Annotated in this window: 60 protein-coding genes, 1 tRNA gene and 3 pseudogenes (2 of these 64 only partly in view); 28 read left to right on the top strand and 36 right to left on the bottom strand. The window is 65.5% G+C overall.

Features of this window, described 5'->3' with window-relative positions:
* From OM960_RS08125 to OM960_RS08115, 3 genes are all read right to left on the bottom strand, one after another.
* Window positions 1-244, bottom strand: the 5' portion of a protein-coding gene (locus OM960_RS08125; RefSeq protein ID WP_264771610.1) for a hypothetical protein. It extends 1,292 nt beyond the left edge of the window; 244 of the gene's 1,536 nt are visible here — the first part of the coding sequence; the start codon lies at window positions 242-244; its stop codon lies beyond the left edge, outside the window.
* Window positions 241-1,788 (bottom strand): hypothetical protein, encoded by a 1,548-nt coding sequence (locus OM960_RS08120; protein WP_264771609.1) that lies wholly within the window; start codon window positions 1,786-1,788, stop codon window positions 241-243. Before OM960_RS08120 ends, OM960_RS08125 begins: the two co-directional genes overlap by 4 nt.
* Window positions 1,789-2,814: 1,026 nt before the next feature.
* Window positions 2,815-3,099, bottom strand: coding sequence for a hypothetical protein (locus OM960_RS08115; protein WP_264771608.1), 285 nt, complete (start codon window positions 3,097-3,099; stop codon window positions 2,815-2,817).
* 116 nt (window positions 3,100-3,215) lie between these two features.
* Here OM960_RS08115 and OM960_RS08110 point away from each other — a divergent pair, with 116 nt between their 5' ends.
* Both OM960_RS08110 and OM960_RS08105 read left to right on the top strand, forming a co-directional pair.
* A complete protein-coding gene (locus tag OM960_RS08110) occupies window positions 3,216-3,497 on the top strand; it encodes a hypothetical protein (protein WP_263339394.1) in 282 nt (93 codons plus the stop codon).
* Window positions 3,472-4,007: pseudogene (locus tag OM960_RS08105) on the top strand (RNA 2'-phosphotransferase). Before OM960_RS08110 ends, OM960_RS08105 begins: the two are co-directional and overlap by 26 nt.
* An 18-nt stretch (window positions 4,008-4,025) precedes the next feature.
* Here the strand turns inward: OM960_RS08105 and OM960_RS08100 are convergent.
* Window positions 4,026-4,619, bottom strand: a complete 594-nt coding sequence (locus tag OM960_RS08100) for a hypothetical protein (RefSeq protein ID WP_264771606.1) — start codon at window positions 4,617-4,619, stop codon at window positions 4,026-4,028.
* Window positions 4,620-5,080 (bottom strand): annotated as a pseudogene (locus tag OM960_RS08095) (sigma 54-interacting transcriptional regulator); the annotation flags it as partial.
* A 126-nt stretch (window positions 5,081-5,206) separates the two neighbouring features.
* Here OM960_RS08095 and OM960_RS08090 point away from each other — a divergent pair.
* Window positions 5,207-5,710 (top strand): annotated as a pseudogene (locus OM960_RS08090) (IS21 family transposase); the annotation flags it as partial.
* Window positions 5,711-6,322: 612 nt separating this feature from the next.
* On the opposite strand, the gene socB reads toward OM960_RS08090, so the two are convergent.
* The 3 genes from socB to OM960_RS08075 all read right to left on the bottom strand — a co-directional run bounded on the left by socB (window position 6,323) and on the right by OM960_RS08075 (window position 7,728).
* Window positions 6,323-7,039: a type VI toxin-antitoxin system SocB family DNA replication inhibitor toxin gene (gene socB, locus OM960_RS08085; protein WP_264771605.1), complete on the bottom strand. Its 717-nt coding sequence runs from the start codon at window positions 7,037-7,039 to the stop codon at window positions 6,323-6,325.
* Window positions 7,017-7,529: a type VI toxin-antitoxin system SocA family antitoxin gene (socA, locus tag OM960_RS08080; RefSeq protein ID WP_264771604.1), complete on the bottom strand. Its 513-nt coding sequence runs from the start codon at window positions 7,527-7,529 to the stop codon at window positions 7,017-7,019. The genes socB and socA overlap by 23 nt, the downstream gene beginning before the upstream one ends.
* A 123-nt stretch (window positions 7,530-7,652) precedes the next feature.
* Window positions 7,653-7,728 (bottom strand) — tRNA-Thr (locus OM960_RS08075).
* 82 nt (window positions 7,729-7,810) lie between these two features.
* Here OM960_RS08075 and OM960_RS08070 point away from each other — a divergent pair.
* Window positions 7,811-8,164 carry a hypothetical protein gene (locus OM960_RS08070; protein WP_264771603.1) on the top strand — a complete coding sequence of 118 codons (354 nt, stop codon included), beginning with the start codon at window positions 7,811-7,813 and terminating at the stop codon, window positions 8,162-8,164.
* A gap of 118 nt (window positions 8,165-8,282) precedes the next feature.
* A complete protein-coding gene (locus OM960_RS08065; RefSeq protein ID WP_264771602.1) occupies window positions 8,283-9,470 on the top strand; it encodes a phospholipase D family protein in 1,188 nt (395 codons plus the stop codon).
* Between the two features lie 4 nt (window positions 9,471-9,474).
* On the opposite strand, the gene OM960_RS08060 is transcribed toward OM960_RS08065, so the two are convergent.
* Entirely contained in the window at window positions 9,475-10,851 is a 1,377-nt protein-coding gene (locus OM960_RS08060) for a DNA adenine methylase (protein WP_264771601.1), read from the bottom strand.
* A 106-nt stretch (window positions 10,852-10,957) separates the two neighbouring features.
* Here OM960_RS08060 and OM960_RS08055 point away from each other — a divergent pair, with 106 nt between their 5' ends.
* Window positions 10,958-12,091 carry a site-specific DNA-methyltransferase gene (locus tag OM960_RS08055; protein ID WP_264771600.1) on the top strand — a complete coding sequence of 378 codons (1,134 nt, stop codon included), beginning with the start codon at window positions 10,958-10,960 and terminating at the stop codon, window positions 12,089-12,091.
* Between the two features lie 38 nt (window positions 12,092-12,129).
* On the opposite strand, the gene OM960_RS08050 is transcribed toward OM960_RS08055, so the two are convergent.
* From OM960_RS08050 to OM960_RS07995, 12 genes are all read right to left on the bottom strand, one after another.
* The gene (locus OM960_RS08050; protein WP_264771599.1) at window positions 12,130-12,624 is read right to left on the bottom strand and encodes a hypothetical protein; all 495 of its coding nucleotides are present in this window, start codon (window positions 12,622-12,624) and stop codon (window positions 12,130-12,132) included.
* A gap of 81 nt (window positions 12,625-12,705) precedes the next feature.
* Complete coding sequence (locus OM960_RS08045; protein ID WP_264771598.1) at window positions 12,706-13,416, bottom strand: hypothetical protein; 711 nt, start codon at window positions 13,414-13,416, stop codon at window positions 12,706-12,708.
* Window positions 13,406-14,179: a terminase large subunit domain-containing protein gene (locus OM960_RS08040; RefSeq protein WP_264771597.1), complete on the bottom strand. Its 774-nt coding sequence runs from the start codon at window positions 14,177-14,179 to the stop codon at window positions 13,406-13,408. Before OM960_RS08040 ends, OM960_RS08045 begins: the two co-directional genes overlap by 11 nt.
* Window positions 14,176-14,601, bottom strand: a complete 426-nt coding sequence (locus OM960_RS08035; RefSeq protein WP_264771596.1) for a hypothetical protein — start codon at window positions 14,599-14,601, stop codon at window positions 14,176-14,178. Before OM960_RS08035 ends, OM960_RS08040 begins: the two co-directional genes overlap by 4 nt.
* Window positions 14,602-14,742: 141 nt before the next feature.
* A complete protein-coding gene (locus tag OM960_RS08030; RefSeq protein WP_264771595.1) occupies window positions 14,743-15,495 on the bottom strand; it encodes a hypothetical protein in 753 nt (250 codons plus the stop codon).
* A 69-nt stretch (window positions 15,496-15,564) separates the two neighbouring features.
* Window positions 15,565-16,155 (bottom strand): hypothetical protein, encoded by a 591-nt coding sequence (locus OM960_RS08025; protein WP_264771594.1) that lies wholly within the window; start codon window positions 16,153-16,155, stop codon window positions 15,565-15,567.
* Window positions 16,152-16,355, bottom strand: coding sequence for a hypothetical protein (locus OM960_RS08020; protein WP_264771593.1), 204 nt, complete (start codon window positions 16,353-16,355; stop codon window positions 16,152-16,154). Before OM960_RS08020 ends, OM960_RS08025 begins: the two co-directional genes overlap by 4 nt.
* Window positions 16,348-16,533: a hypothetical protein gene (locus OM960_RS08015; protein WP_264771592.1), complete on the bottom strand. Its 186-nt coding sequence runs from the start codon at window positions 16,531-16,533 to the stop codon at window positions 16,348-16,350. The genes OM960_RS08020 and OM960_RS08015 overlap by 8 nt, the downstream gene beginning before the upstream one ends.
* On the bottom strand, window positions 16,530-16,790 hold the full coding sequence (locus OM960_RS08010) for a hypothetical protein (RefSeq protein WP_264771591.1): 261 nt from the start codon (window positions 16,788-16,790) through the stop codon (window positions 16,530-16,532). Before OM960_RS08010 ends, OM960_RS08015 begins: the two co-directional genes overlap by 4 nt.
* Window positions 16,791-17,478: 688 nt before the next feature.
* Window positions 17,479-18,966: a heme biosynthesis protein HemY gene (locus OM960_RS08005; protein WP_264771590.1), complete on the bottom strand. Its 1,488-nt coding sequence runs from the start codon at window positions 18,964-18,966 to the stop codon at window positions 17,479-17,481.
* A gap of 7 nt (window positions 18,967-18,973) precedes the next feature.
* The gene (locus OM960_RS08000) at window positions 18,974-20,446 is read right to left on the bottom strand and encodes a COG4223 family protein (protein WP_264771589.1); all 1,473 of its coding nucleotides are present in this window, start codon (window positions 20,444-20,446) and stop codon (window positions 18,974-18,976) included.
* Window positions 20,447-20,533: 87 nt separating this feature from the next.
* Window positions 20,534-21,256 (bottom strand): uroporphyrinogen-III synthase, encoded by a 723-nt coding sequence (locus OM960_RS07995; RefSeq protein WP_264771588.1) that lies wholly within the window; start codon window positions 21,254-21,256, stop codon window positions 20,534-20,536.
* 72 nt (window positions 21,257-21,328) lie between these two features.
* On the opposite strand from OM960_RS07995, the gene tsaD reads away from it, so the two are divergent.
* The 5 genes from tsaD to OM960_RS07970 are packed head-to-tail and all read left to right on the top strand — an operon-like array spanning window position 21,329 to window position 24,523.
* A complete protein-coding gene (gene tsaD / locus OM960_RS07990; protein ID WP_263335397.1) occupies window positions 21,329-22,423 on the top strand; it encodes a tRNA (adenosine(37)-N6)-threonylcarbamoyltransferase complex transferase subunit TsaD in 1,095 nt (364 codons plus the stop codon).
* Entirely contained in the window at window positions 22,420-23,385 is a 966-nt protein-coding gene (locus OM960_RS07985) for an NAD(P)H-dependent glycerol-3-phosphate dehydrogenase (protein ID WP_263335080.1), read from the top strand. Before tsaD ends, OM960_RS07985 begins: the two co-directional genes overlap by 4 nt.
* A gap of 2 nt (window positions 23,386-23,387) precedes the next feature.
* Window positions 23,388-23,657, top strand: coding sequence for a YciI family protein (locus tag OM960_RS07980; RefSeq protein WP_263335399.1), 270 nt, complete (start codon window positions 23,388-23,390; stop codon window positions 23,655-23,657).
* Complete coding sequence (locus OM960_RS07975) at window positions 23,657-24,070, top strand: EVE domain-containing protein (RefSeq protein ID WP_263335083.1); 414 nt, start codon at window positions 23,657-23,659, stop codon at window positions 24,068-24,070. The genes OM960_RS07980 and OM960_RS07975 overlap by 1 nt, the downstream gene beginning before the upstream one ends.
* 60 nt (window positions 24,071-24,130) lie before the next feature.
* Window positions 24,131-24,523 (top strand): DUF1761 domain-containing protein, encoded by a 393-nt coding sequence (locus OM960_RS07970; RefSeq protein ID WP_263335085.1) that lies wholly within the window; start codon window positions 24,131-24,133, stop codon window positions 24,521-24,523.
* A 206-nt stretch (window positions 24,524-24,729) separates the two neighbouring features.
* On the opposite strand, the gene OM960_RS07965 is transcribed toward OM960_RS07970, so the two are convergent.
* The 3 genes from OM960_RS07965 to OM960_RS07955 form a co-directional block, all read right to left on the bottom strand.
* Window positions 24,730-25,071 (bottom strand): DUF2853 family protein, encoded by a 342-nt coding sequence (locus OM960_RS07965; RefSeq protein ID WP_263335087.1) that lies wholly within the window; start codon window positions 25,069-25,071, stop codon window positions 24,730-24,732.
* 210 nt (window positions 25,072-25,281) lie between these two features.
* Window positions 25,282-26,676 carry an adenosylhomocysteinase gene (gene ahcY / locus OM960_RS07960; RefSeq protein WP_264771587.1) on the bottom strand — a complete coding sequence of 465 codons (1,395 nt, stop codon included), beginning with the start codon at window positions 26,674-26,676 and terminating at the stop codon, window positions 25,282-25,284.
* Between the two features lie 120 nt (window positions 26,677-26,796).
* Window positions 26,797-27,126: a hypothetical protein gene (locus tag OM960_RS07955; RefSeq protein WP_263335090.1), complete on the bottom strand. Its 330-nt coding sequence runs from the start codon at window positions 27,124-27,126 to the stop codon at window positions 26,797-26,799.
* Window positions 27,127-27,293: 167 nt separating this feature from the next.
* Here OM960_RS07955 and OM960_RS07950 point away from each other — a divergent pair, with 167 nt between their 5' ends.
* Window positions 27,294-27,896 (top strand): HD domain-containing protein, encoded by a 603-nt coding sequence (locus OM960_RS07950; protein ID WP_263335092.1) that lies wholly within the window; start codon window positions 27,294-27,296, stop codon window positions 27,894-27,896.
* A gap of 4 nt (window positions 27,897-27,900) precedes the next feature.
* Here OM960_RS07950 and OM960_RS07945 read toward each other — a convergent pair whose 3' ends face one another.
* Window positions 27,901-28,053 carry a YjiS-like domain-containing protein gene (locus tag OM960_RS07945; protein WP_263335093.1) on the bottom strand — a complete coding sequence of 51 codons (153 nt, stop codon included), beginning with the start codon at window positions 28,051-28,053 and terminating at the stop codon, window positions 27,901-27,903.
* A 98-nt stretch (window positions 28,054-28,151) separates the two neighbouring features.
* On the opposite strand from OM960_RS07945, the gene OM960_RS07940 reads away from it, so the two are divergent.
* Window positions 28,152-29,033, top strand: a complete 882-nt coding sequence (locus OM960_RS07940; RefSeq protein WP_263335095.1) for a LysR family transcriptional regulator — start codon at window positions 28,152-28,154, stop codon at window positions 29,031-29,033.
* Here OM960_RS07940 and OM960_RS07935 read toward each other — a convergent pair.
* From OM960_RS07935 to OM960_RS07925, 3 genes are all read right to left on the bottom strand, one after another.
* Window positions 29,030-29,344: an H-NS histone family protein gene (locus tag OM960_RS07935; protein ID WP_263335097.1), complete on the bottom strand. Its 315-nt coding sequence runs from the start codon at window positions 29,342-29,344 to the stop codon at window positions 29,030-29,032. The two genes, OM960_RS07940 and OM960_RS07935, sit on opposite strands and share 4 nt — an antisense overlap.
* A 100-nt stretch (window positions 29,345-29,444) precedes the next feature.
* Window positions 29,445-29,999 (bottom strand): ActR/PrrA/RegA family redox response regulator transcription factor, encoded by a 555-nt coding sequence (locus OM960_RS07930; protein WP_263335098.1) that lies wholly within the window; start codon window positions 29,997-29,999, stop codon window positions 29,445-29,447.
* A 57-nt stretch (window positions 30,000-30,056) separates the two neighbouring features.
* Window positions 30,057-30,689 carry an SCO family protein gene (locus tag OM960_RS07925; RefSeq protein ID WP_264771586.1) on the bottom strand — a complete coding sequence of 211 codons (633 nt, stop codon included), beginning with the start codon at window positions 30,687-30,689 and terminating at the stop codon, window positions 30,057-30,059.
* Between the two features lie 141 nt (window positions 30,690-30,830).
* Here OM960_RS07925 and regB point away from each other — a divergent pair, with 141 nt between their 5' ends.
* The 12 genes from regB to OM960_RS07865 all read left to right on the top strand — a co-directional run bounded on the left by regB (window position 30,831) and on the right by OM960_RS07865 (window position 47,062).
* Window positions 30,831-32,192: a sensor histidine kinase RegB gene (regB, locus tag OM960_RS07920; protein WP_264771631.1), complete on the top strand. Its 1,362-nt coding sequence runs from the start codon at window positions 30,831-30,833 to the stop codon at window positions 32,190-32,192.
* 106 nt (window positions 32,193-32,298) lie between these two features.
* Window positions 32,299-33,897, top strand: coding sequence for a PAS-domain containing protein (locus tag OM960_RS07915; RefSeq protein ID WP_264771585.1), 1,599 nt, complete (start codon window positions 32,299-32,301; stop codon window positions 33,895-33,897).
* Between the two features lie 51 nt (window positions 33,898-33,948).
* Window positions 33,949-34,467, top strand: coding sequence for a tRNA (adenosine(37)-N6)-threonylcarbamoyltransferase complex ATPase subunit type 1 TsaE (tsaE, locus tag OM960_RS07910; protein ID WP_263335104.1), 519 nt, complete (start codon window positions 33,949-33,951; stop codon window positions 34,465-34,467).
* A complete protein-coding gene (locus OM960_RS07905) occupies window positions 34,460-35,479 on the top strand; it encodes an aminoglycoside phosphotransferase family protein (protein ID WP_264771584.1) in 1,020 nt (339 codons plus the stop codon). Before tsaE ends, OM960_RS07905 begins: the two co-directional genes overlap by 8 nt.
* Window positions 35,455-36,156: a nucleotidyltransferase family protein gene (locus OM960_RS07900; RefSeq protein ID WP_264771583.1), complete on the top strand. Its 702-nt coding sequence runs from the start codon at window positions 35,455-35,457 to the stop codon at window positions 36,154-36,156. The genes OM960_RS07905 and OM960_RS07900 overlap by 25 nt, the downstream gene beginning before the upstream one ends.
* Window positions 36,149-39,094, top strand: coding sequence for a double-strand break repair protein AddB (gene addB / locus OM960_RS07895; RefSeq protein WP_264771582.1), 2,946 nt, complete (start codon window positions 36,149-36,151; stop codon window positions 39,092-39,094). Before OM960_RS07900 ends, addB begins: the two co-directional genes overlap by 8 nt.
* Window positions 39,091-42,453 carry a double-strand break repair helicase AddA gene (gene addA, locus OM960_RS07890; RefSeq protein WP_264771581.1) on the top strand — a complete coding sequence of 1,121 codons (3,363 nt, stop codon included), beginning with the start codon at window positions 39,091-39,093 and terminating at the stop codon, window positions 42,451-42,453. Before addB ends, addA begins: the two co-directional genes overlap by 4 nt.
* A 57-nt stretch (window positions 42,454-42,510) precedes the next feature.
* Entirely contained in the window at window positions 42,511-42,831 is a 321-nt protein-coding gene (trxA, locus tag OM960_RS07885; RefSeq protein ID WP_263335112.1) for a thioredoxin, read from the top strand.
* A 110-nt stretch (window positions 42,832-42,941) separates the two neighbouring features.
* Window positions 42,942-43,499, top strand: a complete 558-nt coding sequence (hslV, locus tag OM960_RS07880) for an ATP-dependent protease subunit HslV (RefSeq protein WP_264771580.1) — start codon at window positions 42,942-42,944, stop codon at window positions 43,497-43,499.
* On the top strand, window positions 43,492-44,583 hold the full coding sequence (locus OM960_RS07875) for a hypothetical protein (RefSeq protein WP_264771579.1): 1,092 nt from the start codon (window positions 43,492-43,494) through the stop codon (window positions 44,581-44,583). The genes hslV and OM960_RS07875 overlap by 8 nt, the downstream gene beginning before the upstream one ends.
* A complete protein-coding gene (hslU, locus tag OM960_RS07870; protein ID WP_264771578.1) occupies window positions 44,580-45,881 on the top strand; it encodes an ATP-dependent protease ATPase subunit HslU in 1,302 nt (433 codons plus the stop codon). The genes OM960_RS07875 and hslU overlap by 4 nt, the downstream gene beginning before the upstream one ends.
* Before the next feature lie 23 nt (window positions 45,882-45,904).
* Window positions 45,905-47,062, top strand: coding sequence for an alpha/beta hydrolase (locus OM960_RS07865; protein ID WP_264771577.1), 1,158 nt, complete (start codon window positions 45,905-45,907; stop codon window positions 47,060-47,062).
* Here OM960_RS07865 and OM960_RS07860 read toward each other — a convergent pair.
* The 3 genes from OM960_RS07860 to OM960_RS07850 are packed head-to-tail and all read right to left on the bottom strand — an operon-like array spanning window position 47,059 to window position 49,216.
* Complete coding sequence (locus tag OM960_RS07860; protein WP_264771576.1) at window positions 47,059-47,640, bottom strand: Smr/MutS family protein; 582 nt, start codon at window positions 47,638-47,640, stop codon at window positions 47,059-47,061. The two genes, OM960_RS07865 and OM960_RS07860, sit on opposite strands and share 4 nt — an antisense overlap.
* Window positions 47,637-48,560, bottom strand: a complete 924-nt coding sequence (mltA, locus tag OM960_RS07855; protein ID WP_264771575.1) for a murein transglycosylase A — start codon at window positions 48,558-48,560, stop codon at window positions 47,637-47,639. Before mltA ends, OM960_RS07860 begins: the two co-directional genes overlap by 4 nt.
* Window positions 48,560-49,216, bottom strand: a complete 657-nt coding sequence (locus OM960_RS07850; protein WP_263335123.1) for a Tim44/TimA family putative adaptor protein — start codon at window positions 49,214-49,216, stop codon at window positions 48,560-48,562. Before OM960_RS07850 ends, mltA begins: the two co-directional genes overlap by 1 nt.
* A gap of 120 nt (window positions 49,217-49,336) precedes the next feature.
* Between OM960_RS07850 and OM960_RS07845 the strand changes: the two genes are divergently transcribed.
* From OM960_RS07845 to idi, 3 genes are read left to right on the top strand one after another with little or no spacing between them, the layout of a single operon-like run.
* Entirely contained in the window at window positions 49,337-49,816 is a 480-nt protein-coding gene (locus tag OM960_RS07845) for an FxsA family protein (RefSeq protein WP_264771574.1), read from the top strand.
* A 59-nt stretch (window positions 49,817-49,875) separates the two neighbouring features.
* The gene (gene secB, locus OM960_RS07840; RefSeq protein WP_263335126.1) at window positions 49,876-50,376 is read left to right on the top strand and encodes a protein-export chaperone SecB; all 501 of its coding nucleotides are present in this window, start codon (window positions 49,876-49,878) and stop codon (window positions 50,374-50,376) included.
* A complete protein-coding gene (gene idi / locus OM960_RS07835; RefSeq protein ID WP_263335128.1) occupies window positions 50,373-50,900 on the top strand; it encodes an isopentenyl-diphosphate Delta-isomerase in 528 nt (175 codons plus the stop codon). Before secB ends, idi begins: the two co-directional genes overlap by 4 nt.
* A 72-nt stretch (window positions 50,901-50,972) precedes the next feature.
* Here idi and OM960_RS07830 read toward each other — a convergent pair whose 3' ends face one another.
* The 5 genes in view from OM960_RS07830 to OM960_RS07810 are tightly spaced (at most 9 nt apart) and all read right to left on the bottom strand, a layout consistent with a single transcriptional unit that may run on beyond the window.
* On the bottom strand, window positions 50,973-51,275 hold the full coding sequence (locus OM960_RS07830; protein WP_263335129.1) for a DUF4387 domain-containing protein: 303 nt from the start codon (window positions 51,273-51,275) through the stop codon (window positions 50,973-50,975).
* Entirely contained in the window at window positions 51,268-52,632 is a 1,365-nt protein-coding gene (locus OM960_RS07825) for a DUF1446 domain-containing protein (RefSeq protein ID WP_263335131.1), read from the bottom strand. The genes OM960_RS07830 and OM960_RS07825 overlap by 8 nt, the downstream gene beginning before the upstream one ends.
* Window positions 52,632-54,152: a tripartite tricarboxylate transporter permease gene (locus OM960_RS07820; RefSeq protein ID WP_263335132.1), complete on the bottom strand. Its 1,521-nt coding sequence runs from the start codon at window positions 54,150-54,152 to the stop codon at window positions 52,632-52,634. The genes OM960_RS07825 and OM960_RS07820 overlap by 1 nt, the downstream gene beginning before the upstream one ends.
* Window positions 54,153-54,161: 9 nt before the next feature.
* Window positions 54,162-54,605 (bottom strand): tripartite tricarboxylate transporter TctB family protein, encoded by a 444-nt coding sequence (locus OM960_RS07815; RefSeq protein ID WP_263335133.1) that lies wholly within the window; start codon window positions 54,603-54,605, stop codon window positions 54,162-54,164.
* Window positions 54,602-54,926, bottom strand: the final stretch of a protein-coding gene (locus OM960_RS07810) for a Bug family tripartite tricarboxylate transporter substrate binding protein (protein WP_263335135.1). 644 nt of this gene lie beyond the right edge of the window; the window shows 325 of its 969 coding nt (coding positions 645-969); the start codon falls outside the window, past its right edge; its stop codon occupies window positions 54,602-54,604. The genes OM960_RS07815 and OM960_RS07810 overlap by 4 nt, the downstream gene beginning before the upstream one ends.

The following is a 54,926-nucleotide window of genomic DNA, read 5'->3' as shown; positions in this document are numbered from 1 at the left end:
CTTTCCAGCGCATGATCACCGCTCCCCGTTCAGGATGCGTGGTCTCAATCAGGTGCGCATGCACGTCGCGGAGAGTTCGTGCGCTACCGCCTTTACGCTGCTCGTCGTGAAGGGCGCCCAGCGTTTGCTCCAGTCCCTGTATGTCACCGGCATCGAGAAGAGCGCGTACCTGCTCAACAGGTTCCTGCGCCAGAGACGGCTGCGCAAGCGCGAGGAGCAGCAAGGTCAGTGCAGAACGGATCATAGGTCACCTGAGAGGAAGTGCGAAACGGGTACCGGCTCGAATGCGAGTTCCTCGATCGGTGCTGTCCGCTCCCAAGCGCAGGCATCGGCGCTGGTCATGATGCGTTTAACCCCCATCGTGTCCTCAGTATTCCAAGCGGAGCCGTCGCAACCAGGATCGTCCGGCCGGTAGTCGCAGATATGTTCGTAAAGCCGCTGCGCGCGAAACATCGGGCACAGCACGACACCGTCGCCCAAATCCGACAATGTCGCCCAGGGTGGGAGCGGGTCGGATTCGCTCGCCAGTTTGTGCATCTGGCGGAGATAAACGAGATAGGATCCGAGCTCGGCAGGGCTATGATTGCTGTAGTAGATCTGATTGACCTTGTAGGGTCCGATCAGTGCGGGCCTGGCCGAATTCCCTTGATAGCCTTCCAGTCGCTCGCCCGCCCTCCAGGTCTCAGGCAGGTAGGCTCCGTGGACCAGCATCGCGCGCCACAGCTCGTTCGCTTCTTCCATCTGGTCGGGCCCGTCGCCTGGCCGCACCAAGTCGAACATCGAGGTTAGAATTCGGCCGAGGATACGATAGTTCTGCGGATCGTCCGGAAGCCGTTCTCTGAGTGTTTCCAGCAATGCCTCTTCGGCTTCGATCTCGAAGAAAGGCTGCTTGAACAGGAACGCAATCGTGCGCAGGGAGCTGTCGAAGTGGTCGATTGACACGTTGGGCCCCAGCGTAGCCATAAGGATCCGCATGGACTCTTCGGCCGCTTCTGGCTTTTCGCGCCATTCATTCAAGTATGCGTTCGCCCGAGCAAAGTCGAGAAAGTCGTCGTCACTCTGCTCAAGTGCCGCGAGTGCGCGTTGCCTCAGCTCGCCGCCATGTCTGCTGCCGAACGTAATGTAGATCAGGCAAGCTTCTTCATCGAACTCGGCAAGCCGGTCGATCGCATCCTTGCAGAGACTGAGTTGCTCTCCGAACCCGCCGCCCCACATTGGCGAGAGAGCCGCCAGCCCGAGCGTTAGGGTGTGGCGATCTGGCGCGACATCGAGCGCGTGATCAACAATCGCGGGCACCATGGCTTGGCCACCAAGGTACTGGGCGAGAACGATCGACAGATCGAGCGCCGGCACGAAGTTCGGATCCTCGGATAGAGCACGCCTGACCATGTCCTTCGACAGAAAAAGCTCTTCGCGATGTGCCGCCATGGCCTCACGAGATGTCCGCCCAACGAACTGCGTCCCCCGGTACAAGTCCGCACGGTGGAAGTGTGTCCAGGCAAGGGCGGCCGCGGCAAAGGGCGAGTCCGGATATGCTGCGAGCCAGGCCCCTTGCTGCGCGAAGCGGTCGCTATTCGCCGTTACAAACAACGCCCCATAGAAATCGCGCAATTCGGAGAAGTCGCGCGTCTCAAGCGCCGTTTCACTCAATCCACCGATGATGGATTCGACTGTCGCGAAATCACCCGCCGCCAGACCTTGACGCGCGTCATTAACCGATGTCTGAGCCCCCGCCGGTGCGGTAACAAGTAAAAGTACCAAAATGGCGATTGAATGAAATCGCTCCACAATTACCTCGCGAACGCACTCACCACTACTCGCCTCAAAAGCTCCGATTGAATCGTGGCAAATGTGTGGCGGCAGCGAGGGACGTTCGCCAGGGCGTTGTTGCCAATTCGCGCTTTAGGCGTGACTTCCCCTTTCCCCGATCCGGTCAGGCCACGCGGACGATTTCGGCGGTGCGGAAGCCTCCCGGGAACCGTGGATGATACAGCCAGCTACATGCGGTCGGTTCCTGACCTGCTCCTCGATTGGCCAGCAGGCTTCGGCAGGGAAGTGATAAGGCGCTGGAAGCACTCTTCGAGGAAGGGACAGACAGCATCGCAGCGCCTTGGCCGATGGTATCAGCAACTCTTCTCGTTCTCCGGCCCCGCATGCGAAGGTGCTGCAGGAGCGTGTTGTGTCGACGGTCGCCACGAACTTCGGGAACCCCTATGCGCAGAGGGGAAACATCCTCGACGAGCGCTGGATTTCAGCCGCCGAAGCGGCTCGGCGCCTGGGTGTACGAGCCGAGCGGGCTGTCGCCGCCGTCGCGGCGTACCTCGCCAGCGCAAAGCGGTTGGGGTGCCTTGCTGATATGCGCTCCGGGGTGCGAAAGGCGGACATTCGCTGCCGAGATTACGAACGGCCGAATTGGTGTCGTCTGCAGACTGGCGGCTGATAATGTGGGATCTCAAAAAGGGCGCACCCGCTAATACTGAGCGTCCGCTATGGATACCGGCGAGCGAAGCCGCGAGGCAGATTGGTATCCGCGCGGAGCGTCTTGTTTCGGCGGTGTCGGCGCGAGGTCGAGGGTCGCGTGTCCCGGAAGGGGATCGGCCATCGCCATAGCTCGGTGCGCGAGTCCGTCATTCGGGAGATTCAGGTCAACCGGCGTGATTATCTCACTGGTCTCGAAACGGGCGAGATGCTTGGCCTGTCGAAGAACCAGTTTCGGCTCTTTGTGGCCGCCGGACTGCACCAGTCCTACGCTCCATCCGATCGCCCGGCGTTGACCGATGGCCCCTATCGTCGGTCCGAGATCCGTACGCTCGTCTACCGGATCATCGGGCGCGCGCAACCGTCCGATGACGACACGATCGCTTCCACGAGATCAATCTGCGTCGCACGACGGACCGAAAGGCGATCCTGGCCGCCGACAATGCCATCGCGACGGGGAAACTGCGCTGCGTACCGCCGAGGGAGATCGCACGCCTCGGTGATCTCCGTTTTCCCGCGCGCGATGCGCTCGCTATTACGACATCGGTTTCTCGGCATGTCATCCTGACCGCCAACGATGTTGCTGCGGCGATCGGTTGCAAGGCGCAGTGCGTTGCGCATCGGTGCAAGGAAGGTCTCTTTGCCGCAGACTGCCGGGAAACAGCGGGCAAGATCACATTCGCGCCCTCACCGGATTCCTGTCACGCTACACCCCGCTTTCCGTTCTGGCGCGGCAGATGTCGACGTCTTCACAGCATCTGAAGAAGCGGTTGATCGATGCGGGCCTCGTACTGCCCGGCAGTTTCCTCGACGGCGCCGTTCGCAGGGGGCCACCTTGTGAGAATCGTCGATCTGACGAAGTCTATGACCGCGCAAGCGGTGAGCAAAGGGAGCATGCGATGCTGCCCTTGTCGGCTGCTATCGTGGCGCATCGCGCAAAACTCCCGCAATGGGTGGTCACAGACCTGACCGTCAAGCGTCAGGAGCAGCATTGTGAGCCGGGACAGCAGATTTCTTAGCCCGATCTTGCGGCATGCACCGGAGCGGATCGGCCTGCAACTCGACAAGAACGGGTGGGTGTCGATCGACAGTTTGTTACGCGATATGAAGCAGTCTGGACAGCCGCTTACGAGAGGGCCGCTCGATGAGATCATTACGACGAGTGACAAGCAGCGTTTCACGATGTCTGACGACGGTTTGAGGTCAAGGGCTGCCCAAGGTCATTCGATCAAGGTCGATCTCGATCTGCCGCCCGCAGAGCCTCCGGAGGTTCTCTGTCGCGGAACCGCGCGGGCAAATCTCGACCGGATCATTGCCGAGGCTTGCTGCCGGGGCAGCGGCGTCATGTCCACCTGTCACTCGACCCCGAGACCGCCGGCGCCGTCGGGCGGCCTCATGGCAAGCCCACGGTATCACGTGTAGAGGCCGGCAGGATGCATCGAGACGGCCGTGTATTCTTCCTGGCCGACAACGGCGTCTGGCTCACTGGAAATGTTCCGGCGGTGTACCTGACGTTCGGGATCGCATGAGGTCGACAACGCGCAGGTTCATCCGATCAGCGTCGCCCATTCCAGGCCGAAGCGCTGAAGATACTTCCTGAGGCGGTCGGCGTCGTTTGTAGTCTTGCGTTGCTTGCGCGAGACGGAGAACAGTTGACGGCCGGCATCGCTCAGGCTGGAGGAGCGTCGGCAAGTGCGGACAACTTCCGAAAGCTGCACGCGGTCGAAAGGGTCGATGGCGGCTGCGGCGTCACCGAGGATATCTGCGAGCAGGCGATAATCGTCGTCCGCATCGGCACCCTGCCAGCCCTCCCGGAGGCCCTCAATCTCCTCCTCGACCATTGCGCGGGTGATCCGGCCGCGCGGGGCGAGGGTGCAGAGCCGGCGGATCGAACTGCCGAAGTCGCGGAAATTGCCGGGCCAGAGCGTGGCGGGATCGCGGGCAAAGCGCAGGTATAGGTCGCGCGCATCGGTGTTGAACCCGACCTGCGCGGCAAGCTCGCGTTCGGCACGAGCGAGTTCGTAGATCAGGTTCGCCTCGATATCCTCGCGACGCTCTCGCAGGGCGGGCAAGCGAAAGCGCCACATGTTGAGCCGCGCCAGAAGGTCGGGGCGGAACCGGCCCTCGGCCGTCAGCCGCACCGGATCGCGGCTGGTGCCGGCGATGACCTGGAAGCGGCTCGTGACTTCGTGATCGGAACCGAGCGATAGTAACGCCCAGTCTCGATCGCATGGAGAAGGGCGGCCTGTTCGTCCATCCCCAGTTCGTCGATCTCGTCGAGAAAGAGCACTCCACCGCTCGCCTCGTGCAGAAGCCCGCCGCGCTCGCTCCCCGCCTGCCCGGTATGGCTACGCCTTTGCCCGAAGAGCGTCGCCAGCGCCAAGCTGCCGCGCAGGGTGGCGCAGTTGATCTGCACAAGACGCCCATTCACCCGCCGCCTTTGCAGCTTCAGTTCGTAGATCCGCTGCGCCAGTTCGGTCTTACCGGTGCCGCTTTCGCCTAATAGCAGGATCGGCGCATCGGACGTGCCCGCGACCAGTTCGGTCCGGTCGATGACAGCGTTGTAGGCCGGGCTCTTCGTCTCGATCCCGCCTTTCAGCAAGTCGCTGTATTCTGTGGATCAGCATGCAAAATTGACTCCCATCTTGGGGTGATCGGCGTCCAAAAGTGACCCCCCTGATATTTCTGATCAGAAGCTTCCTCAAAGACATGAGGGAGCAGTCAGGGGATGTTGGTTGTGGAGACGATCGCGAAGATCAGGCGCGCGCATTTCGTCGAGGGCAAGTCGATCAAGCAGATCTGCCGCGAGTTGCGGTTGTCGCGGAACACGGTGCGGAAAGTCATCAGATCGGGCGCGACCGAGTTCACCTATGACCGCACGACGCAGCCGCGTCCGAAGATCGATCCCTGGCGGTCCGAACTGGATGACATGCTGGCCGAGAATGCCCGACGGCCGAAGCGGGAACGCCTGACGCTGATCCGGGTCTACGAGGAGCTGCGCAACCGCGGCTACGGCGGCGGTTATGATGCGGTGCGGCGCTACGCGGCCAGGTGGTCGAAGGCGACACAGGAGGCGTCGGCCAGCGCCTATGTACCGCTCATCTTCGATCCGGGCGAAGCCTACCAGTTCGATTGGAGCCATGAGATCGTGATCCTCGACGGCGTGACCACGACGGTCAAGGTCGCCCATGTCCGTCTCTGCCACAGCCGTATGCCGTTTGTGCGGGCCTACACAAACGTTGGGAAAGCTTAGAAGAACGTAACCTACTGGATTACCGTTGATCGCCCTGCCGCCTCAAATAGTCGAGGTTAATTGATCCTCCTCCACGTAGAGGTCGTCCTCCGATTGATGCCCGAAATTCCGCCCAGCGCCGAGGTTGAGGCTCTTTGTTTTGGCGTTGCGAATCTGACAACTGACGCCGCGTTGGCGCGGCTGCTCGCGCCCGCCGCTCAGAATCTTCTTCCTGTTCGACGATGCGATCGTTGGGACTTGGACTAAGATCACATGCTTGGAAAGATGTGCGAGCAGACCTCCTCGATCACCATCAAGCAAGCGAACACAGAGAAGAATGACTGGCGTAACTTCCTCTCGTCCGTTTGCTCAACTGGAATCCGAGCACGTTGTTCAATCACCAAAAGGTGGACCAAAAGGTGGACTGAGAAAATCAAAAGCCACGCAACTGTTTGATGTTGCGTGGCTTTTGTCTGGTAACTGGTGCCGGTGAAGGGACTCGAACCCCCGACCCCATCATTACGAATGACAGGGGCTGGACGCCAACCGCCTTGATAAATCAGTGTTTTCTCTAGGCCGTCTGCCTCGTTGCAAGGATGTTGCAAGACCGCATCAGATCAGCGGGCCGGTCCCTGTCGCACGACCGCGCGCCTTCCGCTCGCGTTCTTCTAGCACTTCGCGCCACATCTCATAGGTTGAAGCCACCATCTGCTCCAATTCCTCGCGGGAGTAGAGTTCGACGCCCTCGTCCGTGTGAAGCCTGACTGCGCGTCGATCATCGGACGGGTCGCCAAACTGGACGATGGTCAACCGCACGTCGGCAAAGTCCTCGTCAGCCGCCCGGATGCGCTCGTGCATCATCGAGAAGGCGAACCGGCGACCCTCAGCGGTCAAGCCTCTGGTGCGGCGCGGTTCAATGAACAGGGCGCTTGCCTGCTCGTCGATGGCGAGGATCATGGGGAGCCAGAGGGTGATCTTCTGCCCCATGCCCATCGACAGGGGGAAGAACTCTTGCTTCCGCCCATAGACCCGGCCAGACGCCGCAAAGTCGTGCAGGCCCAGCGCAACGCGCCGGTTGTAAGTGAACTCCTCATCCGACCGGCTGCGCTTGCGCAACTCGGCCTCGATCACGGGCCACGGCGTCGGCTCGGCTGGACCCAAGTCGAGATCGGGCTGGATGTTGAAGATGTCAGAGAAGCAGCCGCGCACCGGCTTATAGGAGAAGGTCGAGAAACCGCCCTTCATCTGCTCCAAGCTCTTGCGCTTCATGTCATCGCGCTGGGGCGCGATGCGCGCAAGGTCAATGTCAGGCAAAAGGCGTGTCGTCACTAGGCGGTTCTCCTGCACGAGGATTTGTGCCGACCGACACCTTATGGTGGCGGAATCGGTCGATGATCACATCATCCGGTATCCGCATCCCAAAAGCAACATCTGTTCGCGCTTTGTCCACCACCACCGACCAAGGCGAGTCCTTCGCGTGCGACAGATCGACAAGCCGTCCGGGTGGGAGGTGCCCGTAGGACCGCATTACGTCAGACACGAGGTCGATGATTTCCATGTCTGTCGGCTTTGGCAGGTCGCGCGTCTTGCCGGTCAGCGGGTCTTTCGCGACCGCCCGGTTGATGATCGGCGCAGCACCCGACGGCTTGAAGGCTCGATAGACGGCAGGATGCACGGGACCGTACTGCCATGCCTCGAAGTAGCCCGACACGAGCGGGCGCTTCGTCTTGGTCAGGTGGATGCCGTGAGCGAAGTAGAGCAGCTTCTGGAGGGCAAGGTTCGTGATTGTCCAGCCGCGCCGATCCGCCTCGTCGAGCATGAGGTTCGCGATTGCCCTCGGATCGTATGGCCCGCTCATGACCTCATGCCTGCCGCCCTCGAAGTTCCACTTTTGTTCGGCATCATGCCGCACAACGGGGTGATTTGGCAACGGCATGATGGATGGTGCCCCAAGACGGACTCGAACCGCCGACCTACTATTTACGAAACAGTTGCTCTACCAGCTGAGCTATTGGGGCCTCGCGTCGGATCGTTTAATCGACCGAGCGCAGACGTGCAACAGCAATTGAACGCTGTTGCTCGCTCTGCTACCACTTTGTCATGGCAGACAATAACCGCGGACGAGACATTGGCAAGCTGCGCGTTCACGCACCTATGGAGCGTGACCCTGTCAGCCTGTCCGAAGCGGAGGCCGCCGCCGAACGGAAGCGGATGCTTGATCTGCGCACCGTGCTGCGCAAGCTGGAGCCGGACATTCGTCGTCACTCGGCCCTTTTCGACTCGGGAACGGTCAAGACGCAGAAGGACCATGACAAGCTGCGCGACTTGGTCCTGCGTGCCATCAGCCTCGGTGGTGAAGACAAGCTGCCGGTCGCGCTGCTCGACGAGGTCGGCTTGAAGTCCGAACCTAATCCGACAGTCCAAGTGGAAGACGATGGCAAGGCACCGTTCTAGACGGAGGCTTTTGACTTTGTCGAATCTTCGGTGATTCCGGGCGTAGCGCGCTGTAACCCCTTGCTCGAAGCTACACCTTTAAGGATAGTTGACCCCCAAGGGCCATAGGGGGAATCCTGTGAGATATTTGAATAGCAGCACAAAGAATGCTGAAGACGCTTTGGGTCATTGGGTTCAGGCAGAACAACCTCAAGAAATTACTGCGCTGCGCATTGCGTCAGGCTATTTTAAGATCAATGGTCTGAGCGCCTTCAAGGCGATAGTCGACAAACTGACATCCTCTGCTGGCGAGCTAACTGCCGTTTTGGGCGCGAATGAAAAGGATACTCTGATCTCGGACATTGAGGCGCTTATAGACCTAGTGAAGCACCCTCGACCACATTCCAAGATTGCATTGATTGGTTTCTCAAATGCTCTTTTTCACCCAAAGATCTACCATCTAACCCGCACTGACGGCAGTCAATTTGCTTATGTTGGCTCCGCCAACCTCACCCCTCCCGGCATCACAGGGCTGAATATCGAAGCTGGGTTACTGCTCGACACAAGGAGTGGTGACAGTGCGGGGACGCTTTCTGAAATCGCTTCATCTATTGATTGTTGGTTTGAGGAACCCCTTTTGGGCGCTGCGAATATTATTGGAGGAAAGGCTGACCTTGCACAGCTCGTCACCGACGGGTTGCTAGGTGTGACACCACCACCTAGGACAAGTTCCGGCGGTGCGGCAAGTGGCACATCAAAACGGCCCTCGCTGAAACCCCTCATTTCGCCTACGGCAATAGTCTCAGCAAAAACGTCCTCCGCACCGTCCCAGCCTGCCGCACAATCGAGCCCCGTAGCGGCAGGTTCTACTCCGGCTACAGCACCAGCAATTCTGGACGTACTGATTGCCGAGGTGGGAAAAGGTGATCGCTGGAAGCAAGCGAACTTTCCGAAGCAAATCATGGAAGATTACTTCGGGGTTGATCCACTAGCGAACGAACACATAAATCTGATCCCGATCAATAATGCTGGAGTTGCGTCCCCGCCAGTCGACACTCAAGTAGTTCACGTCAAGAGCGTAAATTTCAGAATTGAGCTAACTTCAGTATCTGGCGTTGCCTATCCAGCCATTGGAAAACCGATTGTTGTGTTCCGTAAAGTTAGTGCGAAGAATTTCCGATACCACGTCTATATGCCGGGAGACACCAGTCACGCAGATCTAGATGCCTTTCTTGGTGCAAATTACTCAGGTCCGGGCCACCACCTAAAGCGCGTTGCAACACAAAAAGCCACTCTAGACTCGATGGTCCCTCCTGTGAATGTGTGACAACCTATTTGCAAAGAAGCAGAAATTCAGCCTCCCTTGCGATCTCCTTGTTCAGGTCGCTTCGGTTTAGCCTAGAGTGAAAAAACTCTCCCACCGAAACCAACTCAACTTTCGCGTAGTATCTTCCTGCAATTTCCTCGACCGCCCCCATTTCCATAACCCGTGGGTGCGCGTCCTTCTCTGCGGCGTAAGGAGAGTAGGAGACGACGATTGGCATATCTTTCTTTGCTACCCCTGAGAACAACTCATCGAAGGCCTCAGGAGCTTGGCTTCGGATGCAGAACGGCGATTGGTGTCGATCCTCCCGATACGCCCCGCGACTTGGGCTTGTCTTGCCTCGCACTGTGTTGGAGGAAATAGCGGGATCATCACGAAGAGCCATCGTCTCTAACACATGATAAAACCGGCTGTAATGGTCGCGGGTGTAAGGGGGGTCCGCATAGACAACACCGCCGTCAAATGCCGTGCTAGCCATGAAATCTCTGTAGTCAGACCTGATCGCGATACTGCTATCAGCAGCATTGGGTTGTGAAGCGTACTTTTCAATAGAGTTCGTGTATGCGCTCAATGTGCTGCGGAGCCGGTCTCTCATTGCGAGATTAACAAGCCCTGGCTTAATGGACCCTAGTTTACTGCGAGGTCTTATCGGCTGCGCAAACTGCTTTCCGACTGTATTGACCAATTCGCTGGCACTTGAAAGTGCGGCAGCAACAAGGGTTTCCCGCTCCAACTTTTCGGAACTGTGAGCGAAAGCTAGAATTACATCGAGGTCCGCAGCCTGTCGATACGAGAAATATATCCCACCAAAGTGCCGCAGAACCATGGATGCTTGTGGATCATGACCTGTCAACGCTGAGATTCGCTTTTTTGCCTCGTGGAAGGCTTTGCGAACAAACTTGTTGGCAATTTCAGTATTGGCGGTCATAAGTGACCCGGCTTCTATCATGTCAGCTAGAAGCAACGCGTCACCCCGTGACGCCTGATCAATTGCCTCTACTTCCAGTTCAATCAATGGTGCTGCCGCAAAATGCACCCCAAATGATTCCGAGGAGTCCGTCAGATCTTGAATGTCGCGTTTGACTGACTGCGTGTCGACTTGAGCAGGATGCAGAAGTGCACTACAGATTATGCGCGAGTATTCCTGAATGTCTACTGCTGTAACTGGCCTCGTATTTGCTAACCATCTTGAAACGGTGCCGGAACCCGCGAAAAGGTCGTAGACCCTAGCATTAGGCTCAGAAACAGCGTCGAGCGCCTCTCCGATGCTTGCGAGCGCCCGAAGCTTGCTCCCCAAGTAGTGGATGGGACGCCAAGGTTCGCCGCTGGCGGGCACCGTGGGTGTATCACGAGGCGTGGCTGTCGCCACGGAAGCCGGTTTCATGTTGTTCGATTCTCGACCATTGTGTAGGCCAACAACGTAGACGAGGCAGCCGAGAAGCCCAAGCCCTCTTCTCGGTGCCCAACGCGCCGGTTTGATTGGAGAAATGATGCCCGCCCTAGCCCTTTCCCTCACATCAGACGGCTCTTTGCTGGAGGTCCCGGACCTGAGACTCGGTAGCAAGGGACCAGAGTCGATACTGTTTCACGGCGACAACGACGCAGTGCTCGATGAGGTTAGCCCCACGTTTGATGGAACCGTCAAATGCATCTACATTGATCCGCCCTACAACAATATGGAGTCCTATACCCACTACGACGATAGGGACGATCACGGCGAGTGGATTGAGCGTTTGACTCGGCATGTCGAGCGATTGAAGCCGTTATTGCGTGACGACGGCAGCATTTGGATTTCAATCGACGACCGGCAGGTTCACTATCTGAAAGTTGCCCTCGACGGCGTCTTCGGTAGGGAAAACTTTGTCTCAACGATCATCTGGGAGCACCGGAAAACCCGAGAAAGTCGTCGTGTGTTTTCCAACAATCATGAGTATTTGCTGGTCTACGCAAGAAACGCTTTGGCCTTCAAGAAATCCCGGAATCGCTTACCTTACGACTCTGAGGTATTAAAGCGGTTCAAGAACCCTGACAATGACCCAAGGGGCCTTTGGCAATCCATTTCCCTCAATGTTCAAGCGGGACATGCGACCGCTGGTCAGTTCTATGAGATTGTTTCGCCCAAAGGCAAAAGACATTCGCCGCCGCATGGCCGCTGCTGGATGTATACCGCAGAGAGAGTTCGCGAACTTGTTGCAGAGAACCGCATCTACTTTGGAGCAAAGGGCGATGCGGTACCACGACTTAAGAGGTTTCTTTCCGAAATCGACGGCGGCTTGACCCCACACACTTTATGGAGAGCCGATGAAGTCGGCACGACGGATTCGGCTAAGAAGCACACCATCAGCATGTTTCCCGATCTTTCCGTTTTCGATACACCAAAACCCGAGGAATTGATTGATAGGGTTTTCACTATTGCGACGAATCCGGGCGATCTCGTTCTTGATAGCTTTTTGGGGTCCGGCACTTCTGGTGTGGTGGCCTTACGCAAAGGCCTGCGCTTTGTTGGCATTGAACAGGGCGCCCATGTCATGACGCATTGTCATGCCAGAATCAAAAGGGAGTATCGGCCGTCTGTTGGGCAGGTTCGATTTATGCGGCACTCGAATACCGCGCGAACTGATTGAAGCCAACGCGATTTTCAGCGCTGACTGTCTTACTCTATCTATCGATTGTTTGCCGCCCTTTCGACTTGTCGTAAGCAGGCGGTTACATCTTCCACGCCACCAGCGTTCCAGATCGCATCCCGCAAGAGGAACTTGTAGCTATTTGTATGTTCGATGTAGGTCGACTTCTCGCGAACAACGCTCACCGGAATCAACGCTGCTCGCATAACTTGGTAGTCATCGTCGAAGAGTACCGCCGCGAGAATGTCGAAACCATCGAGATCACGGATGGCAGAAAGTTGCCGCGACCCATTGCGTCGGTGAATACGTCGCCCCTTGATCTGAAAGCGAGTCCCATCATCGCCCTTGGCGTCAAAGGATTTAGCGGAATTGCTTTCCTGCACCCAGCCAAAAGAGGTGCAAAACAAATACTCGGCCAAGTCGCCAGTTGGGTTGTTCGCTGATCGGAGCACATTGCGCTCGCGCAATTCCTCCATGATCGCCGCGTGCAGGGCGAGCAATTCAGAGATACTCTTGGATTGAAGGTCGCGCATCGGCCCGGAACGTAGCAAATTCCCCCGGGTGTGGCAGCCCTATTTGCGAGAGGTTCGGCCTCGGGTCACCTCCGGCAGGGTTTACCAGAACCCCTGCAACTTCCGCACTTCCATCTGGCGGGGCGCAAGGTGCGTTTCCCCGAGCAGCGCGAGCGCAGCGGCAATCGCCGTATCCGAGTGGTGGCCTTTACCGCCGCCTTGGAGGACCGGGTTCCCTGCGCTCGTGAAGGTCAACTCGAAGGCCGCGATTTCCTGCAACAACTGGTCCCGTCCCGGCAGATCGTGGGCAATGACGCAGGAGCCGTTCTCAATCTGGGTCGCAAGGTTTTCCAGAAGCAGGTTCTTGCTGCATGTCACCTTCGACCCGTCGCGCGTGATCGTCGAGCCAGCCGTGATCGTGACGCCGGTGCAGCGCACAGATGCCTGATGAAAGAGCGACACGACGGGGCCGCCCATGCCGCTTGCGTCGCACAGCAGGTTCCAGTGTTTGAGTTTGCGGAGCCGCGCGACCACCATGTCCACGAGGTCGGTATAGTCCAGGTTCTTCACGGTCTCCGTGTAAACGATGGAGTACTGCGGCTGGGTCAACTTCTGCTCGAAACCCCGGCCCGTGAAATAGGGCTTCGACTCGGCCTTGATGATGCAGAGCGCGGAAGGGTCCGTGTAGCGGCCCACGTCAAGACCCACGGAAAACCGCCTGAAACCGACCGCCTGATACATGGCGACCGCAGGGTCAGCCGAGGATGGCAGGACAAGCGAACCGTCTTCGCGTTCGATGATCTCAGAGGACAAGGGCTTTCTCCGTGTTGTCGGTCGCGCGGGACAAGGTGTCCCATGAAATGAGTTGGGTACCGTTGCCGGATAGAAACTCGCAGAGGTGTTCTTGCCGGAAACGGAAATCGGCCATGAAGCGCCGGTCGTATTCGACCTTCGAGAGAACATCCGGGCGGTTCGAGTCCACGGAGCGGGCGAAGATGATCCGGGCTTTCTTCTCCGAGAACACCTCCCAGAAGAATCCCTGCCGCCCGTTCGGCGTCGAGATCATCAGGGTTCTGCCCGTGCTGCGCCTCATGGGCAGAAGCGCCGTGATCGCCTCATCCTCGTGGAATGCCGCTTCGTCCAGAATCAGCGTGTCGCAGGTCATGCCGCGCGCGTTGTCAGTGGCCGGGATAGAAATGATCCGACCCCCGTTCATCGTCTCGATTTCCGTCTGAACCTGCCTCACGACCTTTGGCGCAAAGGGGTCCGCGTTCTTGAACTCGACAACGCGGCGCAGCAATTCCGTGCTCTGGCGCAGCGACGGGCAGGCAATCAGAACAGTCTTGCCCCTCGTCGCATCATCCCAAGCCAGCGCGGCGATTGCCGTTGACTTGCCGATCTGGCGCGATGCGACGCAGCAGAGCATCGCGTCTTGCGGATCGTTCGCGGGGTCAGAGCGCAGGATTTCCACCTGAAACGGATCAGGAACCCCGATGGCCGCGCGAAACCGTTCGACCGGGTCGAGGCTGACCGTCAGGCCAGCGAGGAAGTCCCGGACGTTCGCGGCAACCGTCATTCGGGCAGGCCCTTCGGATTGACGACTTTCAGCCGCCCCATTTCCGTGAGGAAGTCGGCCTTCGCGTCCGGGTGGCGTTCGAGGACTGCCAGAATCACCCTGCGCAGTTCGAGGAAGGCCGGGCTTTCATGCAGGCCGAACGTGATTTCCACCTTCTTGTTCAGCTTGCCCTGCATCTCGCTCAGCGCCATCAGCGACTGCCGAAGTTCTTTCAGGGTGCCAAGCTGCAAGATGCGGTCTTCGTCACCCTTGGCCGCGTCGAGCAGGGCTTTCAGTTCGCGCAGGACAAACTTGAGGTCTTTATCGGTGTCAGCACCGAGTTCGTTGACGAGGTCCGCGTTCTGCATCGCGGCTGCGATCTTGGAATCGTGCGCCGCGCGGGCGATGATCTCAAGGCGTTCTTCCTCCTTGACGGTCGCCATGTAGCGCCCGACCGACGTGTCAGCGATCCCGAGGTCTTGCGAGACCTTCCACATGGAACGGCGTCCGAGAACAATGTCCCGGACGATCTCGTCACGCTTCGCCTTCGGCAGCAGGTCGATCTTGTGCTTGCCGGCCATCGGTCAGGACTCGTTGCCAGCGTTCGCCGCCTGCTCCATCAGCGTGAACTTCCGCGCCGCGTGTTCCGGCAGGTCTTCGACGTTGCGGAAGGTCTTGACCGTGTAGCCCTCGCGTTCGGCGGCGAGGCGGCGCTGCACTATGCCGCTGCCGGTCTGCATGTCGGCCCGGACATACCGGACGCGCTCGTGCTCGTCGTCGAAGGTGAAGACCGTCGATTTCATGATTTCCGGCTGGCCGGTGTTTCGGCGCGTCGGGTCTTCGCTGGTTTCGATCACGCGCAGGGGCACGCCGCGTTTCTCGGCCTCCTGCTTCGCCGCGCGGTACTTGACCGGGTTTCGGGCGTCCTCGCGGGACAGATAGACGCCGGGTTCGGACTGCGCGCCGCCAAGAATCCAGTTGCCTGCGGCGTCCTGAATGAAACCGGCGTTTTTCATGGTCCGCTCTTTCTCCTGCTTGGAGAGCATGGCCATGAGGTTGTCGAGCGAGGCGTTCGGGTCCGGCTTCTTCGCCTCGGCCAGCTTGCCGAGCAGTTCGTCGTTCTTCTTCTTGATGCCGCCGATTTGCGCTTCCACGGATTCCGCGATCTTCGGCAGGATGGCTTCGATGAGTTTCGGCGCAAGCGCGGCGATCAGGGCTTCGGCGTGCTGGTCGTTTTGGTCGGGCATGTCGGTTCCTCTCTGAACAAAGACGGCGGGCAGTTCCGAGCTTGCCCGCCGTCCTCGTTCACCAGAGAGGGAGCAAGCCTGACCCGCCACAAGGCCACGCTAAGTCCTTGCCGTGGCGTCCAAAACCGGGAAACAAGGTGCCGACGGGATGGACCTGATTTAGGCCGATGCGATGCCATAGAGCCAGTCGTCTGCCGGATCACGAGGCGGGCAAAGCCAGGGCTTCGCTGCGCGCTTCGTCTCTCTGATCCTGCCTGACTTTGTGACCGGGGGCGGCGGTGGGGGTGCTGCCGGTGCAGGCGATGGCGCGACCTTCTTCGTCACGATGCGATGCAGGCGCGGCTGTTCTGGTGCAGGTTCGTCGGCTGCGGGCGCCTTCGGGCGTTCAGCGCGGCGACGCAGACGTTCCGCGTGGGCGGCTGCCTCGAAGGCTTTCTGGTCTGTCCACAGGGCGCGGGCCTTGTCGATGCCGTTCGCCCGCACGTCGCCCAGATAGGGCATGTCGCCGCCGTCCAGAATGGCCGTGATGGTCTCGCGCACCTCGTTCGGGTCTCGGTCGATCACGAGGCAGATTTCGGCGCGCATGTTCGCCCAAGGCCCGCTTGCGTCAGTCAGGAAAGCCAGCGCTTCACGGCGGATCAGGTCGCCTTCTTTCGGGTTTGACGAGGAAGGGGTGCCCGCGAACAGATCGACGACCGCCTGCTTCATGACGGCGAGGTAGAGTTGGGTTTCCTCGTAGGCGGTGGTCAAAACGGTCTTCCCCCGGTGATCCGGTATGCACCGGGAGCGCCGTCGTCGCGCGGCCCCGGCCACGAATGGCCGACGCGCTGGCCGTTCGAGGGGTTGGCTTCCTCGGCCACCTTGCGCTGGTAGCCGGTGGGTTGGTCGTCCCAGAAGAAGGTGACGGCTGCACCGGCGCGGCGCGCTTCGAGAAGGGTCGCGTCAGGCATCGTGCAAGGCTCCGGGCAGCAGAATGTTGGCTTGGGCACGTTCGGCCTCGGTGGGCGGGCGCTGCCAGTGGATCAGGGGCACGTCGTCGCGCTGGCTGATGGCCGACACGCGGAGACCGTGAGCGCGCAGGGCGGTGAGGCGGTCGTCAGGCTTGGGGGCGGGCTTGGTCTTCCTCATGCGAGCACCATCGGCAGGGCGTGCTGGTATGGGATGGCGAACCGTCCGGCGTTGGTGGTCACGTCGATGCCGTCTTCGGTGCGCACGAGGGCGGCGGGACCAACTGCCAGTTCCTTGGTCGCCGGGGAGGCGAGGATGGCGCGCAAGCCGTCACGCAGGGCGGCGGCTGTGATGGTCAGGGGGAACAGGGTGTTGGACGAAACACTCGTCGCCAAGATGGCGCAGCGGTCGCCTTGGTCTTGGATGATGATCTGCATGGGGACACCTGAGAGGCGCGCACTCCGAAGGTCTAAGGACGAGACGGGTCGCCCTCGGAGCGCGCTTAGGTTGGCCAGCCGACCCGTGCGAACGTCATAAGCGCCGCTGCGGCAGAGGTGTTGCCCGCTTTCAGGTAGCGACCGGCGATCACCTCATTCTTTCGCCTGCGCTGCACTGACCGCGTGGCTTGGGCGTAGAAGGCGGTTTGTGCCGCTGCCCTGTGTCGGGTCGGAAAAACCAGAGACGCCGCCTAGCGCCGCAGCTCTGCCGCGCGCTTGCGGTATGTCGTCGGACATGCCTGCTGCATGGCGCAGCGCAGGGGCACATTCCGGGGTCGTGCCTGCCATGTCGTCGAGCAGGTGGAGCGGGCGTATCTCGCCGCAGAACCATGTGCCAGTTTGCAATGGCTGAGGCGTTGCAAGGAGGCGAACCAGAATGCCGCTTGGCGCTCAATCGGTTAGGGCGCTAGCCCCGGTCATTACGAATGACGTGCTCTACCAGCTGAGCTACACCGGCATCCTTCTCGGTCACGGCCACGAGGCGACCGTACCTTCAATCCCGCGCAGGTTCTCCTGGCCTCGCGTGTCCTGGCGGGCCTTTCGGCCGTTGCGTCTGACGCGCTCGCCCAACCGATCTGCACCGGGTTGGTGGCGGGCTGATAGCATCATCGCAGGCGGGTGTGTAGCCCTAAATTTGCGCTTTCCGGCCAACTTCCTCGTCGAGGATCAGCGCGTCCTCCGCGCAGTCTTCGCTGTCGTCGCTTTCCGCCCCATCGGACGGCTTCACCTCTGCCTCGGCCGGGCTGCCGACGATCAGCGGCAGCATCTCGGAGCCGTTCGGCATCTGCACCGCGCTCTTCGGCGGCTCGCGCCAGCTCAGCGTGTCGAAGCCGCCGCAGTTGTCGCAGGTCGGCGCCCAGTCGGCCTGGATGTTGTGGCACTTGTCGCAGACCCATTGCGGGCCGCGGCTCGCGGTCAGCGCCCGCGTCAGCCAGCCGCGCACGAAGGCGTCGTCCTCGCCCTCACCACGGGCGATCGCGGCGCGAATGGTCAGGCTCCGCGCGGTCGGATGGGCCTCGGTCAGGTCGCCGAGCGCGCGGCGAGCGGCCGGGAAATCCTCGGCCGCGATCAGAAGCTCAGCCCTGAGAAGCCGGGTTTCCTCGTGGTCGGGATGCAGCGACAGCAGCGTGCCGAATCGCTTCAGCCGCTCGGCCGGGTTCTCTTCCGGCTCGATCGCCGCGAAGGCGGCGGCGAGGTCGGGATGGGGCTGCGCGTCCCAGGCCTTCTTCAGCACCCGCGTCGCGTATTTGGGCTTGCCGGCCTGGACGTAACCCTGCGCGGCAAGAACCGCGGCGGGGATGAGGTCGGGCGACAGGCGATTGGCCTCGATCGCCGCCTCGCGTACCTCGATCGGCGCGTCGTCGGAAAAGACCTCCTTGGCCTCCTGCAGCGCGAGAACCGCGTCGCGCCGGCGGTGCACGTCGCGCGGCAGCAGCCCCTGCTTGAGCTTGGTGCCGAGCACCTGGCGCGCGCCCTTCCAGTCGCCTTTCGCGGCCTGAAGTTGCAGGAGCGTGTCCTGCACATCCTCGTGCTTCGGCTTCAGCGCATAGGCCTTCTCGGCCAGCTTCAGCGCGGTCTCGGTATCGCCCTCGGCGAGCTTCTGCTTCATCAGCCCGCGCACCCCGACAAACCGGGTGCGGTCGTCGGCCAGGAGGCGCTTGTAGACCTCCGCCGCACGTTTCGTATCGCCGGTGAGTTCGGCGGCCTGCGCCGCGATCAGGTTGGTCAGTTCCGGCCGGCGGAGGAACTTCTCGGCCCGCGCCGCCTGCGACGTCGCCAGCCGGCCTTCGCCCGAGGCGACCGCCATCAGCCCGTCGGCCAGCGCCTGGTAGCCCTTGCGCTCGCGGTTGCGGTCGAAATAGCGGCTCACCGCGGTCTCGTCGCCGTTGAGGAAGCGCAGGATCGCGACCAGAAGGCCGGCGATCTTCAGCGCCAGCCAGAGCAGCAGGACCAGCAGGAGAACCCCAATCACCGCCTGGACCGGCCCGAGGGTGAATTCCATGTTGGCGAGCGTGATGCGGATGCCGCTGCCGGTCTCGGCAAGATAGCCCGCGCCCAGGGTCAGTGCCGCGACAACCGCGACGAAGATTACGATCTTGATGAAGGACCAGATCATCGCAGCCTCACTCCAACGCGTTTCCGATACTCGTCACCGCAGCCTCCGCCGCGATCCGCCGCTCGGCACGGGCGATCCATTCGGCCATGCGCGCGAGCCCGTCCTCGGGCAGACCCTTGAGCTCGCCGATCGCCGCGGCCAGATCGCCGGCTCCAAGGGCGGCCTCGGCGCGCGACAGGACCGCATCGGGATCGTCGCCGGCCCGCGGCGACAGCGACCGCGCGCCGGACTGGCTGCGCAGGAAGGCGCCGATACGGTCCATTGTTCCGCCGCCGGCGGTAGCCTTGATCGACACGGCCAGCGCATCGCGCGCGGCGGGCGGGAAAGCGTCGCGCAGCGCGGCGAGCGTCGGGACGCCCAGGGACTGGTCGGTCAGTTCCTGCGGCACCTCGACCCCGGCAGCCGCGAGTTCGGACAGGCTGCCGTTCAGGGTTGCGCCGGTGTCGAGCGCGGTCTGGATCCGGCTCAGGGCAGCCCGGGCGGAAGCCTGCAGGGCGACCGACTCGGCCTCCTCACGCAACCGCCTGGCGTCTTCCTCGGCGGCGGCGAAGCGGGCGGCGGCAGCTTCCGCGGCCGCGGCGATTTCCTCGCGCGCCGCCTCGTTCGCCTTGCGCTGCGCCTCGATCTCCGAGCGCATCTGCGCCATGTCGCGATCGAAGGCCTCAAGCGCGGTCGCGGAGGCGGCGCCGCTTGCCACCGGGCGTTTCTCGATCGCGGCGAGCCGCGTGTCGAGCGCGCCGATCCGCTGCGCCTCGTTCACCAACCGGTCATCGAGCGCGCTGACCGTCTGGCGGAAGGCGTCGAAATCCTGCGCGAGCTTGGCGGCGCGGGCCGCCTGCGCCTCGGCGGCCTGCGCCGCAGCGGGATCGGAAGCGATCGCGGTGATCTCGTCGGACAGCGCCGAGATGCGCGCCTCCTGCTGGCGGAGCAGTTCGGTGAGCGCGGCGAGTTCCTCGCCGGACTGTGGGGCGGTCAGGAATTGCGGCAACACATAGGTCGCGGCGCCGAATCCGAGGCCGGCGGCGACGACGCCGCCGAGAACAAGGGGCAAAAAGCCGCCGCGCGCCGGCGTCGATGCCGACTCGCTCCCCGAGGGCGTAATGGCAGCGGCGGTCCGCTCCGGCTCGACCTCCGCCGTCGTGTCCGTGGATGCTTCAGCGCGCGTATCGGACGCGTCAAATCCGGTCTCGTCGTAAACGGAAGTCACCGCCGGCTCTTTGGGCGGGTCGGTCTCGTCCTTGTCCGGAGCGGTATCCGTCTCCGTTTCCGACTCGGCCTCGACTTCGGGTGTGTTTTCGACAGCGGTCTCCTCGTCTAATGCCGGAGGCTCCGAAATGTCGGCCTGCGGCGATTCTTCCGCCGCCGGTTCAAGTGGCGCGGTCGTCTCTTCGGCGCTGCTTTCGGTCGACGCTTCTGCCTGACCCTCGGTCTCGGCCGGCTTGGCGTCGTTTCCGCTGGTTTTCTTGCGCGCTCTGGCCACCGGCAATCCCCCTTCGCGATTATGACGGAAACGGGCCAAAGTCTGCACCGCCCACTTACGTCAATCTAGAGGGCAAGGGCGGGCCCCTCAACCCGTCTTGGCTGCGGCAATGAGCGCATCGAGCGCGTCGAGCATCGCGGCTGCATCGGGCGTTTCCGCCGTGTGCAGACCCTGCGGCGACAGCGCCGCGGCGGCTTCGGCGATCGCGGGGCTCATCGCCGCCACCCAGAGCGGCGCGGCAGTGCCAGCAATGGCGGCGGCGGCAAGCCGTGCCGAGCGCGGCGAGAACAGGGGAAGAAGTACCGGGGTCGTTTCCCGCAGAGCCGTCGTGGCGGCATCCGTAGCCGGGCAGGAAATCTGATCGTAGATCAGCACCGATACAGTGTCTATTCCGGCGGAGTTGAGGCTTTTCGCCATGTCCCGGGCGACATGGACCGGACGCGGCCAGAGCAACCTCGCCGCTTCGCCGGAGGTCGCGATGGCCCGTGCCAGTCCCTCGGCGTCTCCCGGGCCGGCGCGCGTGGAGAACCCTGCGGCGCGGGCCGCAGCCTCCGTCCTCGTCCCGACGCACCAGGCCCTGCCCCGGCCTCCCGGCGTCAGCCGTGCGAAAGCCGCGACGGCGTTCTCCGAGGTGAAGACGAGGTCGCGGCCGTCGTCGGGCAAAGGACCGGGATCGAGGAACCGAATTTCGGTCAGCGGCGAGACGATAACCGGCCAGTCGGCCCCGAACCGGTCGCGAAAGGCGTCCGAAAAGCGCCGCGACTGCGCTTCGGGCCGGGTCAGGAGCAGGATCGGCCGGTGTGATTCCAAGGCGCCCTCGGGATTGTGCGGCTCTCCTGCCGGTGTTACCTGCCTGCTATGCCTCACGCAACCGATGGCACGATGCGCGAACCGATCACGATCCTGGGCCTGGAGAGCAGCTGCGACGACACCGCCGCCGCCGTGGTCCGGTTGTCCGGCGGAAAGCCGGAGATCCTGTCCTCGGTCGTCTATGGCCAGACCGCGCTCCATGCCGATTTCGGCGGCGTCGTGCCCGAGATCGCGGCCCGCGCCCATGCCGAGAAGATCGACCTCTGCGTCGAGGACGCGCTGGAGGCGGCGGGCGTGGCCCTTGGCGCCATCGACGCGGTCGCGGTGACGGCTGGGCCGGGGCTGATCGGCGGCGTGCTGGCCGGCGTGATGTGCGCCAAGGGGATCGCGGCGGGGACGGGTCTGCCGCTCGTCGGCGTCAACCACCTTGCCGGTCATGCGCTGACGCCGCGGCTCACCGACGGGCTGTCCTTTCCCTACCTGATGCTCCTCGTCTCGGGCGGCCACTGCCAGTTCCTGATCGCCCATGCGCCCGACCGGTTCACCCGGCTCGGCGGCACGATCGACGACGCGCCAGGCGAGGCCTTCGACAAGACCGCGAAGCTCCTCGGCCTGCCGCAGCCCGGTGGCCCGGCGGTCGAGGCAGCGGCGCGGGCGGGCGATCCCGCGCGCTTCACCTTTCCGCGGCCGCTCCTTGACCGGCCGGGCTGCGATCTGTCGTTTTCCGGGCTGAAGACTGCGCTCCTGCGCGCCCGCGACGCGGTGGTCGCCGAGAAGGGCGGTCTGACCGAGCAGGACCGCGCCGATCTCTGCGCCGGGTTTCAGGCTGCGGTGTCCGAGGTTCTGGCCGAGAAATCGCGCCGCGCCATCGCGGAGTACCTGGCGCTGGATCCGGCCGAGCCGGTCTTGGCGGTGGCGGGCGGCGTCGCCGCGAATGGCGCGATTCGGGCTGCATTAGAGACTGTTTCGGCGAAAAGCGGGCTGCGCTTCACGGCCCCGCCCCTGGCGCTTTGCACCGACAATGCGGCAATGATCGCCTGGGCGGGGATCGAGCGGTTCCGGCTCGGGCTCATCGACGATGCCGATCTGGTGGCGCGGCCGCGCTGGCCGCTCGATCAGAGTCAGCCTGCGCTGATCGGTTCGGGAAAGAAGGGGGCGAAGGCATGACGATCGCGGTTCTAGGAGCCGGCGCGTTCGGCACGGCGCTTGCCGTCGCGCTGGCGCGCCATGGCGCCAGGGTCATGCTCTGGGCGCGCGATGCGGATCAGGTCGCGCGGATGCAGGCGGACCGGATGAACGCCCGCCGCCTGCCCGGTGTGAGCTTTCCGAAGCCACTGGAGGTGACCGCCGATCTGGCGGCGACCGAAGCGGCCGATATCGTGCTCCTCGCAGTGCCGATGCAGCAGACCGCCGGGCTTCTTGCCGCCGAGGCGCGACGGCTCGACGGCCGCGCGCTTGTCGCCTGCGCCAAGGGGATCGACCTCGTCTCGGGGCGGGGTCCGACCGCGATCATCGCCGAGACCTGCCCTTCGGCGCTTCCCGCCGTGCTGACCGGGCCGAGTTTCGCCGCCGATATCGCCCGCGGCCTGCCAACAGCGCTGACGCTCGCCTGCGCCGACGACGCGCGCGGCGCGGTATTGCAGGCGGCGCTGGCGACGCCGGTGCTCAGGCTCTACCGCAGCACCGACTGCACGGGCGCCGAGCTGGGCGGTGCGCTCAAGAACGTCATCGCCATCGCCGCCGGCGTGGTGATCGGCGCCGGGCTCGGCGACAGCGCCCGCGCGGCGCTGATGACCCGCGGCTTCGCCGAGATGAACCGGCTCGCGCTGGCGCTCGGGGCACAGGCCGAGACGCTTGCCGGGCTCTCGGGTTTCGGCGACCTGGTGCTGACCTGCACCTCGACGCAGTCGCGCAACTTCCGCTTCGGCCATGCGCTCGGCGCGGGCGAGGCCTTCGACGCCGCGACCACCGTCGAAGGCGCCGCGACGGCCAAAGCAGTGTCTGTTCTTGCCGAAAAGCACCGGCTCGATCTCCCGGTCGCGGCCATGGTCGCGGCCCTCGTCGACAACCGGATCTCGGTGCCCGACGCCGTTTCCGCCCTGCTCTCCCGTCCCCTCAAGAAGGAATGACCATGCTCTTTGCCGTGATCTGCCGCGACAAGCCCGGCCACCTGCAGACCCGCCTCGATACCCGCACCGCGCATCTCGGCTATATCGAGCAGACCGGCATCGTGAAGATGGCCGGACCGCTCATCGAGGCGGGGGAGATGCGCGGTTCGCTGATCGTTCTGGAGACCGACAACCTCGCGGCAGCAGAGGCCTGGGCCGCGGGCGACCCCTACAAGGCGGCGGGGCTCTTCGACAGCGTCGACGTGATCGAGTGGAAGAAGGTGATCGGCTGATGGCCTACTGGCTCTTCAAGTCCGAGCCCGACACCTGGAGCTGGGACCAGCAGGTCGCCAAGGGCGCTGCCGGCGAGGAATGGAACGGCGTGCGCAACTATCAGGCCCGCAACAACATGCGGGCGATGAAACTCGGCGATCTCGGGTTCTTCTACCACTCCAACCAGGGCAAGGAGATCGTCGGCATCGTCGAGGTCTCGGCCGAGAGCCATCCCGACAGCACCACCGACGATCCTCGCTGGGACTGCGTCGACATCCGCGCGGTGAAGCCGCTGGCCCGGCCGGTCACGCTGGAGCAGGCGAAGGTCGAGCCGCGGCTGGCCGAGATGGTGCTGGTGAACAACACGCGGCTCTCGGTTCAGCCGGTGGCCGAGGCGGAGTGGAAGGTGATCTGCGAGCTTGGCGGGCTATAGACCGCGGGCGTTTTCCCCGGCATCATGCGGGCAGGGGAAAATGCGCGAAAGGTCAAAGGGATGGCTTTCTTCAGTGTGATCGTCGCGGCGGCCGCGGCCTATGCGTTCGGCGCCTTCTGGTACATGAAATGGTCGAGCCAGTGGGTGGCCGCGACCGGGATCAGCGTCGATGCCGACGGCAGGCCGCGCAACAAGAGCGTCGTGCCCTATATCATCGCCGGCATCGCGATGCTGGCCGTCGCGGGCATGATGCGGCACATGTTCGGAATGGCCGGGATCGACACGCTCATCAAGGGCCTGGTCTCTGGTTTCGGGCTCGGCACCTTCGTAGCGCTGCCCTGGATCGTCGTGAACTACGCCTATGCCGACCGGCCGCGGCAGCTGATCTATATCGATGGCGGCTATGCGGTGATCGGCTCGACCATCATCGGCGCGGTGCTCGGCCTGTTCTGAAACGACGAAGGGCCCCGGCCACCCGACCGGGACCCTCCTCCACCCCAGTGCACCCCTGCACCGTGCGAAACTGAAAAGGTCTCGGCCGTCCTGGCCTGTAGTTGAGACCCTAGATGGCGTCGCGGATTCGGGCAAGTTCCGAATGTCGACAATATCGTTCAAAACCAGCGCGTTACGGTCAGGTTCGCTTAACGGATCGGCGCGCGTCAGGCGTAGACGGCTTCCTTGCCGAAGTGCTTGACGAGCATGTAGTAGACGACGGCCCGGTACTTGTTGGTCTCCGAACGCCCATAGGTGTCGATCACGGCGTTGATCGCATCCATGAGATGCGGCCCGTCGCCCAGCCCGAGCTTCTTGACCAGGAAGTTGTTCTTGACGGTTTCCAGTTCACCCGCCTGTGTGGCGGCCACGGTCGAGGCATCGGCATCGTAGATCGCGGGTCCGCACCCGATGGTGACCTGTTCGAGAAGCGCCATGTCCGGCACCATGCCGCACTTGGTCTTCAGATCTTCCGCATACGTGGCAATCAACTCGTCGCGTCTGCCCATGGCCATCTCCGCTCTTGCAAATCCGGTATGATATTCCGGGTCATGGCCCCCCGGGGAAGCCGCCCGCGCGGAGGTTAGCGTCGAATGGGCCGTGCGGGCAAAGAAATTTTCCCGAATCGCGAAATGACGGAACGGAACTTCGGTCAGAGACGCGAAAACCGGAACAATGTCACGGGAGGAAAGGGGGCCGGAACCGGCCCCCTTCGGTAGTCAGTAGCGGTAATGGTCCGATTTGAACGGGCCAGCGACGGTGACGCCGATATAGTCGGCCTGCTCCGGACGCAACTCGGTCAGCTTGACGCCGATCTTGGCCAGATGCAGCCGCGCGACCTTCTCGTCGAGGTGCTTGGGCAGGATGTAGACGCCGGGCTTGTAGTCCTTGCCCTTGGTCCAGAGCTCGATCTGCGCCAGCACCTGGTTGGTGAAGCTCGCCGACATCACGAAGCTCGGGTGGCCGGTGGCGTTGCCGAGGTTGAGGAGCCGCCCCTCGGAGAGAAGGATGATCCGATTGCCCGAGGGCATCTCGATCAGGTCCACCTGGTCCTTGATGTTGGTCCACTTGTGGTTCTTCAGGCTAGCCACCTGGATCTCGTTGTCGAAATGGCCGATGTTGCCGACGATCGCCATGTCCCTCATCTCGCGCATGTGCTCGATGCGGATGACGTCGCGGTTGCCGGTCGTGGTGATGAAGATGTCGGCGGTCGAGACGACATCCTCCAGAAGCACGACCTCATAGCCGTCCATCGCCGCCTGCAGCGCGCAGATCGGGTCGATCTCGGTCACCTTCACCCGCGCCCCGGCGCCGCGCAGCGAGGCGGCCGAGCCCTTGCCGACATCGCCGTAGCCGCAGACCACGGCGACCTTGCCGGCCATCATCGTGTCGGTGGCGCGGCGGATACCGTCCACCAGCGATTCCTTGCAGCCGTACTTGTTGTCGAACTTCGACTTGGTGACGCTGTCGTTGACGTTGATCGCCGCGAAGGGCAGGAGGCCCTTCTTGTGCAGGTCATAGAGCCGGTGGACGCCGGTCGTCGTCTCCTCGCTCACGCCCTTGATCGCGTCGCGCTGCTTGGTGAACCAGCCGGGGCTTTCCTCGAGCCGCTTGCGGATCTGGTTGAAGAGGCAGACCTCCTCCTCCGAACCCGGCGTCTCGATCAGGTGGGTCTCGCCGTTCTCGACCCGCGCGCCCATCAGGATGTAGAGCGTCGCGTCGCCGCCGTCGTCGAGGATCATGTTGGCGGTGCCGTCCGAGAACCGGAAGATCTTGTCGGTATAGGCCCAGTACTCCTCGAGCGTCTCGCCCTTGACCGCGAAGACCGGCACGCCGCTTTCGGCGATTGCCGCGGCGGCGTGGTCCTGGGTCGAGAAGATGTTGCACGAGGCCCAGCGCACCTCGGCGCCGAGCGCGGTCAGCGTCTCGATCAGCACCGCGGTCTGTACGGTCATGTGCAGGCTGCCGGCGATCCGCGCGCCGGCGAGCGGCTTCGCGGCGCCGAATTCCTCGCGCAAAGCCATCAGGCCCGGCATTTCGGTCTCGGCGATGTCGAGCTCCTTGCGGCCGTAGCCGGCAAGCGAGATGTCCCTGATGATGTAATCCTTGGCCATGCGCGTTTCTCCGGGAAAATTCGAGTTGGCGGTCAGATAGCACCGCGCGGGCCGGGCGGCAATCAATGCCCTGACCCGTGCGCCCACAATCCCGGAATGGCCGCGGAGAGGTTTGCGCCGTCAGCCCGACGCCGGTTCGGCGTCGTCGGCCGCATCGGCGGCGGAGGGTGGCGTGAGTTGCCAGTACTCTCCTGAGGCAACGAGACAGCTCATGCCGTTCGGGCGCGTAATGATGATCGAAAAGGTGCCGGTCTCGGCCGAACTCCACAATTCGACGAGCCGCTTGGAGCTCTGCAGCCCGGCGCCTGTCAGGCTCTCGCTGTATTTGCGCGACAGGGTTTCCGTCATCTCGTCGCGGTCGGCGCAGGAGAGCTGCGACTGCGCGAGGGCCGGGGGCGCCATCGCGGCGGCGCCGAGGATCATGGCCGAGGTGAAGATGCGTTTGAACATGGCGTTTCCTTTCCGTTTCCGGCGGTCCGCCATGCCGGGCGGCGCCGCCCGCGTTGCAGAATGCTGTGAAGGAGAGATATGGGTGATGCACCGTCGTCGCCATTAACGACGCGACACAATTCCGCGACCCCGCGCGAGCGGGCCCGACCGACAAGGACCGAAGACCGATGCCCCCGAAACCCGCCCGTGCCTGGCAACGCATGCTGTCGGGCCGCCGGCTCGACCTTCTCGACCCGACGCCGCTCGACGTGGAGATCGAGGACATCGCGCATGGCCTCGCCTTCGTCGCGCGCTGGAACGGCCAGACGGTCGGCGATTTTCCCTATTCGGTGGCCGAGCATTCGCTGCTGGTCGAGGAGATCTTCGCCCGTGCGAATCCCGGCATCGCGGCGCGCTGGCGGCTGGCGGCGCTTTTGCATGATGCGCCGGAATATGTCATCGGCGACATGATCAGCCCGGTGAAGGCCGCCGTCGGGCCCGGTTACGAGGCGCTGGACGAGCGGCTGTCCGTCGCCGTGCATCTGCGGTTCGGCCTGCCGGGCGAGCTTCCCGCCGCGATAAAGACGGCGATCAAGCATGCCGACCGACTCTCGGCCTGGCTCGAAGCCGTGCAGATAGCCGGCTTTTCCCGCGCCGAGGCCGACCGTTTCTTTGGCGTGCCCGATGCGATGACGGTGCGGGGCCTGTCGATCCGGCTCCGCCCGCCGGTCGAGGTGCGTGCCGAGTTCATCGCCCGGCACGCGGCCTTGATGAAGGAAGTGTTTGCCTGACACCTCACCGCCAAAGCCCGATGTCGCGCATCAGGTGGTCGTCGAGATCGGCGAGTTCCCGGCGCAGACGGCGGCGCTCGGCATCGCGGTCACGAGTCGACGGGCCGCGGTTCTGGAACGTAGCGATGCGGAAGGTATCTGCAAGAACGGTTAACATTTTTTTGTCCTCCGACTGGATTTGATGGAGAGAAAATAGCTATTATGAGGGAAAACAGCGAGTCAGAAGGATTTCTGATCTGTTAGTAGAGCTATCATATGCCTGATCTGGACTGGCTTCATTTCCCGCCGCTTCCGGCGCTTCGCGCCTTCGAGGCGACCGCCCGGCTCGGCGGTTTCAGCGCGGCGGCGCGGGCACTCAACGTCACCCATGCCGCGGTGGCCCAGCAGGTGCGCGCGCTTGAGGCGCATCTCGACCTTGCCCTCCTGCGCCGCGACGGGCGGGCGGTCGCGCTGACCGAGGACGGCGCCCGGCTGGCCGCTTCGCTGTCGGAGGGGTTCGGCGCGATCCAGGCCGTCCTGGAAGAACTGCGCGAAGGCGGGGCGGATCGCCCGGTGACGGTGACGCTCACCCCGACCTTCGCGAGCAACTGGCTGATGCCGCGGCTCGGTCGGTTCTGGTCCGAGCACCCTGAGGTCGCGGTCTCGCTCCGCCCCGATCCGCGTGTTCTCGACCTCCGGCGCGAGCGGATCGACTTCGGCATCCGTTTCGGCGAGGGCAGCTGGCCCGGTGTCGAGGCGACCTACCTCACCTCGGCGCGCTACATCGTCGTCGGGGCGAGCAGGCTGTTTCGCGGCCCCGGGCCGCTGAGCCTTGAGGAGATGTCGCGGCTACCGTGGATCCTCGAACCGGACTGGCCGGAACAGCGGCAGTGGATCGCCTGCTGCACCGGGCTCGATCCCGACCGGCTGAACATCACCGAATTCGCCACCGAGGAGCTTGCCCTCTCGGCGGCACGACAGGGATACGGGCTGCATATAACGAGCGCGGCACTTGTCGAATCCGATCTGCGCGCCGGCGAGATGCGGATCGCCGTCGAGACGGAGGACGACAATCCGGGCTATTACATCGTGACGCCGCCGGGCCCGCTGCGGCGCCCGGCACGGATTTTCATGCGCTGGTTGCTGGCGAATGTTTAAATCGCGAGATCATCGAGCGATTTGCCGGCCTTGAGCGCGGCTTCGACCCAGCGCGGCCGGCGTCCGCGTCCGGTCCAGGTTTCCGAACGGTTTTCCGGATTGGCGTATTTCGGCTGGGCGGGTTTTCTTTTCTTGACCGGCTCCACCTCGACCAATTCGGAAAGCGAGAAGCCCATGGCCTGGGCCTGTTCCTTGATCGCGGCAAGCGCCTCGCGCTTCTTGCGCTCCTCGTAATCGTCGATCTTTTTCGTGACCTGCGCCTGAAGGGCCTTGAGCTCTTTCAGCGACATTGTATCGAGATCAGTTTTCACGGAGACGCTCCCTAGTTTCTATTCACGTATTCGGGCCAGATGGGATGGATCCCCGATATACCTTGATCGGTACTAGCGCCTTATTCGTTGCGTTTCCAGTTTATTTAGGGCTGCGTTTCGCCAATATCCTCTGAAGCGTGCGCCGATGCATGCTCAGCCGCCGCGCGGTTTCGGAGATATTGCGGTCGCAAAGCTCGTAAACGCGTTGAATATGTTCCCAGCGGACGCGGTCCGCGGACATCGGATTTTCCGGCGGCGGCGGATGGCTCTCGCTGCGCGACAGCAGCGCGTTGGTAATGTCATTGGCGTCGGCGGGTTTCGACAGGTAATCGACCGCGCCGATCTTCACCGCAGCGACCGCCGTCGCGATCGCGCCATATCCGGTCAGCACCACGACCCGGCAATCGGGCCGCCGCTCGCGCAGGACTTCCACGACGTCGAGCCCGTTGCCATCACCGAGCCTCAGATCGACGACCGCGAAGGCCGGCGGGCGGGACTGGGCGATGGCACGGCCCTCGGCAACGCTTTCGGCGGTTTCGGGTCGAAAACCACGCTTCTCCATCGCGCGCGCCAAGCGGCTGACGAAGGGCGCATCATCGTCGACCAGGAGCAGCGTCCGGTCGGGTCCAAGTTCGTCAAGGTCGTCTTCGGCCATGGTTTCCCCGCATTCGGTTTCACCCGGTTCTAGGGTGTCCGGCGGCGGTGGTCAATTTCACTCCCGCGCGGCCTCGACGAAGCAGGCGGTCCGGCTCGCGATGTCCTCGGGCGTATCGTCGCGCGAGAAAAAGTCGGCAAAGCCGATTTCCGGCAGCATCAGATAGGTCTGGGTCATATGATCGACCAGATAAAAGTCGTCGCCGGGACTGTCGGGAACCTTGAAATAAGTACGGTAGCTCTTGGCGACCGTGTTGATTTGTTCATCGGTTCCGGTAAGGCCAATCATTCGCGGATGAATATAATCGGTCCATTCCTTCAGAACCTCGGGCGTGTCGCGCTTCGGGTCGACGGAGATCATGACCGGGGTGACCTCGTATCCCATCTCCTCGAGGATATCGACGGCTTCGGCATTTCGCCCGGTATCGGCCGGGCAGATATCCGGGCAGAAGGTATATCCGAAATAGACGAGGCTCGGTTTCGTGAGAACATCGCGCTCGGTCACGCTGCGCCCGTCCTCGTCGGTCAGGGTGAACGCTCCACCGATCGCCGCGGCGCCGCCGGAGATCCGGCTCTCCCGGCAGGCCTCGAACCGATCGGCGCCATTCACGGTGACCGCATAGATCGCGACCAATCCGATCGCCACGGCAGAGACCGCCGCGGCGGCGTAGGTTCTGGTCGATATCGGCATCTCGTTCCCCCGGTTTGAGCGGCGCCATTGATCGCGCATCCGGCGCCGACTATCAATCGGTAGCGTCGGAATGCGACAACAGGACCCGTGATGACCCAGCCGGACCCCGGCACCCCGACGCAAAGTCCCGGACCCGACCGCATGGAGCGCATTGCCCACAGCGACTGGGTTCGGCTCACCACCCTCGTCCTGCTGCGCTGGACCGCGGTCTTCGGCCAGGCCGCGGCGCTGCTGGTCGCGTGGAAATACTACAGCATCGACCTCGACCTCGGGCTTTGCTTCGCGGTGGTCGGCTCGGCCGTCGTCGTCAACCTCGCGGCGATCTCGATCTATCCGCGCAACAAGCGCCTGACCGAAACCGAGGCGGCGCTGACGCTCCTGTTCGACACCTCGCAACTCGCGTTGCTGCTGTTTCTCACCGGCGGGCTCAACAATCCCTTCGCGCTCCTGATCCTCGCACCGGCGACGATCGCGGCGACGGCGCTGCAGACCCGCGCGACGGTCTTCATCGGGATCGTCACGATCGCGCTCGTGACCCTGATCGCCTTCGTGCACATGCCGCTTCGGACGATCGACGGCAGCCCGGTCGTGGTTCCGCCGATCTTCGGCTTCGGCTTCTGGCTCGCCATCGTCATCGGCGTGGTGTTCCTCGGCCTCTACGCGCGCCGCATCGCCTCCGAGATCCATTCGATGGGCGATGCGCTGCTTGCCGCCCAGATGGCACTGGCCCGCGAGCAGAAGCTGACCGATCTCGGCGGAGTCGTCGCCGCGGCCGCGCACGAACTGGGCACGCCGCTCGCCACGATCAAGCTCGTCAGCACCGAGCTTGCGGAAGAACTCGCCGACAGGCCGGAACTGCGTTCGGATGCCGAGCTGATCCGCCAACAGGCGGACCGCTGCCGCGACATCCTGCGGTCGATGGGCCGGGCCGGGAAGGATGACCTGCATCTGCGCAGCGCGCCGCTCGCCGCGGTGCTGCGCGAGGCCGCCGAGCCGCATCTCGGCCGGGGCAAGACCCTGGCGTTCGACATCGGCGACGACCCGCAGGCGGACCCGCACCAACCGGTGATCGCGCGCCGGCCCGAGATCATTCACGGCCTGCGCAACCTGATCCAGAACGCGGTCGATTTCGCGCGCGAGCGCGTCTGGGTCGACGCGTCCTGGACCGATCAGACCGTGACCGTGCGGATCGCCGACGACGGCGACGGCTTTCCGCCCCATCTCATCGGCCGCATCGGCGATCCCTTCATGCGCCATCGGCGCGACGAGATCCGGGCCCAGCGGCCGGAATACGACGGGATGGGCCTCGGGCTCTTCATCGCCAAGACGCTGCTCGAGCGGACCGGCGCCCGGCTGCGCTTCGCCAACGGCGCCGATCCGTTCCTGTCGGAGGACGAGCGCCCGGCCCGGAGCGGCGCCGTCATCGAGGTGACCTGGCCCCGATCGCGAATCGAGGCGGTCCGCTCCGGCGGGCTCGGGGAGAACCGGCGGATCGATACCTAACACCCGCCACCAATTCGCCCAATGGTTGTAATATTAACGCCTCTTTGACGCATTAGGCGAAGTGTACCAAGAGAGAAAGGTTCTCCGGGGAAGAAGCGAGTTGGTGATGATTGAACTGTTTGCCCAGGCTGCCATCCTCTTTGCAACATCACTCGGTTCGGCCGTCGCCGCGTTGTTCTTGTTGTCGTTTCTTCCTCAGCGCCGCAACCCGGCGTCCAGCCTGTCCGGGAATATCCGCGCGCTCGAGCAGGCGGTGTTCCTGTTTGCCGATGACGAACTGATCGATTCGACCCGGTCCGCGCGCGATCTGCTGAAGGCGATTCCGGGTTCAGGCACGGAATGGCAGCGCCTGCACACATTCCTCTCGCAGCGGGTCGACGGCATCGACGACGCTTTCGCCAGCCTGCCTGACCGAGGGGAGGTCGAACTCGAGAGCCGTGGCGAAGCCGAGATCCGCGTCTCTGCGGAATGGCTTGACGGGGTGACGCGCGTGACGATCACCGATCTTTCCGCCGAAGGCCAAAATGTCGTCGTGGATGCGTTGAGCCATCGCGCGGAGCGCCAGGAACTGGAGGCTCTGCGCGAGACTCTCGCGGCCGCGCCAATGCCGGTCTGGCGCACGACAGCCGAGGGCGCGGTCAACTGGGCTAACCCGGCCTATCTCGACCGGATCACCGAGCAGCGCGGGGTCGAGAAAGGCGGCCTGACTTGGCCGCTGCCGCCGCTCTTCGCCGCCGCCACGGCGGAGACGCACGAACCGAGGCGTCAGAAGCTGTCCACCGGCACCGGAAAATCCATGCGCTGGTACGAGTGCCACAGCGTTCCGGCCGCGACCGGCACGCTGAACTTCGCCCTTCCTGCCGATCGCGAGGTGAGGGCTGAATCTTCCCTGCGGGAGTTCCTGCAAACCCTCACCAAGACCTTCGCGCATCTTCCGATCGGCCTCGCGGTTTTTGACCGCAAGCGCCAGCTCGCGCTCTTCAACCCGGCGCTCGTGGACCTGACCTCGCTCGGCGTCGATTTCCTGTCCTCGCGACCGTCGCTCGTCTCCTTCCTCGACCGCCTGCGCGAAGCGCGCGTGATTCCCGAGCCGAAGGACTACCACGGCTGGCGCCAACAGATGTCGGAACTGGAGAAAGCTGCCGAATCCGGGCTGTACGAGGACACCTGGACCCTGCCTTCGGGCCAGACCTACCGGGTTACCGGTCGTCCGCATCCCGACGGCGCCGTTGCCTTCCAGATCGAGGATATCAGCTCCGAGATCGCTCTGACGCGCCACTTCCGATCCGAGGTGGCGCTCGGCCAATCGGTCGTCGACACTCTGCGCGAGGCGATCGCGGTCTTTTCGACGGCCGGTGAGCTGATCCTGTCGAATGCCGCCTACGATCGGCTCTGGGGCGTCGAAACCGGTTCGACGCTCGGCACCCCCACGATCGCGGACTCGAGACGGATCTGGCAGGGACGCTCGGAGCCGACGCCGGTCTGGGGCGAGATCCGCGACTTCGTCGGCGCGATCGGCGAACGCACCGTCTGGTCGGCGGAGATCAGCCTCGCCGGAGGAGAGCTGCTCGGCTGCCGCTGCGTGCCGCTCGCCGGCGGCGCGACGCTTGTCGGCTTCGTGCGCAGGGAGGACGACGGGGCGGGAGGACGACCGCGCGAGGGCGGCAGGGCCTCGGCCGCGGCGCTCGATCTCGCCACGCTCTGACGCCGCCGCAATCGCCTTGCGGGCCGGCCGCCAGCCGGTAAAAGTCGGCGCATGACCGATGCCCGACCCGATCCCGCCGCTGCGACCATGATCCTGCCGACACCGGAGGCGACGACCGCGCTTGCCGAATCGCTGGGCAAGCAGCTCGGACCCGGCGACGTGATCCTGATCGAGGGGCCGATCGGCGCCGGAAAATCCCATTTCGCCCGCAGCCTGATCCAGGCGCGCCTGCGCGCTGCCGGACGGATCGAGGATGTTCCGTCACCGACCTACACGCTCGTCCAGGTCTACGAGGTGGACGGCACTGAGATCTGGCACGCCGACCTCTATCGCCTGACCGCGCCGGAGGAGGTTGCGGAACTCGGGCTTGACGAGGCGTTCGAGACCGCGATCTGCCTCGTCGAATGGCCCGACCGGCTGGGCGATTATCGTCCCGGCAGTGCCCTGACCCTGCGGCTTTCACCCTTGCCCGAAGGAGAGACCCGACGGGCATGCCTCTCGGCATCCGGTCCGCGATGGGCTCCGGTTCTGGCTCGGCTCGCACTGGCCAAGGCAGACCGGCATGGCTGACCGCGCGGATCTCACCCAACGGTTCCTCGCCGCCGCAGGCTGGGATGGCGCGGACCGATCCGCCCTCGCCGGCGACGCCTCGGCCCGGCGCTATGAACGGTTGCGGCTGGACGGCCGCCCCGCCGTGCTGATGGACGCGCCGCCCGAGCGCGGCGAAAGCACCGAGCGCTTTGCGCGGATGGCGGACTGGCTTTCGGGTCAAGGTTATTCCGCCCCGGTGGTCCTCGCAGCCGATCACGGCGCTGGGTTCCTGCTCCTCGAAGATCTCGGCGACGCGCTCGTGGCGCGGCTCGTGGCGGAAGATCCGGCGCGGGAGCGCCCGCTCTACACGGCGGCGACCGATTTCCTCACCGACCTCCACCACCACGCCCCGCCGGACTTCGTCGCGCCGCTCGACGGCCCGGCGCTGGCGGCACTGGTGACGCTCACCCCGCGCTGGTATCTGCCCGGCATCGGCGCGGCCGAGACGCCGGCCGCGTTGGCGCTGCCGGAGCAGATCGCGGAAACGTACCGCCGCCTCGCCGACCCTGCCTTGGTCACCGCGCTCCGCGACTTCCACGCCGAGAACCTGATCTGGCTGCCCGAGCGGCAGGGCCACGCCCGGCTCGGCCTCCTCGACTTCCAGGACGCGGTCGCGGCGCATCCGGCCTACGATCTCGTGTCGCTGCTGCAGGACGCCCGCCGCGATGTGTCGCCCGAGACTGAAACGGCGATGCTCGCCCGCTACACCTCCGCGATCGGGCGCGACGCCGACCAGTTCGCCGCCGTCTACGCCCTTCTTGGCGCCCAGCGCGCGCTCAGGATCGTCGGCGTCTTCGCCCGGCTGACGCTGCATTTCGGCAAGCCGCATTACCTCGGCTACCTGCCCCGCGTCTGGGGCTACCTGCAGCGCAACCTCTCCCATCCCGCGCTGGCGGACCTCGCCCGGACGGTGGCCGAGGCGCTGCCCGAACCGACCCCGGAGCGTGTGCAAAGGATCAAGGACCAATGCGGCAGCTACCCGACGCCCTGATGCTCTTCACCGCCGGCCTCGGCACGCGGATGCGCGCGCTGACCGCAACCCGGCCGAAGCCTCTGATCGAGGTCGCCGGACGGGCGCTCGTCGACCATGCGCTCGCGCAGGCCGACGGCGCCGGGATCGGGCGCATTGTCGCAAATCTCCATTACCTGCCCGGCCAGATCCGCGCCCATCTCGCCCACCGGCCGGATTTGAGGTTTTCGGACGAAACAGAGACGATCATGGAGACCGGCGGCGGGCTTCGTCACGCGCTGCCGCTGCTCGGTCCCGGCGCGGTCTTCACGCTCAATACCGATGCGGTCTGGACCGGGCCGAACGCGCTCGCCCGGCTTCGTGCAGGCTGGGATCCGGGGCAGATGGACGGGCTCCTGCTGCTCGTGTCGCGGGAGCGGGCGACGGGCCATACCGGACCCGGCGACTTCGACCTCGATGCCGAGGGGCGGCTCAGCCGCGGCCGGGGCTTCGTCTATACCGGGGCGCAGATCCTCAAGCCCGACGGCCTCGCGGAAATCCCCGACCTGGTGTTCTCTCTGAACCGGCTTTGGGACCGGATGCTCGCCGAAGGCCGGCTCTACGGTGCCGTTCATGCCGGCGGCTGGTGCGATGTCGGGCGGCCCGAGGCGATCCCGCTTGCCGAGGCGCTTCTCGGTGAGGCGGCACGCGATGTTTGAGCCTTCCGCCGCGCCGCGCCTCTTTGGCCTGCCGCCCGGCGCCGACTTTCCCGCGGCCCTCGTCTCCGGCCTCGTCGCGAAGATGGCGGACCAGCCGCCCGAGGCGATGGCGCGGGTCACGCTCTACCTCAATACCGGGCGGATGCTGCGCCGGGTCCGGGCCGAGTTCGACCGCCACGGCGCCCGGTTCCTGCCGCGGCTGCGGCTCGTCACCGATCTCGGCCGCGATCCGCTCGCCGGGCTGCCGCCGCCGGTGCCGGCGCTGCGCCGACGGCTGGAGCTGGCGCAGCTCGTCGCGGGCCTCATCGCTCGGCAGCCCGATTTCGACTCCGGCACCGCCGCGATCGACCTCGCCGACAGCCTCGCCCGGCTGATGGCGGAGATGCAGGGCGAAGGCGTCGCCCCCGCCGCGCTGGAAGCGCCGGACCTCGCCGAGAATCATGCCGCGCATTGGGAGCGGAGCCTCGCCTTCATCCGCATCGTCGCGCGCTACTTCGCCGACGACGCCGTGCCGGATGCCGAGGCGCGCCAGCGCCGCGTCGTCGAGGCGCTGGCCGAACGCTGGGCCGAGGCGCCGCCGGACGAGCCGATCCTGATCGCCGGTTCGACCGGCTCGCGCGGCGCGACGCTTGCGCTGATGGCGGCGGTTGCGCGGCTGCCGCAGGGCGCCGTGGTGCTGCCCGGCGTCGATTTCGACATGACGGACGCGGCGTGGAACAGTCTCTCTTCCGGCCGGATTCCGGTCGAGGACCATCCGCAATACCGGTTTCTGAAACTCGCCGAAACACTCGGCCTGCCCCCCGGCGCGATCCTTCCCTGGCCCGGCGCCGCGCCGGATCCGGCGCGCAACCGGCTGATCTCGCTCGCGCTGCGGCCCGCGCCGGTCACCGACCAGTGGATGGCGGAGGGGGCCGGTCTCGGCCCGCTCGCGCCCGCGGTGGAAAGGCTCTCGCTGATCGAGGCGCCCTCGCCGCGGGCCGAGGCGGTGGCGATCGCGCTGCGGCTGCGCAGGGCGGCGGAGGAGGGCCAGCGGGCGGCGCTGATCTCGCCCGACCGGATGCTGACCCGGCGAGTCGCGGCGGCGCTCGACCGCTGGGGGATCCTGCCCGACGACAGCGCCGGCCAGCCGCTCGCGCAATCCGCGCCGGGCCGGTTCCTGCGCCATGTCGCGGGGCTTCTCGGGCGGCGGCTCTCGGCCGAGGCGCTGCTGATCCTGCTCAAGCATCCCTTGACCGCGACCGGCTCGCATCTGCGCGGCGACCACCTGCGCTTCACCCGCGATCTGGAAATGAAACTGCGCCGCAGCGGGCCGCCCTTTCCCGAAGGCGCCGATCTTCGCTCTTGGGCGGAGGCGCGCGGCGAGGCCGGGCGGATCGCCTGGGCCGTCTGGATCGGCGGCTGGATCGCCGGGCTCGATGCGGCCGAAAAACGCCCGCTTTCGGCATGGACAGAGACGTTTCTGGCGCTTGCGGGCGAGATCGCGGCCGGTCCGGGCGGAAGCATCGGCGACAGCGAACTCTGGCGCGAGGAGGCAGGCCGGGTCGCCCTCGCGGCGATGGAGGAGTTGCGGCGCGAGGCCGGGCATGGCGGCGATTACGGGCCGGCGGAGTTCGCCGACCTGATCGCCGCGCTCCTCGGTCAGGGCACGGTCCGCCGCATCGAGGGCACGCATCCCCTGATCGCGATCTGGGGCACGCTCGAGGCGCGGGTGCAGGGCGCCGATCTGGTGATCCTCGCCGGGCTCAACGAGGGCATCTGGCCGGCACTGCCCGCGCCCGATCCGTGGCTGTCGCGGCAGATGCGGCTGAAGGCCGGGCTTCTGTTGCCCGAACGTCAGGTCGGTCTCTCGGCGCACGACTTCCAGCAGGCGGTGGGCGCGCCCGAGGTGATCCTGTCGCGGTCGATCCGCGACGACGAGGCCGAAACCGTACCCTCGCGCTGGCTGGCGCGGCTGACGAACCTGCTCGACGGCCTGCCGGAGCAGGGCGGGAAGGAAGCCTTGGCCGATATGCGGGCGCGTGGCGCGGGCTGGCTTGGCCTTGCCGCCGCGCTCGAGGCGCCCGAGACCGCGACGGACCCCGCCCGTCGCCCGGCACCGCGCCCGCCGGTCGACGACCGGCCGCGTGAACTCGCGGTGACCGGGATCCGCACGCTCATCCGCGATCCCTACGCGATCTATGCCCGCTACATGCTCCGGCTGAAACCGCTCGACCCGCTGCGCGCCACGCCCGATGCCCGCCAGCGCGGCCAGGTGCTGCACCGGATCGTCGAGGAGTTCATCCGCAGCCGGCCCGAGGGTGAAACCGAAGTGGCCGCCCGCGCCCGGCTGATGGCGCTCGCCGAAACCATCCTCGGCGAGGAGATCCCATGGCCCAGTGCGCAGCGAATCTGGCTCGCCAAACTCGGCCGCGTCGCCGACAGCTTCGTCGCCGCCGAGTCCCGCCGCGAAGCGCGGGGCGTGCCGGTGATCCTTGAGAAGAAAGGCTCTGTTCCGCTCGAATCCGGCCGCTTCACGCTCAGCGCCAAGCCTGACCGGATCGACCTACTCAATGACGGAAGCGTGCATATCTACGACTACAAGACCGGTCGCCCACCGAGCGACAAGCAGGAGGAGGCGTTCGAGAAGCAGCTCCTGCTCGAAGCGGCAATGGCCGAACGCGGCGGCTTCGCCGATCTCGGCCCGCGCGCGGTCGAGGGGGCGACCTACATCTGGCTCGGCGGCGATGGCGGCGAGAAGCCCTCGAAGATCGACGACGCGGTGATTGCCCGGACCTGGGCCGAACTTGAAAGGCTCATCGCCGCCTACCGCCGCCGCGAGACCGGATACGCCTCGCGCCGGGCGGTGTTCGAGGCGCGGCGCGACGGCGACTACGACCACCTCGCGCGGTTCGGCGAGTGGGAGATGGGCGACGGGCCGGAGCCGGAGGATGTCGGATGAGGCGCAACGACGCGAGCGCGGCCCAGGTCCGGGCCGCCGATCCGGCGCAATCGACCTGGCTCTCGGCCAATGCCGGCTCCGGCAAGACGCGGGTGCTGATCGACCGGGTGGCGCGGCTCCTGCTCGGGGGCACCGAGCCGCAGAAGATCCTCTGCCTCACCTATACCAAGGCGGCGGCGAGCGAGATGCAGAACCGGCTGTTCCAGCGGCTCGGCGGCTGGGCGATGCTGCCCGAGCCGGAGCTGCGCGAAGCACTCAGCGAGCTCGGGGTCGATGCACGGATCGACGCCGAGACGCTCTCCCGTGCGCGCCGGCTTTTCGCCCGCGCGATCGAGACGCCGGGCGGGCTGAAGATCCAGACGATCCATTCCTTCTGCGCCGCGTTGCTGCGCCGCTTCCCGCTCGAGGCGCGGATCTCTCCCGGCTTCGCCGAACTTGACGACCGAGCCGCGAAGCTGATCCGCGAGGAGATCCTGGAGGAGCTTGCCGCCGGCGTGGATATCGCGGCGGTCGATGCGATCACCGCGCATTTCTCGGGCGACGACCTCGCGGGCTTTCTCGCCGATTTGTGCCGGAACAGTGACGCTTTTTCTTCCCCGCTCGCCCGCGATGGGGCGCTCGCGCTTTTCGGTCTGCCGACGGGATTCGCGGCTGCCGACCTCGTGGCCGAGGCCTTTATGGGCGGCGAGGCCGAGGTCATCGCCGCGCTCGTGCCGCTGCTCGCCGCCAGCGGGCCGAAGGACGCGAAGGCGGGGCTGAAGCTCGCGGGCCTGTCGTTCGATCCGCCGGGTCTCGCGACGATCGAGGGGCTGGAAGGCGTGCTGCTTTACGGCAAGGACGCCAAGGCTGGCGCCTTCGCCGCGAAGATCGGCGATTTCCCGACCAAGGGCCTACGCGGGGGTCCGGCGGCCGCGCTGATGCCGCGGATCGAGGCGCTGATGCGGCGCATCGAGGCCGGGCGCGACCGCCGGATAGCCCTTCTGGCGGCCGAGAAGACCGCCGCGCTCCACCGGTTCGCCGCCGCCTTCCTGCCGCGCTATGCCCAGCGCAAGGCTGCCGCCGGCTGGCTCGACTTCGACGACCTCATCACGCGCGCCGCCGCGCTGCTCTCCGACCGCTCGGTCGCGGCCTGGGTGCTGTTCCGGCTCGACGGCGGCATCGACCACATTCTCGTCGACGAGGCGCAGGATACCAGCCCCGGCCAGTGGCAGGTGATCGAGCGGCTGGCCGAGGAGTTCACCGCCGGCGAGGGTGCGCGGGGTGCCGCGCGGACGATCTTCGTCGTCGCAGACAAGAAGCAGTCGATCTATTCCTTCCAGGGCGCCGATCTCACCGCCTTCGACGCGATGAGGGCGCATTTCGCGGCCAAGTACGCCGCCGTTTCCGTCGGGTTCCAGCAACAGGAGCTGATGCATTCGTTCCGCTCTTCGGACGCGATCCTGAGGGTCGTCGACCTCACCTTCGACGAACGCGTCAACCGCGGGCTCGGCGGCTTTGCGAAGCATATCGCCTTCAACAGCGGCCTGCCGGGCCGGGTCGACCTCTGGCCGCCGGTGCCGAAGGCGGAAAAGCCCGAGCCCGAGAACTGGTACGACCCGACTGACATCCTGCCCGAGGACCACGAGACGGTGATCCTCGCCCGCCGCATCGCCGCCGAGATCCGGCGGATAATCGAGACCGGGGTGCAGATCGTCGCGAAAGGCGCGGCGCGGCCGGTCCATGCTGGCGACTTCCTGATCCTCGTCCAGCGCCGCTCGGACCTCTTTCACGAGATCATCCGCGCCTGCAAGGCCGAGGGTCTCGACATCGCCGGCGCCGACCGGCTGAAGATCGGCGGCGAGCTTGCGGTCAAGGATCTCTCCGCGCTCCTGCGCTTCCTCGCCACCCCCGAGGACGACCTGTCGCTCGCCGCGGCCCTGCGCTCGCCGCTCTTCGGCTGGTCGGAGGCCGAGCTTTACGACCTCGCGCATGGAAGGGGCGAGCGCGTCTTTCTCTGGACCGCGCTCCGCGAGCGCGGCGGCGATTTTCCCGAAACGCTCGCGGTGCTCGATGATCTGCGCAAGCGGACCGACTTCCTGCGGCCCTACGATCTCGTCGAGCGGATTCTGACCCGGCATGACGGGCGGCGGAAGCTGCTCGCCCGGCTCGGGGTCGAGGCCGAGGACGGGATCGACGCGCTCCTCAACCAGGCGCTCACCTTCGAACAGGCCGAGGTGCCGAGCCTTACCGGCTTCCTCGTCTGGCTCGAGGTCGACGAGGTGGAGATCAAGCGGCGGCTCGACACCGCCTCGAAGGCGATCCGGGTGATGACGGTGCATGGCGCCAAGGGGCTCGAAGCGCCGATCGTGATCCTGCCCGACACCGCGAAACGCCGTGACGAACTGCGCGACGAGATCCTGATCCTCGACGGCAGCCCGGTCTGGAAGACCCGCGACGCCGAAAGCCCGGCGGCGATCGGCGCGGAACGGGCGCGCCTGATCGAACGCCAGCGCGAGGAGCGGATGCGGCTTCTCTATGTCGCGATGACGCGGGCGGAGAACTGGCTCATCGCCTGCGGCGCCGGCGATGTCGGGCAGGGGGCCGAGAGCTGGTACGGGCTCATCGCCGATGCGGTGGAGAAGGCTGGCGGTGCGGTCCTGCCGGGCGGGGTGAAGCGGTTCGAGCATGGCACTTGGCCGGCGAATGCGGCACCTGACGCGGCCGAGGCCGAACTGCGCCCTGTAATCCCCGGCTGGGCCCGCGATCCCGCGCCGGTTCCGGCCGAGGCGGAGAAGCCGCTGTCGCCCTCCGGGCTCGGTGGCGCCAAGGCGCTTCCGGGCGAGGCGGGGCTCGACGAGGAGGCGGCGAAGCGCCGTGGCACCTTCCTACACCTCCTGCTCGAACACCTGCCGCTCTGGCCCGAGGCCGACTGGCCGGAGATCGCCGCCGCGCTTCTCGTCTCGGGTGAGGAACCGGGCGATCCGGGTGAAACAGAGACGCTTCTGGCCGAAGCGAGCGGGGTTCTCGCCGCCCCCGGCATGGCGCCCCTGCTCGCCGCGGGCGCGCTGGCCGAGGTCGAGGTGACGGCGCGCCTGGCAGAGCTCGGCGGCCGCGTCGTGCATGGCACGATCGACCGGCTGCTCATCGAGCCCGACCGGGTGCTCGCGGTCGATTACAAGTCGAATGCCGTCGTGCCCGCCGCGCCGGAACTCGTTCCCGACGGGATCCTGCGCCAGATGGGCGCCTATGCCGCGATGCTCGGCCAGATCTATCCCGACCGGCGGATCGAGACCGCGATCCTCTGGACGCGGACCGGGCAGGTGATGCCGCTGCCTCCCGAGATCGTGAGGGAGGCGCTGCTCGCGACTACCATCCCTTGACGCGCTCCATAGGCGCCCATACTTTCTTGCGAACGCATTCCGAATTGGAGACTGAATATGGCCACCGTCGCCGTCACCGACGCCACCTTTGACTCCGAAGTCCGGCAGTCCGCCATCCCCGTCGTCGTCGATTTCTGGGCGGAATGGTGCGGCCCCTGCAAGCAGATCGGCCCGGCGCTCGAGGAGCTGTCGGAGCATTACGCCGGCAAGGTCAAGATCGTGAAGGTGAACGTGGACGAGAACCCTGATTCGCCGGCCCAGATGGGCGTGCGGGGGATTCCGGCGCTGTTCATGTTCAAGGACGGCCAGATCATCTCGAACAAGGTCGGCGCGGCCCCGAAGGCGGCGCTGCAGAACTGGATCGAATCCGCGATCTGATCCCGTCACCGGGACGGATCACGGGGGCGCCTTCGGGCGCCCTTTTCGTTGCGCCGGTTGCGGGCGGCGGGCCGTGCCGCCATATAGGACCGGACGAACGGAGGGCTTCGATGGCGGACGAGAAATTCCCCGGCTGGCACGGCACGACGATCATCGGCGTGCGCAGGGGCGGCGAGGTCGTTGTCGCGGGCGACGGGCAGGTGAGCCTCGGCCAGACCGTGATCAAGGGCACCGCGCGCAAGGTGCGGCGCCTCAGCCCCGGCGGCCGCGACGTGGTCGTGGGCTTCGCCGGCTCCACCGCAGATGCTTTCACGCTGCTGGAGCGGCTGGAGAAGAAGCTCGAAGCCGCGCCTGGGCAGCTCATGCGGGCTTGCGTCGAGCTGGCCAAGGACTGGCGCACCGACAAATACCTTCAGAAGCTCGAGGCGATGCTGATCGTCACCGACGGCACGACGCTTCTCGTCGTCACCGGCGCGGGCGACGTGCTGGAGCCGGAACATGACGTCGCCGCCATCGGCTCGGGCGGCAACTTCGCGCTCGCCGCCGCGCGGGGGCTGATGGAGACTGATCTTTCCGCCGAGGAGATCGCGCGGAAGGCGATGGCGATCGCCGCAGATATCTGCGTCTACACCAACGGCAACCTCACCGTGGAGACGATCCGTGGCTGAGGAGCCGAAGACCTTCGGCCCGACCGACCTGCGCGCGGCCGTCGCCGCCGGGATCGTGACCGAAGCGCAGGCGGCGGCCGTGACCGCGCTCGCGCATGGCCGGGCGGGCAAGCGCAGGGCGCTGCCGGCGGAGGACGAGCCCTTCGAGTTCTTCAAGGGCTTCGCCGAGATCTTCGTCGCCTCCGGCCTTGCGATCCTGCTCGGCGGCCTCGGGCTGCTTCTCGGCGTGATCGGCGGCGTGACGATCCTGATCCTGATCCCGGCGATCATCGCCGCAGTGGCCTGGTGGATGGCCCGGTATTTCACGCTGAAGCGGCGGATGAACCTGCCGTCGATGGTGCTGATCAGTGCCTATTCCGGCGGAATCTATGTCTCGGCCCTGACGCTTCTCGGCCAGATGGACTTTGGGCTGAAGGGCGTGGCCTTCGCCTCGGCCGCCATCGCGGCGGGCGCCGCGGCGCTTTGGTTCCGCCGCTTCAAGCTGCCCTTTGCGATGTTCGTCTTCGGCGCCTTCGCCCTCATGTCGACCTACGCGCTCTTCACCCGCTACAACCCCGGCGGCGGCTTCGGCAACCTCGACGCATGGGCGCAGAGCTTCGTGCCGCGGGCGAACCTCACCGCCGCGTCGCTCGTCTTCGGCATCGGCGCCTTCCTGGGCGCGATGTGGTTCGACATGAGGGACCCGCACCGGATCGGGCGGCATTCCGCGACCGCGTTCTGGCTGCACCTTCTGGCGGGCGCTGCGCTGGTGAACTCGATCGCCGGCAATATCTGGGGCGCGGGCGGCCCCGGGTCGATCCTGCCCACATCTGCGGCACTTCTGGTCTTCGCATTGATCGCGCTCGTCATCGACCGCCGCTCGATGCTGACGGCCGGCATCGTCTATATTGGCGCGGTGATCTACTGGGCGGTGGCGGGCGACGGCTTCGCAGATGCGATGGACTGGGCCAAGATCCTGATCATCCTCGGCGCCTTCTTTACCGTGCTCGGCACCTGGTGGGTGCCGCTCCGCGCCGCGCTGATGCGCGCGCTTCCCGCATTTCCCGGCAAGGACCGGCTGCCGCCTTACTCGGAGACCCCATGACCAACCTCACCCCCCGCGAGATCGTCTCGGAACTCGACCGTTTCATCATCGGCCAGAAGGACGCCAAGCGCGCCGTCGCGGTGGCGCTCCGGAACCGCTGGCGCCGCAAGCAGCTTTCGGACGACCTGCGCGAGGAGGTCTATCCGAAGAACATCCTGATGATCGGCCCCACGGGCGTCGGCAAGACCGAGATCTCGCGGCGGCTCGCGAAGCTCGCCAGGGCGCCCTTCCTCAAGGTCGAGGCGACGAAGTTCACCGAGGTGGGCTATGTCGGCCGCGATGTCGAGCAGATCATCCGCGACCTGATGGACACCGCGATGATCGAGACCCGCGAGCGGATGCGCGAGGAGGTCAAGGCCCGCGCCCACCAGGCCGCCGAGGAGCGGGTGATCGAGGCGATCGCCGGCGCGGACGCCCGCGAGCAGACGCGCGAGATGTTCCGGACACGGCTGAAGAAGGGCGAGCTCGACAACACCGTGATCGAGCTCGAGGTTGCCGAGGCCGCGCCGCAGATGCCGATGCTGGACCTGCCGGGCCAGCAGGGCATGGGGATGATGAATCTCGGCGACATCTTCGGCAAGGCCTTCGGCGGACGACGTACCCGCAAGAAGCTGACCGTGGCCGAAAGCTACGATCTGCTGATCTCCGAGGAGGCCGACAAGCTTCTCGATGACGAGGCGGTCAAGCTTGCGGCGCTCGAGGCTGTGCAGGAAAACGGCATCGTCTTTCTCGACGAGATCGACAAGGTCTGCGCCCGCGCCGAGACCCGCGGCGCCGATGTCAGCCGAGAGGGTGTGCAGCGCGACCTCCTGCCCCTGATCGAGGGCACCACCGTCAGCACGAAATACGGGGCCGTGAAGACCGACCACATCCTCTTCATCGCCTCCGGCGCCTTCCATATCGCCAAGCCCTCGGACCTCCTGCCCGAACTGCAGGGCCGGCTGCCGATCCGGGTGGAGCTTCGCGCGCTGACGGAAGAGGATTTCGTCCGGATCCTCACCGAGACCGACAATGCGCTGACCCGGCAGTATTCGGCGCTGATGGCGACCGAGGAGGTTTCCGTGGACTTCTCCGAGGACGGCATCAGGTCGCTCGCCCACATCGCCGCCGAGGTCAACCGCAGCGTCGAGAACATCGGCGCGAGGCGGCTCTACACGGTGATGGAGCGGGTGTTCGAGGAGCTGTCGTTCACCGCGCCGGACCGGGCCGGGGACAAGGTCACGGTCGATGGCGATTTCGTCGAGAAGAACCTCGGCGACCTCGCCCGCTCGGCCGATCTCAGCCGCTATGTGCTCTGAGCGGCTGGCGGGACCCGGCGGCTTTGACTATTGATTTCGCGTGGCAGATGCAGGCGGGCAAGGTGCGGATCGTAACGTCTATTCTGGTCATCCTGGCGCTCGCGGCCTGCGAGCCGCGCGGCAGTGTCGTGGTCAACCAAGCCGCGGCGAGTTCAGGCAGGATAGAGACGCTTTTTATCGGCACGACCCGCGGCGCCGACCCGGCAACCGGTGAGGCGTTCGGCAAGGTTCGCAGCCCGGAGACACGGTTCGTCCGGCTCGACGTGGCCATTCCGCCGCAACATGTCGCCGGAGAAATCTCCTGGCCCAAGCCGAACCGCCCCGCCGATCCGGCGACGGATTTCGTGGCGGCCCAGCAAGAGATCTACCCGGACGCGGGGAGCTTCCGCGCGGATCTCGGCGCCGCACTTGCCCGCAACCGGCGCGAACAGCGCGAGGCGGTCGTCTTCGTCCACGGCTTTAACAACAACTTCGCCGAGGGTGCCTATCGCCTCGCACAGATCGGCGCCGACATCGGCATCGAGGGCACGCTCGTCCATTACTCCTGGCCATCGCGGGCCAATCCGCTCGGCTATGCCTACGACCGGGACAGCGCGCTCTTCGCGCGTGACGGGCTCGAAACGCTGCTGCGCGAGGTTGCGGCAGCAGGCGCGGAGCGCATCGTGATCGTCGCGCATTCCATGGGTTCGTCGCTGACGATGGAGACGCTGCGCCAGCTCGCGCTCAAGGACGAGGGCAAGCTGCTCGACCGGGTGTCGGGCGTGATGCTCGTCTCACCCGACATCGACGTCGACGTGTTCCGCGCGCAGGCTCAACGGATCGGCGAACTGCCGCAGCCCTTCGTGATCTTCACCTCAAAGCGGGACAAGGCTCTGGCCCTCTCGGCACGGCTCACCGGGCAGCGCGACCGGCTCGGCAATGTCGGAGATGTTGCGGAGCTTGCGGATCTCAAGGTGACGCTGCTCGACACCACCGCGTTCTCCGAGGGATCGGGCCATTTCAACCCCGGCGAATCTCCGGCGCTCATCGCGATTCTCGGCCAGCTAGCCGATGTCGACAGCGCCTTCGCGCAGGACCGGACGGGCCGGACGGGGCTGCTGCCCGGCGCGGTGCTGACGGTGCAGAACGCGACACAGGTTGTGCTGTCCCCGGTGACCGCGATCTCGCAGATCCAGCCCTAGAAGCGGCGCAGGTAGACGTAGAAGGCGCCGCCGCCGCCGTGCTTCAGATGCGCGGGAGCGATTTGCATCACAACCGCGCCAAGGGGCGGTTGGGTCAGCCAAGTCGGCAGCTGGTGACGCAGTACGCCCATCCGCTGCGGGATCGGACCGGGATCGTCGCGCATCTTGCCCTTGCCTGTGATCACCAGCACCATCCGCTTGCCCGCCGCCTGCGCGTTGAGGATGAAACGGATCAGCTCGGGATGAGCCTCGGCCAGCGTCATGCCGTGGAGGTCGATCCGTGCCTCGGGCTTCAGCTTGCCACGCAGCATCTGCTGGTGCGTGCGCCGGTCCATCCGCAAGGGCTGCGCCGCGAGCCGCTCTTCAAGCGCGGGAACGAGGTCATGCGCCACCGAGAGGGGTCGCGCCGTCTCGCCGATGCGGAAATCCAGAGGGGTCGGATGCGGCTTTCGCGGCTTCGGCTTCGCCTCGGCCTCGTCCGGTCTCACCTTGCCGGGCCGCATCGCGCGGGCCGAGGCGGCGACGCGGCTCCAAAGCTCCTTCTCCTCCGGGCTGAGCCCGCGCGGGCGGCGGCTCACCGGGCAAGCCTTTCGGCCATTTTACGCGGCAAAAGCGTCACTAACCTGCCTGAAATCCGCATGTCGCCGGCCCGGTGCCCGGCCTCGATACCGGTGCCGCAGAAGATGTCGCCGCGCTGCGCGCCCTTGATGGCGCTGCCGGTGTCCTGCGCCACCATCAGCGTCGCGAAGTCGCCACCCTCGACCCAGACCGGGGCCCCGAGCGGAATATGCTCGGGATCGACGGCGAGGCTGCGGAGCGCCGTGACCGGCCGCCCCATCGCACCGATCGGGCCGCTGTCGGGCGGCAGGTCAAGTTCGCGGAAGAAGACGAAGGAGGGGTTGTGGCGCAGCAGCGCCGGGGTTTCGTCCGGATGCGCCCGGCACCAGGCGCGAATGCCGTCGGCGGTGATGCCATCATCCGGCCCGCCCGCGCCGCGGCGGGTCAGCTCCTGCCCGATGGAGCGGTAGGGTTGGCCGTTCTTGGCGGCGAAGCCGAAGCGGCGCACGGATCCGTCCTCAAATCGCACCCGCACCGAGCCCTGAACCTGGGCAAGGAAGGCTTCGACCGGATCGGCGAGCCACACCAACTCGCGCCCGGCCAGAAGATTGCCCGCCTCGATTTCGGCCCGGTTGAACCAGGGTTGGTTGGCGGGCAGATCGGCGGGCGGCGCGTAGAGCGGATGGTCGAAGCCTTCACCCCTTCGGGCACGGCCCTCGATCTCGGGCTCGTAGTAACCGGTCAGGAGGCCCGGCGGCGCGCCGATCTCGACCGGCGTGAAAGAGGCCTCGAAGAAGGTGCGGGCATCGCCACTCGCGGGCGTGGGCCAGTCGGCGCCAAGGAGGTCGGCCGTCACAGCATAGGCGGCGAGGGCCGCGGCATGGTCGTCCGCCGCCCAGCCGGGAAGGCCGGAGAAGTCGAGCAGACTTGCCGCGCGCATCACTCGCCGGTGGCGACGAGTTGCCAGTTGGGATCGTTTTGACCCATCTTGCGGGCGAAGGTCCAGACGTCGCGCTGGCGGCGCACCTCGTTCGGATTGCCCTCGACGATCTCGCCGGACGCGTCGCGCGCCGCCGAAATGAGCTCGCTCGCGAAGCGCACCGTCACCTCGGCCTCGCCGGTACGGCGGTCAAACTCCGCCCGCTGCACCGACACCTCGCGGGTGCCCATGAACTCGGCCGTCACCGTCAGCCCGCGCGAGGCGCGCGTGGCGACGACTTCGGCCAAAGTGTCATAGACTTCCTCGGAGAGGAACGGCTGCACCTTCGACAGGTCGCCCTTCTCGAAGGCCATCAGAATCATCTCGTAGGCGCCACGGGCGCCGGTTAGGAACTCCGACACCGAGAAGCTGGGCTCGACCTGCTTCATCGCGGCGAGTGCGCGCGCGGCATCGCTGCCTTCCTCGACATGGTCGGTGATGTCGCGGTCCGGGCCGCCCTCGATCACCTCGAACTTGCCCTTGCGGGCACCGGGCAACGGCGCGGTCGACGGCGGCTTCTCGAAGCCCTCGCGGGTGCCCAGCACACTCCGCAACCGCAGGATCAGGAAGATCGCGATCCCGGCAAGGACTAGGAGCTGGATAAGGGCATTGGACATTTCGCTGCGCCTCTGATGCCGCAGCACGGACTGCGGCAGGGTTGGTATATTTGCTTCGTTCCCCCTATGTAAGTCACGGGTGGGGTCAAGTCCACTCCACGGACCGGAAAGGAGAGGCCCATGTGGCTGCTGATCGCGTTCCTCGCGGTACCCATGATCGAGATCGGCCTGTTCATTCAGGTCGGCGGCATCATCGGCATCTGGTGGACGCTCGCCATTGTGCTCGCAACCGCGATCGCGGGCAGCTTTCTCGTGCGGATGCAGGGCGCGCTGGCGCTCGCGCAGCTGCGCGGCGCGCTCGGCGAGCTGCGCGACCCGACCGAACCCATCGCCCACGGCGCACTGATCCTTTTCGCCGGCGCGCTTTTGCTCACGCCGGGCTTTTTCACCGACACGGTCGGCATCCTGCTCCTGATCCCGCCGGTACGGGCGGCGGTGCTGCGCTATCTTGCCGCGCGTGTGCGGGTGGAGCGGTTCACCGTCGGCGGCATGCCGCCCCGGCGCGAGCCGCACCGGCCCGACGTGATCGACGGCGAGTATCACGAGATCGACTCCGAGCGGCCGATATCGGACCGTCCCTCGGGCTGGACCCGGCATTGAGGCCCGCGGGCCAAGGTGCTACACCAGCGGCCAACCGGATTTCCTTGGGAGAATTGAACATGGCCGAGAACGGCAACGGGGCTGCAACGACGGAAGCGCCGCAGGTGAAGATGAGCGTGCTGGGGCAGTTCATCCGCGACATGTCCTTCGAGAACATCGTGGCCCAGAAGGGGATCAGCGCCAGCGAGGTGACGCCCGAGATCCAGGTCCAGGTCAGCCTCGACGCCCGCAAGCGCGCGGTCGAGAACCAGTATGAGGTGGTCTCCAAGTTCAAGGTGACCTCGACCAACAAGTCCGACAAGTCGCCGCTCTTCCTGATGGAGCTCGATTACGGCGCGATCTTCCATGTCGAGGGCGTGCCGGAGGAGCAGCTGCACCCGTTCCTCCTGATCGAATGCCCGCGCATGGTGTTTCCTTACGTCCGCCGCATCGTCTCGGACGTGACGCGCGATGGCGGCTTCCCGCCGCTGAACATCGACACGGTCGATTTCCTCGCGCTCTACCGCCAGGAGCTCGCGCGCCGCGCGGCGGCGCAGAAGGCGGCTGAACAGCCGTCGTGACGGCGGCGGCCGATCTCATCCCGACCTGGATCGAGGGGCGGCTCGCGCCCTTCGACAAGCTCGGCGCGCATCTTCGGGGGCTGCGGCACAAGGCGGTGTCGGTGTTCCTGATGGAGGGCGACCGCGTGCTGATCCAGCGCCGGGCGCTCGGCAAGTACCACACGCCGGGGCTCTGGGCGAACACCTGCTGCACCCATCCGCATTGGGACGAGGCGCCGGTGGACTGCGCCAGCCGCAGGCTGCGCGAGGAACTCGGCATCGAGGGCGTGGCGCCGATCTTCGCCGATCAGGTCGAGTACCGCGCCGATGTCGGCGGCGGCATGACCGAACACGAGGTGGTCGACATCTTCACCGCGCGGGCGCCGAAGGGGCTGACCGTCACCCCTAACCGCGACGAGGTGATGGAGGTGCGCTGGATCACCCTCGCCGATCTCGTCGCCGAGGTTGCGGCGTCGCCGGATCGCTTCACGCCCTGGCTGCGCATCTACCTGGCCGAGCATCGCGCCCGGATCTTCGGCGCCTGACCTGGCCCCGGCGGCCGGGGGACGTCGCGTCCCCCGGACCCCCTGCGGAGTATTTCCAGACAGAAAGTGGGGTCAGTCGACCTCCATCTCCTCGACGAGCACGGCCCAGGCGGCGCCGTGCATGTCGCGGTCGGGGCGCGTGCCCTGCACGGCGGGGCGCGGCAGCGAGAGCTTGACGACGTTCAGTTCGGCGATGTCGAAGCGCTTGATCAGTGCGGGATCGGCGCGGAAGCGGGCGGCGATCCTGTCTGTTTCAAGGCCGGTCGAGATCCGTTCGAAATCGACCCTGTTCCGGCAGAAAATGTCGATCGTCAGCCAGAACGGGCCGGCATTCTTGGAGCGTACCTTCGCGGCGATCTGGCCGATCTCAACCATGGCCGACCTCGTCGGTGACGATGCGGAACGGCGCCATCGGGTCGTCGAGCGCCATGACATGGTGTAGGCAGAACTCGTAGAGGGCGCCGCGGCTCATCTCGGCGGGCGAGAAGGGGAAGGCGAAGGTGGGCATCGGCTCGTCCTCGGTCAACGCATGGTGCAGGAGATAGGGATTGAGGATCTTGCCGATCTCGGCGGCCTCGGCTTCGGAGGGCGCGGTGGCGATGGCGAGGACGCCGATTTCGGCGGGGACCGGACCGGGGGGTTCCAGGGGGCCGAGCGTGGCGTCGCGGCCGATGAGCCTGAGTTCGATCTCGAAGGCGTCGGCGGCAAGACCCATCCGCGCGCCCACATCCGCGCGCGCGCGGGCCGCGACTTCGGCCGCCCAGCCAGTCGCGTTCGCGACATAGCGGCGGTCGCGCAGGAGCGTCAGGCTGACGGTCTGGTATCCGGCGATGCGGGCGCCTTCGAGTTTCACGGTATAGGGTCCCGGCCGCCAGACCGAGCCCTCGACCCGCACCCTACGGTCGTCGAGCGCGGCATAGGTCGCATCAGTGACGTCGAGAACGCCGCCCGGTTCGTAGAGGAGGAACGGGTCGGAATTCTCGTAGAGCATATGCGCCGAGACCGTGTAGGGCGTGGCACGGGCGGAAGGAGCCATGGGGTCGACGGTGAAGCCGGTGCCGTCGAAGGTGATCAGGATCGTGCCCGAGGCGGGGTGAGTGGTGGCAAGCGCTCCGCATTCCCCGATCTTCGCGCCGTGCCAGGCGGCGCCCCCATGACAGCCCCGCGCGATCGGCAGGGCGGCGATGATCGCCGTGTCGGTGGTCCGGCCGGCAATGACGATGTCGGCGCCGGTGGCGAGTGCGGCGGCCACCTGCTCGGCGCCGGCGAGGGCGACGATATTGCTGCAGGCGCGGATGGTGTCGGCGTCGATCCCGGGCGCGGCGGGCAGGTCGGTGATCCGGCCTGCGTCGAAGGCGGCGGCGATCTCGGCGGGGTTCTGGCCGGAATAGAGCCGGGTCACGGTGAGTTTCTGGCCCAGCTCCGCCGCCAGGTCCCGGGTGATGTCAAAAAGCCAGTCGACGGTGGCATCGGCCCCGCAGGTGCCCGCCGTGCCGATGATCAGGGGCACGCCTGCCTCGGCGCGCGCCTGCATCAGGTCGCGCCACTCCGCCCGCGTCGTGGCGCGGGAGTATTTCGACGCGGCCCGGCCGAGATAGGCCGGGCCGCTGTCGGTCGAGCCGCCGTCGACGGCGATGATATGCGGCTTCGCCGCGATCCCGCGCGCCAGCGCCGCTCGGTCATAGCCGAGGCCCAGGGCGCCGGTCGGGATCAGGACGCGTGTCTCTTGCATCAGTCCACCAGCTCGTCGGCGTCGCGGATCTCGGGCTTCTTCAATATCCCGCGCAGGAAGATCGGTGCGACAAACCCGGCAATGGCGGCAATCCAGAGGCCGATCGAGATCGGCGAGGAGAAGAGGAAGGTCCAGTCGCCGTCCGAGATCACCATCGCGCGGCGCAGGCTGTCCTCCATGTGGTTGCCGAGAAGGATGCCGAGGATCACCGGCACGGTCGGGATGTCGAGCTTGCGCAGCACGTAGCCAAGGGCGCCGAAGGCGATCATCAGGACGAGGTCGAAGTAGCTTCCGGTCAGCGAGTAGATGCCGACGAAAGAGACCATCGTGACGCCCGGCAGAAGCACCCAGGCCGGCACGGTCAGGACCTTCACGAAGATCTTCACCATCGGCACGTTCATCACCAGAAGCACGATATTGGCGATGAGGAGCGAGGCGATGAGACCCCAGACCACCTCGGGCCGGTCGGTGAAGAGCGTCGGCCCCGGCGTGATGTTCAGCGTCATCAGGAGCGCCAGGAGCACCGCCGTCGTCCCCGACCCCGGCACACCGAGCGTCAGCATCGGCACCAGCGCGCCGCCGGCCGCGGCGTTGTTGCCGGCCTCGGGCGCGGCAACGCCCTTTGGATTGCCCTTGCCGTAGCTTGCCTTGTCGGGGTCGGCCGCCTTCTGCGCCACATAGGCCATAAAGGAGCCGAGCGAGGCGCCCGCGCCGGGCAGCACGCCCGCGAAGAAACCGATTACGGTCGAGCGCAGCATCGCGCCGGTCGAACCGACGATGTCCTTCACCGGGATGGTGATCTTCTCCAGCTTGACACCGATGGCGCTTTCCTTGCCGTGGCTCTCGATGAAGAAGAACACCTCTGCGATGGCGAAAAGCCCGACGATGGCGACGAGGAAGTCCACCCCGTCCATCAGGTGCAGGTTGCCATAGGTGAAGCGCGGCATGCCGGACGTGTTGTCGAGCCCGATCATCGCGATGCCGAGCCCGATGCAGGAGGCGAGCGCGGCCTTGGCCTGGTTCTTCGAGGCGATGCCGCCGAGGGTACAGAAGGCGAGGAGATAGAGCGCGAAATACTCCGCCGGGCCAAACAGATAGGCCACCCGCGCCAGCATCGGCGCCATGATCGCCAGCCCGATCGTAGCGATGAAGGCGCCGACGAAGGACGCCACGCCCGAGATCACCAGCGCATCGCCGGCGCGCCCCTGTTTGGCCATCGGATAGCCGTCGAGCGTGGTCATCAGCGCCGGCTCGTCGCCGGGGATGTTGAGCAGGATCGAGGAGATCCGCCCGCCATACATCGCGCCGTAATAGACGCTCGTCAGCAGCACCAGCGCCGAGGTCGCATCAAGGCCCATTGTGAAGGCCAGGGGAATGAGGATCGCCACGCCGTTCGACGGGCCGAGGCCCGGCAAGGCGCCGATGATGGTACCGACGAAGGCGCCGATCACGGCAAGCATCAGCGTCCAAGGCGACAGCGCGATCGAGAAGCCGAGCGCGAGGTTGGAGATAAGGTCCATGACGTTGTCTCAGCCCATGATGACCTTGGGCAGGCCGGTGAGGCTGAGCCCAAGGAGGAATTTGAAGACCACGTAGAGCCCGGCCGAGAGGCCGAGGCCGGAGAGGATCGCGGGCAGGGGTCGCGGACTGATCTGGTAGCTCAGGATCGCCGCGACGATGGCTGTCGGGATGAGGAAGCCCAGGGGCTTCAGCATGTAGGCATAGGCGACGAGCGCCAGGAGCGCGAAGCCGAGCCGGCCGAGCGTCGGCAGGTCGGGCCATTCCGGGTCCGGATCGGGACGGATCACCATGTAGAGGCCGCAGATCGCGCCAATCGTGCCGATGATGTAGGGGAAGGTCTTCGATCCCACCGGGTCGGCAAGGAAGCTGACCTGGATCTGCGTGGCGCTGGCGACATAGGCCAGCGCCACGAGGATCACGACCAGACCGAAGATCCGGTCGCCGGTGATCACTGGATCACTCCGATTTCCTTGGAAAGCTCGGTCGTGTCGGCCACGACCTGATCGATCCAGCTCTGGAAATCGTCGCCGACCTTGGTGAAGGGCGCGAGTCCGTTCGCCGCCATCGCCTCTTTCCACTCGGCGCTGTCGGCCACGGCCTGAAGCCGCCCGGCCCATTTGGCGAAGGCCTCGTCAGAAATGCCCTTCGGCACATAGAGTCCGCGCCAGTTCACCGCGACGACGTCGAAGCCCTGCTCCTTCGCGGTCGGGATGTCCTCGAAGCCCGGCACCCGCTCCTCGGTCAGGACCGCGAGCGCCCGGACCTCGCCCGAC

The sequence above is a fragment of the Defluviimonas salinarum genome, assembly GCF_026013545.1.
GTDB lineage: Bacteria > Pseudomonadota > Alphaproteobacteria > Rhodobacterales > Rhodobacteraceae > Albidovulum > Albidovulum salinarum.
The sequence above is the reverse complement of the archived record's forward strand: the minus strand, read 5'-3'. Positions and strand labels throughout refer to the sequence as shown.

Coding starts and splice junctions, on each gene's coding strand:
- OM960_RS08115 (WP_264771608.1), bottom strand. CDS start 3,099: ATGCGCAACGCACTGCGCCTTGCAACCGATCGCCGCAGCAACATCGTT.
- OM960_RS08110 (WP_263339394.1), top strand. CDS start 3,216: ATGTCGACGTCTTCACAGCATCTGAAGAAGCGGTTGATCGATGCGGGC.
- socA (WP_264771604.1), bottom strand. CDS start 7,529: ATGCTCGACGAGGCGGATCGGCGCGGCTGGACAATCACGAACCTTGCC.
- OM960_RS08070 (WP_264771603.1), top strand. CDS start 7,811: ATGGCAGACAATAACCGCGGACGAGACATTGGCAAGCTGCGCGTTCAC.
- OM960_RS08060 (WP_264771601.1), bottom strand. CDS start 10,851: ATGAAACCGGCTTCCGTGGCGACAGCCACGCCTCGTGATACACCCACG.
- OM960_RS08055 (WP_264771600.1), top strand. CDS start 10,958: ATGCCCGCCCTAGCCCTTTCCCTCACATCAGACGGCTCTTTGCTGGAG.
- OM960_RS08050 (WP_264771599.1), bottom strand. CDS start 12,624: ATGCGCGACCTTCAATCCAAGAGTATCTCTGAATTGCTCGCCCTGCAC.
- OM960_RS08040 (WP_264771597.1), bottom strand. CDS start 14,179: ATGACGGTTGCCGCGAACGTCCGGGACTTCCTCGCTGGCCTGACGGTC.
- OM960_RS08035 (WP_264771596.1), bottom strand. CDS start 14,601: ATGGCGACCGTCAAGGAGGAAGAACGCCTTGAGATCATCGCCCGCGCG.
- OM960_RS08020 (WP_264771593.1), bottom strand. CDS start 16,355: ATGCCTGACGCGACCCTTCTCGAAGCGCGCCGCGCCGGTGCAGCCGTC.
- OM960_RS08015 (WP_264771592.1), bottom strand. CDS start 16,533: ATGAGGAAGACCAAGCCCGCCCCCAAGCCTGACGACCGCCTCACCGCC.
- OM960_RS08010 (WP_264771591.1), bottom strand. CDS start 16,790: ATGCAGATCATCATCCAAGACCAAGGCGACCGCTGCGCCATCTTGGCG.
- OM960_RS08005 (WP_264771590.1), bottom strand. CDS start 18,966: ATGATCTGGTCCTTCATCAAGATCGTAATCTTCGTCGCGGTTGTCGCG.
- tsaD (WP_263335397.1), top strand. CDS start 21,329: ATGCGCGAACCGATCACGATCCTGGGCCTGGAGAGCAGCTGCGACGAC.
- OM960_RS07985 (WP_263335080.1), top strand. CDS start 22,420: ATGACGATCGCGGTTCTAGGAGCCGGCGCGTTCGGCACGGCGCTTGCC.
- OM960_RS07980 (WP_263335399.1), top strand. CDS start 23,388: ATGCTCTTTGCCGTGATCTGCCGCGACAAGCCCGGCCACCTGCAGACC.
- OM960_RS07975 (WP_263335083.1), top strand. CDS start 23,657: ATGGCCTACTGGCTCTTCAAGTCCGAGCCCGACACCTGGAGCTGGGAC.
- OM960_RS07970 (WP_263335085.1), top strand. CDS start 24,131: ATGGCTTTCTTCAGTGTGATCGTCGCGGCGGCCGCGGCCTATGCGTTC.
- OM960_RS07965 (WP_263335087.1), bottom strand. CDS start 25,071: ATGGGCAGACGCGACGAGTTGATTGCCACGTATGCGGAAGATCTGAAG.
- ahcY (WP_264771587.1), bottom strand. CDS start 26,676: ATGGCCAAGGATTACATCATCAGGGACATCTCGCTTGCCGGCTACGGC.
- OM960_RS07955 (WP_263335090.1), bottom strand. CDS start 27,126: ATGTTCAAACGCATCTTCACCTCGGCCATGATCCTCGGCGCCGCCGCG.
- OM960_RS07950 (WP_263335092.1), top strand. CDS start 27,294: ATGCCCCCGAAACCCGCCCGTGCCTGGCAACGCATGCTGTCGGGCCGC.
- OM960_RS07945 (WP_263335093.1), bottom strand. CDS start 28,053: ATGTTAACCGTTCTTGCAGATACCTTCCGCATCGCTACGTTCCAGAAC.
- OM960_RS07940 (WP_263335095.1), top strand. CDS start 28,152: ATGCCTGATCTGGACTGGCTTCATTTCCCGCCGCTTCCGGCGCTTCGC.
- OM960_RS07930 (WP_263335098.1), bottom strand. CDS start 29,999: ATGGCCGAAGACGACCTTGACGAACTTGGACCCGACCGGACGCTGCTC.
- OM960_RS07925 (WP_264771586.1), bottom strand. CDS start 30,689: ATGCCGATATCGACCAGAACCTACGCCGCCGCGGCGGTCTCTGCCGTG.
- regB (WP_264771631.1), top strand. CDS start 30,831: ATGGAGCGCATTGCCCACAGCGACTGGGTTCGGCTCACCACCCTCGTC.
- OM960_RS07915 (WP_264771585.1), top strand. CDS start 32,299: ATGATTGAACTGTTTGCCCAGGCTGCCATCCTCTTTGCAACATCACTC.
- tsaE (WP_263335104.1), top strand. CDS start 33,949: ATGACCGATGCCCGACCCGATCCCGCCGCTGCGACCATGATCCTGCCG.
- OM960_RS07905 (WP_264771584.1), top strand. CDS start 34,460: ATGGCTGACCGCGCGGATCTCACCCAACGGTTCCTCGCCGCCGCAGGC.
- OM960_RS07900 (WP_264771583.1), top strand. CDS start 35,455: ATGCGGCAGCTACCCGACGCCCTGATGCTCTTCACCGCCGGCCTCGGC.
- addB (WP_264771582.1), top strand. CDS start 36,149: ATGTTTGAGCCTTCCGCCGCGCCGCGCCTCTTTGGCCTGCCGCCCGGC.
- addA (WP_264771581.1), top strand. CDS start 39,091: ATGAGGCGCAACGACGCGAGCGCGGCCCAGGTCCGGGCCGCCGATCCG.
- trxA (WP_263335112.1), top strand. CDS start 42,511: ATGGCCACCGTCGCCGTCACCGACGCCACCTTTGACTCCGAAGTCCGG.
- hslV (WP_264771580.1), top strand. CDS start 42,942: ATGGCGGACGAGAAATTCCCCGGCTGGCACGGCACGACGATCATCGGC.
- hslU (WP_264771578.1), top strand. CDS start 44,580: ATGACCAACCTCACCCCCCGCGAGATCGTCTCGGAACTCGACCGTTTC.
- mltA (WP_264771575.1), bottom strand. CDS start 48,560: ATGCGCGCGGCAAGTCTGCTCGACTTCTCCGGCCTTCCCGGCTGGGCG.
- OM960_RS07850 (WP_263335123.1), bottom strand. CDS start 49,216: ATGTCCAATGCCCTTATCCAGCTCCTAGTCCTTGCCGGGATCGCGATC.
- OM960_RS07845 (WP_264771574.1), top strand. CDS start 49,337: ATGTGGCTGCTGATCGCGTTCCTCGCGGTACCCATGATCGAGATCGGC.
- secB (WP_263335126.1), top strand. CDS start 49,876: ATGGCCGAGAACGGCAACGGGGCTGCAACGACGGAAGCGCCGCAGGTG.
- OM960_RS07830 (WP_263335129.1), bottom strand. CDS start 51,275: ATGGTTGAGATCGGCCAGATCGCCGCGAAGGTACGCTCCAAGAATGCC.
- OM960_RS07825 (WP_263335131.1), bottom strand. CDS start 52,632: ATGCAAGAGACACGCGTCCTGATCCCGACCGGCGCCCTGGGCCTCGGC.
- OM960_RS07820 (WP_263335132.1), bottom strand. CDS start 54,152: ATGGACCTTATCTCCAACCTCGCGCTCGGCTTCTCGATCGCGCTGTCG.